The following is a 57,671-nucleotide window of genomic DNA, read 5'->3' on the forward strand; positions in this document are numbered from 1 at the left end:
CCCGGATGATTTCGATCTGACGCCTCGTTTGAAGGCCGAGACCTTGCACGCCGACCTGCGCGCACTGGGCGCGACGACCAATGATTTGCCGCTGTGCGAGGACTTGCCGGTGATCGACTCCAGCGCCGCCAGTCTCGGCGTTTTGTACGTGCTCGAAGGCGCCACTCTCGGCGGGCAGATCCTGCGTCGGGAGATCGCCGCGCGGCTGAATCTGGACGCCGACAATGGCGCTGCCTTCCTCGATGTCTACGGCGCGGCCACCGGGCGGCGTTGGCGCGAGTTCATCGAATACCTGAGCAACCGGCCCATGGCGGCCAGCGAACGCGCGGCCGTGGTCAGCGCAGCACAAACCACATTCAGCTGTTTCGAGCAGTGGCTCGAGCGCCAGGAGGTACTGGCATGAACCCGCAAGACCCACAAGCCTTTGAAGAACTGCTGGCCAACTGTGCCGACGAGCCGATCCGCTTTCCTGGCGCGATCCAGCCCCATGGTTTGCTGCTGACCCTGACCGAGCCTGCGCTGCAGATCATTCAGGTCAGCGCCAACGTCGAAGCCCTGCTGGCCCGCGCGCCCGAATCCTTGATCGGCCAGCCGCTGCACAGCCTGATCGGCGCCGAACACACCGCGCACGTGCTCGAAGCCTTGCAGCAGACAGCGTTTTCCGAGGCGGCGCCGCTACGATTCGAGCTCAACGGCACTGAATTCGAAGGTTTGCTGCACCGCCATCAGGGCGTGCTGATTCTCGAGCTGGAAATTCATGTGAAGAATTTCCAGCCGCGCAACGTCGCCGGGGTCAATACCCACCTGGGCCGCATGCTCCAGCGCCTGCAAGCGGCGACCACGCTGCAGGCCCTGTACGACATCAGCGTCAAGGAAATCCAGGCGATGACCGGTTACGACCGGGTGCTGATCTATCGCTTCGAGGAAGAGGGCCACGGTCAGGTCATCGCCGAAGCGTCCGATCCGTCGATGGAAGTGTTCAACGGCCTTTTCTTCCCGGCTTCGGACATTCCCGAGCAGGCGCGCGAGCTGTATCGCACCAACTGGTTGCGGATCATCCCCAACGCCGATTATCAGCCAGTGCCACTGGTGCCGAAGCTGCGCCCGGACACGCAGACGCCGCTGGACCTCAGTTTCGCCACGCTGCGCAGCGTCTCGCCGATTCACTGTCAGTACATGAAGAACATGGGCGTGCTGTCGTCGATGAGCATTTCCCTGCTCAAGGGCGACAAGCTCTGGGGCCTGATCAGCTGCGGCAATCGCCAGCCGCTGCACGTGCCGCATGAATTGCGCATGGCTTGCCAGACCATCGGCCAGGTCCTGTCGTTGCAGATCAGTGCCATGGAAACCCTAGAATTGACCCGCCAGCGTGAAGAGAAGGTCGAAGCGCTGGCGCGGCTCAATCAGGCGATGGTCGATTCGCCGCAGAACGTTTTCGACGGCCTCGCCCAGCAGCCAGCGACGCTGATGGCGCTGGTCAATGCCGGCGGCATCGCGATCATCGAAGACAAGCAGTTGCACCGTTACGGCAACTGCCCGGCGCCGGAAGAAATTCGCGCGCTGCACAAGTGGTTGCAGGCGCGCGGCGAGCCGGTGTTCGCCAGCCATCACCTGTCCAGCGTTTACCCGCCGGCGGCGCAGTATCAGTCTGTGGCCAGCGGTGTGCTCGCCATGAGCCTGCCCAAACCGGTGGACAACGGTGTGCTGTGGTTCCGTCCGGAAGTGAAGGAAAACATCAACTGGAGTGGCGATCCGCGCAAACCGCTGGATCTGGAAACCTCCGACGCCGGGATGCGCCTGCGTCCGCGTACCTCGTTCGAAATCTGGAAGGTCGAGATGGCCGGGATCTCCACCAAGTGGAGCCACGGTGACCGGTTCGCCGCCAATGACCTGCGCCGTTCGGCGCTGGAAAACGACCTGGCCCGTCAGGTACGTCGCGAGCAGGCGGCTGTGCAGGCGCGCGATGATCTGGTGGCGGTGGTTTCCCACGACCTGCGCAACCCGATGACGGTGATTTCCATGCTCTGCGGCATGATGCAAAAAACCTTCAGTTCGGAAGGTGCGCACACCTCACGGCGTATTTCCACGGCGATCGACACCATGCAGCAGGCCACGGCGCGGATGAACACGTTGCTGGAAGACCTGCTCGATACCTCGAAAATCGACGCCGGGCGCTACTCCATCACCCCGCAGGCGCTGGAGGTCGGGCACATCTTTGAAGAGGCACAAGCGTTGCTGTCGCCGCTGGCCCATGACAAGGACATCAGCATTTCCTTCCAGGCCGATCCTGACCTGCGCATCCACGCCGACCCCGAGCGGCTGTTTCAGGTGCTGTCGAATCTGGTGGGCAACGCCATCAAATTCACCCCGCGCATGGGCACCGTCGGCGTACACGCGAAATCGGTGGGCGACGAGATCGTGTTTATCGTGCGTGACAGTGGCGAAGGCATTCCCAAGGAGCACTTGCCGCATGTGTTCGACCGCTACTGGACGATAAAGGAAGGCAACCCGACCGGCACTGGCCTGGGTTTGTACATCACCCAAGGCATCGTCGAAGCCCATGGCGGCCAGATCGTCGCCGAGAGCGAGCCGGGGCAGGGCAGCGAATTCCGCTTCACCGTGCCGCGCCTGGCCTGAGTGCCCCTGTAGGGGGAGTTTGCTCGCGATGGCGTCAGTCCTGACAAGTCTGTTGTGACTGACCGAACGCTTTCGCGAGCAGGCTCGCTCCCACAGGTCTTGTGGGGGGGCGAGATTTGAGTCTCACGCAAAACCTTGTGGGAGCGAGCCTGCTCGCGAAGACGTCAGCTCAGCCAACACTGGGCGACTGACCCACCGCTCCCTCAGAAGATTCGCAGCCTCAGGGTCATTTTCTTCAATACCGCAAATCCCCCGCCCGCTACCGTAGCCACCTCGTTCCTCGATTGAAGCAGGTGTGCAATGAGTCTGATTCTTTCCATGGCGGCGTTTGCCCTCGCCGCATCCATCACCCCCGGGCCGGTCAATATCGTCGCCTTGAGCACCGGCGCGCAGTACGGTTTCCGCGCCAGCCAACGGCACGTGGCCGGGGCGACGTTGGGGTTTGTGCTGTTGCTGGTGCTGATGGGCCTGGGCCTGCATGAGGTGCTGCAATTGTGGCCGTTCATGACCCGCGTGGTGCAATGGGCCGGGGTGGCGTTCCTGTTGTTCATGGCCTGGAAACTGGCCAGCGATGACGGCCAACTGAACACCAGCGAGTCCGGCCGTGCGCCGTCGATGCTCTATGGCGCGGTGATGCAATGGCTCAACCCCAAGGCCTGGCTGGCATGCGTGGCCGGCATGGGCGCATTTGTCGCCGACGGCGAGGCGCGGCTGGTCTGGCAGTTTGCGGCGGTGTATCTGGTGATCTGCTATCTGTCGGTGGGCTGCTGGGCGTATGCCGGGACGTTCTTGCGCGGGTATCTGAGCAATGCCGCCGGGATGCGCTGGTTCAATCGGTTGATGGCGTTGTTGCTGGCGGTGAGTGCGCTTTATTTGCTGTTCACTTGATTGACAGGCCCACCACAACCCCCTGTGGGAGCGAGCCTGCTCGCGAATGCGGTGGATCAGTCAGTGAAGTGTTGAATGACACACCGCCTTCGCGAGCAGGCTCGCTCCCACAAGGGGGGCAGTGTTCAACTTTGAGTATGAAGTCAGCCGCGATACTGCCCCGGCGTTGCCGCCAGATGTTGTTTGAACGCTCGCTGAAAATGCGCCTGATCGGCAAACCCGGCCTGGAGCGCGACATCGGCAATCAACTGGCCGCTGCGCAAGCGCTCGCGGGCGAACTGGATGCGCTGGTTGACCACGAACGCATGGGGCGTCATCCCGTAGCGCTGCTTGAACGCGCGAATCAGGTATGACGGCGACAGCTGCGCCGCCGCGCAAATCGCCTCGAGGCTGAGCACTTCGGTGCAATGTCCACGGATGAAATCAGCGGCGCGTTCCAGCTTGAAATTCGGCTCATCGACGGGCTCATCCGCCGGATTCAGGCGGACCTGCAAATCACTGAAAAACTCTACCGCCGCGCTGTGTTTCGCCAGCGCCTCCATTTGGTCGTCGAGCAAAACCTCATACAACCCCATCAATTTGCCGAACAGCTCGGCATCAGCCAGATGGGTGTCGGAAAATCGCCGGAATTCCAGCTCCCCGGCAAACCCCAATTGATGCTGCAAATCCGTCAGCCACGGCGTTTCGACATACAACATCACGTACGACCAAGGCTGATCATCGATCGGATTGCAGGCGTGTACATCGCCGGGATTCATCAGCACCACGGTGCCTGCTGCCACTTCATACTGCGCCTGCTCATGCACATAGGTACTGCGCCCGGCGGTGATTGCGCCGATGGAAAAGTGCGCGTGGGAATGCCGCGCATAACAGACTTCACGACCATCCGCGATGGCCCGCGCTTCGATGAAGGGCAGGGCGTCGTCGCGCCAGAAGCGCGGGGCTTTCTCGGGGTTTTTCGCTGTGGCGTGTTTCATCGTGATCGTCCCGGCAGGTCAGCGTCCGAGTGTATTAGCTCTGGCCGGCGAATGCCCGTTGCAGTGCGGCAACATTGAGTTCTTTCATCTGAAACATCGTCTGCATTGCAGCGCCGACTGTTATAGGCTCTGGGGGCGTGACACCACGAGCGCGATGGAGCTGAACCATGACTGCATTTACCGGCGGATGCCTGTGCGGCGATGTGCGTTTTGAAGCCTCTGGCGAGCCTTACCGGGTCGGGCTGTGCCATTGCCTGGACTGTCGCAAGATCCACGGTGCGCTGTTTCATGCCTCGGCGATTTTTCCTGAGGACGCGGTGACCATCAGCGGTGAAACCCATGAGTATCAAGGGCGGCACTTTTGCCCGCGCTGTGGTTCGTCGGTGTTCAATCGCAGTGGTGATGAGGTCGAGGTGAACCTCGGCGCGCTGGATGCGCCGGATCAGTTGAAGCCGACCTATGAGAGCTGGATTGTGCGGCGTGAATCGTGGCTGCCGGATTTTCCGCTGGCCAGGCATTACCGTGGTGATCGTGAAGGCGAAGGGCGGGCAGAGGGGTAGGGGATTGATTCAGCCTTCAGCACGCTTGCGATTTCTGTGGGGGCGAGTCTGCTCGCGAAGGCTTGTTGTCAGGCGGTGGGGGTGTTTTTGAGTGGGTACATATCCGTTGCTGCGGTAACGGCTGCTTATGGTTCCGCCCTTACGGCGGGTCACTTTTTCCAAACGCCGAAAAAGTAACCAAAAAGGCTTGCTCCTGCGTTCGGCCCTCGCAGGCTCGGGTTCCTTCGCTCCGGGACTGATCCGGGCGCAGCGGCTCCGGTTTGCTTCGCTGCACCTCCTTCCGCTGAGTCTGGCTGCGCCAGACGGTCGCTGCGCTCCCACGCCCGGATCAATCCCTCCGCTCAGCCTTCCGACGTCGCCGGTGGATCAAGATCAAAAGCAGGCGAGCTGACACTCGACCTAAGGCGAACGCGGAGACTGTAGGAGCTGCCGAAGGCTGCGATCTTTTGCTCTTGCTCTTGCTCTTGCTCTTGCTCTTGCTCTTGCTCTTGCTCTTGCTCTTGCTCTTGCTCTTGCTCTTGCTCTTGCTCTTGCTCTTGCTCTTGCTCTTGCTCTTGCTCTTGCTCTTGCTCTTGCTCTTGTAGGAGTGAGCCTGCTCGCGATAGCTATCTCAAAGATACGAATGAACAGCAGATCTACCCTGATCCCTGTGGGAGCTGGCTTGCCAGCGATGGCGGCCTTCCAGCCGACCAGTCTCTGACGGATATACCCAATCCCAACTGTGGGAGCTGGCTTGCCAGCGATGGCGGCCTTATAGCCGACCAGTCTCTGGCGGATATACCCAATTCCAACTGTGGGAGCTGGCTTGCCAGCGATGGCGGCCTTATAGCCGACCAGTCTCTGGCGGATATACCCAATTCCAACTGTGGGAGCTGGCTTGCCAGCGATGGCGGCCTTATAGCCGACCAGTCTCTGGCGGATATACCCAATTCCAACTGTGGGAGCTGGCTTGCCAGCGATGGCGGCCTTATAGCCGACCAGTCTCTGGCGGATATACCCAATTCCAACTGTGGGAGCTGGCTTGCCAGCGATGGCGGCCTTGTAGCCGACCAGTCTCTGACGGATATACCCAATCCCAACTGTGGGAGCGAGCCTGCTCGCGAAAGCGGAGTGTCATTCGCAGATAATTGGACTGGAGAGACGCCTCGCGGGCAAGCCCGCTCCCACAGGGGATCAGTGTTTGCCAATTGCAGTAAGCCTGATTGGGGCGGTTAACCGCGAATAAACGCCAACAAATCAGCATTGATGGTTTCCGCTTGCGTCGTCGGCATGCCATGCGGAAATCCCGGGTACGACTTCAGTGTGCCGTTGGGCAGCAGTTTCGCCGATAACGGTGCGGAGTTGGCGTAAGGCACGATCTGGTCATCCTCTCCGTGCATTACCAGCACCGGCACGGTGACTTTTTTCAGGTCTTCGGTGAAGTCGGTCTGCGAGAAAGCGACGATGCCGTCGTAATGCGCCTTGGCCCCGCCGATCATGCCCTGGCGCCACCAGTTGGCGATGGTCCCTTCCGACGGCTCGGCGCCAGGGCGGTTGTAGCCGTAGAAAGGTCCACTCGGCACATCGCGATAAAACTGCGCACGATTTGCCGCCAGCTGCGCCTGAAAGCCATCGAACACTGATTTCGGCAAACCGCCCGGGTTGCTTTCGGTCTGCACCATCAGCGGTGGTACGGCGCTGATCAACACCGCTTTGCTGACCTTGTCCTGACCATGCCGGGCGATGTAATGGATTACTTCGCCGCCGCCGGTGGAATGGCCGACGTGGACAACGTTGCGCGTACCCAGATGATTGACCACCGCCAGCACATCGTCGGCGTAGTGATCCATGTCGTGGCCGTCCCAGACCTGGCTTGAGCGGCCATGCCCGCGTCGATCATGAGCAATCACCCGAAAGCCCTGTGCCAGGAAAAACAGCATCTGCGCGTCCCAGTCATCCGAGCTGAGCGGCCAGCCGTGGTGGAAGTGGATCACCGGCGCGTCGCGCGGCCCCCAGTCCTTGTAGAAGATGTCGACGCCGTCTCGAGTGGTGACAAAGCCCATATTCGTTACTCCTGACCTGTGATGGACAACCGCGAGGTTCGCGGGCCGGTTGCGCAGAGATACGACGACTCAGTGCGAGCCGTTATCAACTGTAGGAGCAATGCCGGGGTCTGCATGACCGCTGGTCACAACGTGTGGCTTGCTGCGCAAATTAGGCTTTGCTGAAAGGGATAAGCGCGGGCGTCCGTAGGTTTTTGCGACCACAGCGACGCCCCTTTGCAATACGTGAGTCTGAGGAAATCACCCGATGCTGACCCTGAATATCAATGGCAAGGACCAAGAGCTCGATGTCCCCGCCGACATGCCGCTGCTCTGGGTTCTGCGCGATATCGCGCACCTGACCGGGACCAAGTTCGGTTGCGGCATGGCCCAGTGCGGCGCCTGCACCGTGCACGTCGACGGCGCGCCATTACGCTCCTGTATCACCCCGGCGACTGCCGTCGCCCATGGGCAGAAAATCCTCACCATCGAGGGCTTGTCCACCGATGGCTCGCACCCGGTGCAGCAGGCCTGGGCCGAGCTGGACGTGGTGCAGTGCGGTTATTGCCAGTCCGGGCAGATCATGTCCGCCGCCGCATTGCTGGCGAAAATTCCCAAGCCCACCGACAGCGATATCGATCAGGCGCTCTCCGGCAATATCTGCCGCTGCGGCACCTATCCGCGCATTCGCGCTGCGGTCAAACGCGCCGCCGAAATCGGCTGAGTCATTCTCTGGGAGAGGAACGATGAACAGTCCTGTATCGCGTCGCGGGTTTCTCAAGGGCAGCGCACTGTTAAGCGGCGGCCTGATGGTGGCGTTTGTGGTGCCCGGGGCCAACCGCTTTGCCCGGGCGGCAGAAAATCAGAACAAGACGTTCGCACCCAACGCGTTTCTGCGCATCGCGGCGGACAACAGCGTCACCGTGCTGCTCGGTCATTCGGAAATGGGCCAGGGCATCTGGACCGGCCTGACCATGCTGATCGCCGAAGAACTGGACGCCGACTGGTCGAAAATCCGCGTCGAGCACTCGCCAGCCTCGGCGGCGGATTACGGCTTGCCGGCATTTGGCGGCATGCAGATCACCGGAGGTTCGACATCGACCTGGATGGAATTTGACCGCTATCGACTCGCCGGGGCGACGGCGCGGCAGATGCTCGTGGAAGCGGCTGCGAAACGCTTCGACGTCGCGCCGTCGACGATTCGCACGGAGTCCGGCGTGGTCATCGCCGGGGACCAACGCGCGACCTACGGCGAACTGGCCGATGCCGCCGGGCAACTGCCGGTGCCGGACCCGAAAACCATCACTTTCAAGGAAGCCAAGGACTGGAAAGTCATCGGCAAACCGACCAAGCGCCTCGATACCCCGGAGAAGATCACCGGCCGCGCCAAGTTCGGCATGGACGTGCAGTTTGAAGGCCTGATGACCGCGATGGTCGCCCGCGCGCCGGTGTTTGGTGCCACGGTGAAATCCTTCGAAGGCGCCGCAGCGCTGGCCATTCCCGGCGTACACAAGGTTGTGCAGGTGCCCAGCGGCGTAGCGGTGGTGGCCGAGCATTTCTGGGCGGCGAAGCTGGGCCGTGATGCGCTGAAGGTCGATTGGGACCTGGGGCCGTTGGCCGACATGAGCAGTGAAAAACTGCTCGAGAGTTTCCGCAAACTGGCGGCGACGCCGGGCACTTCCGCCACTCAGGCGGGGGACGCCAAGGCCAATTTCGGCAAAGCCGCGAAAAAAATCGAGGTCGAATACAGCGTGCCGTATCTGGCCCACGCGCCGATGGAACCGCTCAATTGCACGGTGAAAATCAGCGCCGGAAAATGCGAGATCTGGACCGGTACGCAATTTCAGACGCTGGACCAAATGGTTGCCAGCAAGATCACCGGGCTCAAGCCCGAGCAGGTCGAAATTCACACGGAATTTCTCGGCGGTGGCTTCGGTCGCCGCGCCAATCCGACTTCGGACTTCGTCGCCGAAGCGGTGCAAGTGGCGAAAGCGGCGGACCTGCCGGTGAAAACCGTGTGGGCGCGCGAAGATGACATTCGCGGCGGCTACTACCGCTCGATGTACCTGCACAAGGCGCAGGTCGGACTGGGTGCTGATGGTTTGCCGATGAGCTGGCAGCATGTGCTGGTCGGCCAGTCGATCATGGCCGGGACGATGCTCGAGGCAGCGATGGTCAAGAACGGCATCGATGCCACCTCGGTCGAGGGCGTGGCCGACAGTCCGTATATCAAGGATCTGCCTCATCATCAGGTCGATCTGCATTCGCCGCAGACCGGCATCAATGTGTTGTGGCTGCGTTCGGTGGGCCACACCCACACGGGTTTTGTCATGGAATCGCTGATCGATGAACTGGCGACGGCGGCGGGCAAGGATCCGGTGGAATACCGACGCACGTTGCTCAAGGCGCACCCGCGCCATCTCGGCGTGCTCAATCTGGCGGTGGAGAAGGCCAACTGGGGCGCGCCGTTGCCGGACGGGCATGCTCTGGGCGTGGCGGTGCACGAGTCGTTCGGCAGCTACGTGGCGCAAGTGGCGGAGGTGTCGCAGGACAATCTGGCGATCCGCGTGCATCGGGTGGTCTGCGCGGTGGACTGCGGCATTGCGGTGAATCCGCAAAGCATCGCCGCGCAGATGGAATCGTGCATCACTTTCGGCCTCGGCATGGCCCTGCACAGCAAGCTCACCGTCAAGGATGGCGGCGTCGTGCAGTCCAACTATCACGATTATCAAGTGCTGCGGCTCAACGAAATGCCGGTGGTGGAAGTGCACATCGTCCCCAGCAGTGAAAAACCCGGCGGCATCGGCGAGCCCGGCGTGCCACCGACCGCGCCGGCGGTGGCCAACGCAGTGTTCGCCTTGACCGGGCAGCGCCTGCGCGAACTGCCACTGCAATTGTCGGGGGTGTGAGATGAAACGACATCTTGTGTTGGGCACCGTCGTGTTGCTGGGCCTCGGTGGCTATGCCTCGGACCTGTTTGCCGAGGATCAGCAGGCGTTGAAAGCCTTCGCCACGGTGCAGAAAGTCTTTCAGAGCCCGCGCTGCCAGAACTGCCACATCCCCGGCGATTCGCCGTTACAGTTCGACGCCGGCATCCCTCACGCGATGAATGTAGTGCGCGGCATGGATGGCAAGGGCGCCGCCGGTTTGCCCTGCGCCACCTGTCACGCTGAAAGCAATCCGCCGGCCAGTTATGGCCCCCATGCGCCGCCGGGTGCGCCGCACTGGAGCCTGCCGCCAGCGGCACACAAAATGGCCTGGATCGGCCTGCCCTCGGACAAGCTCTGCGCGATGATCAAGGACCGCGCGAGCAACGGCGACCGGGATTTCGCCGCGCTGTTAAAACACGTCAGCGAAGACAAACTGGTGCTCTGGGGCTGGAATCCCGGGGCAGGGCGCGCACCGGTGCCGGTGCCGCACGATATTTTCGTCGCGCAGTTCAAGCTCTGGGCCGATGCCGGCGGGCCTTGTCCGGTGGCGCAAATGTGATGCCCCGACGATTAAGCGCTACGCTGAACGCATGACTGTCTACGGAGTGTGCGCATGCTGGTGCCCGGAAAACCTGCCAATGAAGCTGCACGAATCGACGCCTTGCACGGCCTCAACCTCGACTCGGCGCCGGAGGAGCGCTTTGATCGTCTGACACGCCTGGCCAAGCGCCTGTTCAACGTGCCGATCGCCCTGGTCACGCTGGTCGACAAGGATCGCCAGTGGTTCAAGTCCTGTGTGGGTCTGGATGTCAGCGAGACATCCCGCGATGTCTCGTTCTGCGGCCATGCGATTTTGCAAAACGAGCTGATGCTGGTGCCCGATGCGCTGGAAGATTTGCGCTTTCATGACAACCCGTTGGTCACCGGCGCACCGAATATTCGCTTTTACGCCGGTTATCCGCTGACCGTGCCGGACGGTAACAAAATGGGCACCTTGTGCCTGATCGATACCAAACCCCGCCATCTCGACGACGAAGAGCGTGCCTTGTTGCGCGACCTCGCGGAGATGGCCGAGCAAGAGCTGACGGCGGTGCAGATGGCAAGCATGGATGAACTGACGCTGCTGTCCAATCGCCGTGGTTTCAAGCAACTGGCCCAGCATGCGCTGGATGCCTGCGCACGTTTGAACCGACCGGCGACGCTGCTGTTTTTCGATCTCAACGACTTCAAGCAGATCAACGATCTGTACGGGCATGCCGAAGGTGACAGTGCGCTGAAGACCTTCGCCGATGTGTTGCGCATTGCCTTTCGCGAGAGCGATGTGGTCGGGCGCTTGGGTGGTGATGAGTTCGTCGCGTTGCTGACCGGCTCGAGCCACGTTGAAACCACGCGGATCATGGCGCGGCTCAAGGAAATCCTCGAAGAGCGCAACGCCACGCTGCACCGTGGTTATGCGATTCGTTTCAGCGTCGGCCAGATCGAATACGATCCCAAACGCCACGAAACCGTTGATCGCCTGCTCGCCGATGCGGATGGCGCGATGTATGCGCACAAGCAAGCTCTGAAAGGCTGTTAGTAACGGCCCCATCGCTGGCAAGCCAGCTCCCACAGAGTCCAGTGACGTTAATGAGGTGTGAGTTCACCTTGAATTCCTGTGGGAGCGGGCTTGCCCGCGATGGCGGTGGGTCAGGCAATTTGATGCTGGCTGATCGAATGTCTTCGCGAGCAGGCTCGCTCCCACAGGTCTCGATGGCGCGGAGGATTTTTCAGTTCAGCACCATCTATGTAAGAGCGAGCCTGCTCGCGAACGCGTCAGCCGAACTATCGCCGGATTCGCCAGTGCTCAGCGCTTGGGCGGGCTCAGCTTCTGGTAAAACGTCAGCCATTTCTCGTGACTCGCAACGGCATCCTCGAGTTCGGGCACGCGCAATGCGTCTTGCAAGGCTTGTGCTTTAAAGGCATCGAACAGATGCCGGACAGCGGTGCTGGCGATGGCGTTGACTGTGTTGGAGGCGAAGGTATCGGGCACGGCGGCGCGCTCCTGTTGCGCCAGGGGTGCGCCCTGAATATCGAGGCGAGTAATGAACGCGTTACAAGTGGCATTCAAGCGAGGCTGGGAGCCGTGCCTGTAGGCTTCGGCGTCGACGGGCAGCGATTTCGCCGCATCATTTGCCCCCGATGGTTTGAGTAATGCAAGGTCGATATCGCGACGCAGCACCACTTCATTCCTGCCAGTGAAAATCTCGAAGACTCTGGCTGGACTCCCACGCAGCAGCGCCAAGATGCCGAATGGCGCAGTGCTGGCGTCAGCCAGCTTGTCCGTGGCTGCCGATACTGGCCGCAGGGCGAGCAGTTCCAGCTCGTGATCTTCGATGTCGATTCGCTGCGCGAACGGCAAGCGACAGAACGCTTCCTTGAGAAATGCGATATGTGCGTCCTTCATTTGCCTCAGGCGTGCGCTCAGTGCCGCATGGAAGTAGGTCGCCACATTGTGCAGTCTGGGCAACGAGGCAAGCATGGGGGCCAGTTGCAACTGTGCATTGCTCGATTGCCATCCTTGCAGGTCACCTGTCAGCTTGCCGGCGACATGCAGTTCGCTCAGCGAATAGTGCGCTGCAGAGGTCTGCGTGTTGGAGTCGGGAGCAAACAGCGCCTTCTCCGTGAGGTAGGGGGAATCGCTGAACACCTTGCGCAGATCGGCCAGGGCAACCGTGACGGGAGTGGGCGGTGCCGAAAGGAACGCCCGCCGATAAAGATCGTTCAACAGGCGATTGTGGTTGCGGAACAGGACATCGGCCTGCTTCAGCGTCGTGGCGTCATAAACAGTCACCGGAAATTCGGCATTGCGCTGGATCAGCCCTCTGGCAACCGCCCAGTCAACGACCAGTGAGGCACAGGAATCCTCGCGCAGAAATTTGTAGAAGTGCGTGGGGGCCGGGCCTTTGGTCAGTTGGTTCAGTTGCTCATAGCTCATCAGGCGTGCCACACCCGGCATTTGGCTTTCGATATACAGCACGACCTGCTTCAGCCTGACCCAACGCGAACAACTCATGTAACAGAGTGATGGCGGAATATGCCGGGTCAGAAACTCCGGCGCTATACCGGACAACAACAGATGGGTGGCCAACGTCTTGTTTTTGACCGATGCAAGAGCGGGCTGCCGATCAATGAAGCGGCGTACCTCGTCATAGCTGTCGCCCCAGAAATCACGCCCCTCCAGACGTTGCTCGACAATACGGTTCAAATCCTCACCCGCGTTCGGCTCCAGGCTGAGAATCAATGCAGCGAGCAACAGGCGATCGCGGTTGGTGGCCAGCAGGCGTTTCTCCTGCGCCGGAGCACCCAGATTCTTCACCAGCAGATTGCCCAGCGTTTGCGCGCGCGGTGTGATCAGAATTCGGCTGATCAGGTAGTCGGCTTTTGCCTGGAGCGTTTTGAGCGGCAGATCAGTATCGACACCCTCACTGAGGTAGTCGATCAACGGCGGCGAGTCTACGGGTAAAAACGCCTGTGTGGTGTCGATGATGCTCTGACGCTGTTGCGCCGTGAACCGCTCGGTTTGTGTCCACGGCTGGCCCAGCAGATACCAGTGATTCATATGTCCGGGACGGGTGTGCAGATTGATCCTGAACCATTTCACCAGCGCGAGGGCTTGCTCGACAGTGTTCGGCAAAAGCAGATTGTAGAAGCGCAACATTTGCCCAAGGGTGACTTTACCGCTTGAACGCAAGGCGCCGCCGGCTTTGCTTGCCTTGGCCTTGAGCTGGTCGCGAAAGAGTTTCAGATCAGCCTGTTTTTCCACCTGCGCCGTCAGGGTGACCCAGCCTTTTACGCTGGCAGTACCGACATGACCGGATTCGGTGACGAGCAACTGACTGTCGGCGGGCAGTCCGTGCTGCTGCAGGATGGCTTGAAAATCCTCATCGGCGCTGAGTGTCTGCAGTTGACGCTGGCCATACTTCATCCGTCCCGCCAGCGCGGAATCCGGATGGGGCTCGCTGATTTCCTCGTAATCGATCTTGGCCTTGGGCGCTTTGTTCCAGCTCAGCGCTTCAAGGCGTCGCACGATGTGCCGGTTATCTTCCAGAGCGCCAAATTCTTCACGATAACTGCGGATGGGGTCGTTGCTTTGCACGTAATCGCTGACGTAGGGCAGCGCCGGCCAGCTTTGCTGGCGCAGGCGTTGCGCAAGTGCCCTGGCTTCGCGAGCATCTTGCGGCAACGCAAACTCATAGCGGCCCAGAAGCTCGCCCAGTTTGAGGCGCGGCCCTCTGGCGGGTGCAGAAACAGAGGCCGAAGTGAGGGTTACCGGCGTGTCGAGAAAGCCTCGCTGCTCGAAAGGGTCGCTCGCCAGCAACACTTCATCGATTCGATCGGCGATCGCCCGAAAGTCTTCCAGTTGCGCGTTGCGTTCCTTCACTAGCGCTGACGTGCTCTGGCCGTTTTCATCGATGGCCGCCAGCCCGGTTTTCTTCAGCTCGGCGAGGATGACTCGGGCCTGAATCTGGTTTTGCGGTTCCGGGTAACCGTAGAACGCCAGCACCACTTGCCGTGGAAACCGATACAGCGGGTTGGCGGATTTACCGCCGATGTAGGGCAGGCCCAGCCCCGCAGGATCGATACGCTGGGAAATCGACAGCAGCATCGGCGCCATCTGCCACCAGCCTGAATCATCTTCCAGCGTGAACGTGCGAACGCCGTTGGAGCCGTTCGAGGGTGATTGCGCTTGCAGGGTATCGCCCTTGATCTGCAAGGTGTCCAGATCGATGTTAAAGCCACTGGCCCAATCGAGAAATTCAGGGCGTTCGAGGGCGCTCCAGTAAAGCTCCATCCATTCGCGCAGCCGGCATGCACGGGGAACCTCCAGCGTGCGCGCCGGTGTGGCGGCGCTGACCACCGGTACGGCGGTCAATTCTGCGATGAGATTGTGAATCAGCGTCTGTTCATGTACCGGTGTGTCGTCCATCTGCGCCTCCCTGGCGGCTGATAAGCATTGAGCGCCGAGTATCAAAGGCAGGGCAGGGTGGTTGGCGGTACATATGTAGTTGGGCGAGCTTTTCTGCAGGGATAAAAAAACCCGCCGGATCCGGCGGGTTTTTCTATCGGCTACAGGAAGATCACTCTTCGATGTTGCCCATCGCGGTGGTGTTGAAGCCGCCGTCGACGTACATGATTTCACCGCTGATGCCCGACGCCAGGTCGGAGCACAGGAAGGCGCCGGCGTTGCCGACCTCTTCGATGGTGACGTTGCGGCGCAGCGGAGTCTGCGCTTCGTTGGCGGCCAGCATCTTGCGGAAGTTCTTGATGCCGGAAGCGGCCAGGGTGCGGATCGGGCCAGCCGATACGCAGTTGACGCGGGTGCCGTCCGGACCGAGGGAACCGGCCAGGTAACGGACGCCGGCTTCCAGCGAGGCCTTGGCCATGCCCATCACGTTGTAGTTCGGCATGGTGCGCTCGGCGCCCAGGTACGACAGGGTCAGCAGGCTGCCGTTGCGGCCTTTCATCATTTCGCGACCGGCCTTGGCCAGGGCCACGAAGCTGTAGGCGCTGATGTCGTGAGCGATGCGGAAGCCTTCACGGGTGGTGGCTTCGGTGAAGTCGCCGTCCAGTTGGTCGCCCGGGGCGAAGCCGACGGAGTGCACGATGCAGTCCAGACCGTCCCACTTCTTGCTCAGCTCTTCGAAGACCTTGGCGATTTCTTCATCGCTGGCCACGTCGCACGGGAAGCACAGCTCAGGGCTCGAACCCCAGCCTTGTGCGAACTCTTCGACGCGACCCTTGAGTTTGTCGTTCTGATAAGTGAAGGCAAGCTCAGCGCCCTCGCGATGCATGGCGGCAGCGATGCCGGATGCGATGGACAGCTTGCTGGCGACACCGACGATCAGTACGCGCTTACCGGCGAGAAAACCCATGTGTTGCTCCTCTTTCAGGTTATTGCGCAGTGGCTGGTGCCAGAAAAGCGGCTTCCAGCAACTGCTGTGTATACGGATGTTGGGGGGCGGCAAAGATACTTTGCGCGTCTCCCTGTTCGACCACTTGGCCATGCTTGACCACCATCAGCTGGTGGCTCAGCGCTTTGACGACAGCCAGGTCATGGCTGATGAACAAATACGTCAGGTTGTACTTGGCTTGCAGTGAACGCAACAGCTCCACCACTTGCCGCTGCACCGTCCGGTCGAGCGCCGAAGTCGGCTCGTCCAGCAGGATCAGCGCCGGTTTCAGCACCAAGGCCCGGGCAATGGCGATTCGCTGCCGTTGCCCACCGGAAAATTCGTGGGGGTAGCGGTGCCGGGTTTCCGGATCCAGACCTACCTCCTTCAATGCCGCAATGATCGCCGCTTCCTGTTCGGTCGCGGTGCCCATCTTGTGTATCCGCAGGCCTTCGCCAACGATGTCGTTGACGCACATGCGCGGGCTCAGGCTGCCGAACGGGTCCTGAAACACCACCTGCATCTCCCGCCGCAACGGGCGAACCTCATTCTGCGTCAGGCAGTCTAGCTGCTTGCCTTCAAAGCGGATCGTGCCTTTGCTGCCGATCAGCCGCAAAATCGCCAGACCGAGGGTGGATTTACCGGAACCGCTTTCGCCGACGATCCCCAGGGTCTGGCCCTGCGGCAGGCTGAAATTGATGCCGTCCACTGCCTTGACGTAATCCACCGTGCGTTTGAGCAGGCCTTTCTTGATCGGGAACCAGACTTTCAGGTTCTCGACTTCGAGCAGCGGCGCGCCGATCTCATTGCTCGCCGGGCCGCCGCTGGGCTCCGCGCCGAGCAATTCCCGAGTGTACGGATGCTGCGGCGAACGGAACAGCTCTGCGCACGATGCCTGTTCGACGATGCAACCGCGCTGCATGACACATACGCGATGCGCAATTCTTCGCACCAGGTTCAAATCGTGACTGATCAGTAGCAGCGACATGCCCAATCGAGCCTGAAGATCCTTGAGCAAATCGAGAATTTTCAGCTGAACGGTCACGTCCAGCGCCGTGGTCGGTTCGTCGGCGATCAGTAATTCCGGCTCGTTGGCCAGGGCCATGGCGATCATCACCCGCTGCCGCTGGCCGCCGGACAATTCATGGGGCAGCGCCTTGAGCCGCTTGTGCGGCTCGGGAATGCCGACCATTTCCAGCAGCTCCAGCGTGCGTTTGGTTGCCACTTTGCCACTCAGGCCCTTGTGGATGCCGAGCACTTCGTTGATCTGCTTCTCGATCGAATGCAGCGGATTGAGCGAAGTCATCGGCTCCTGAAAGATCATGGCGATGCGGTTGCCACGAATATGGCGGATGGTCTTCTCGCTCAAATCCAGCAGGTTCTGCCCGGCGTAATTGATGCTGCCGGCCGGATGCCGCGCCATGGGGTAGGGCAGCAGGCGCAGGATTGAATGCGCCGTTACCGATTTGCCCGAGCCCGATTCGCCGACCAGTGCCAGGGTTTCGCCGCGCTTGATATCGAAGCTCACGCCTTCGACCACACGGTGTACTCGCTCGCCGAAACCGAATTCGACGGCGAGGTCGCGCACTTCGATCAGATTGTCCTGATTCATTTCACTTCCTCGGGTCGAAGGCATCGCGAGCGGACTCGCCGATAAACACCAGCAGGCTCAACATCAGTGCCAGTACGGCAAACGCGCTCATGCCCAGCCACGGCGCCTGCAGGTTGGATTTGCCTTGGGCAACCAGTTCGCCCAGCGACGGACTGCCGGCCGGCAAGCCGAAGCCGAGGAAGTCCAGCGCGGTCAGGGTGCCGATGGCGCCGGTGAGAATGAACGGCATGAAGGTCATGGTCGAGACCATGGCGTTGGGCAGGATGTGGCGGAACATGATCGCGCCGTTCTGCATGCCCAGCGCGCGGGCGGCGCGCACGTATTCCAGATTGCGCCCGCGCAGGAACTCGGCGCGCACCACATCGACCAGGCTCATCCACGAGAACAGCAGCATGATGCCCAGCAACCACCAGAAATTCGGCTGGACGAAACTGGCAAGGATGATCAGCAGATACAGCACCGGCAGCCCCGACCAGATCTCGAGAAAACGCTGCCCGGCGAGATCGACCCAGCCGCCATAAAAGCCCTGTAGCGCCCCGGCAATCACGCCGATGATCGAACTCAGCACGGTCAGCGTCAGCGCAAACAACACGGAAATGCGGAAACCGTAGATCACCCGCGCCAACACGTCGCGGCCCTGATCGTCGGTGCCCAGCAGGTTGTCCGCCGAGGGTGGCGCCGGGGCCGGGACTTTCAGGTCGTAGTTGATGCTCTGGTAGCTGTAGGGGATCGGCGCCCACAGAATCCACGCGTCCTTGGCCTTGAGCAGCTCACGGATGTACGGACTCTTGTAGTTGGCTTCCAGCGGGAATTCGCCGCCGAACGCGGTTTCCGGGTAGCGCTTGATCGCCGGGAAATACCAGTTGTTGTCGTAATGCACGACCAGCGGCTTGTCGTTGGCAATCAGCTCGGCGCCCAGGCTCAGGCCGAACAGGATCAGAAACAGCCACAGCGACCACCAGCCACGCTTGTTGGCCTTGAACAGTTCGAAGCGTCGGCGGTTGAGAGGGGACAGGTTCATCTCAATGCTCCCGGCTGGCGAAGTCGATGCGCGGATCGACAAAGGTGTAGGTCAGGTCGCCGATCAGTTTCACCACCAGCCCGAGCAGGGTGAAGATGAACAGCGTGCCGAACACCACCGGGTAATCGCGATTGATCGCCGCCTCGAAACTCATCAGGCCGAGACCATCGAGAGAGAAGATCACTTCCACCAGCAACGAGCCGGTGAAGAAGATACCGATGAATGCCGACGGAAAACCGGCAATCACCAGCAGCATGGCGTTGCGGAACACGTGGCCGTAGAGCACGCGATGGCGGGTCAGGCCCTTGGCCTTGGCGGTGACCACATACTGCTTGTTGATTTCGTCGAGAAAGCTGTTCTTGGTCAACAGGGTCATGGTCGCGAAGTTGCCGATCACCAGTGCGGTGACCGGCAATGCCAGGTGCCAGAAGTAATCGAGGATCTTGCCGCCCAGGCTCAGCTCATCGAAGTTGTTCGAAGTCAGCCCGCGCAGGGGGAACCAGTCCAGATAACTGCCGCCGGCAAATACCACGATCAGCAGGATCGCAAACAGAAACGCCGGGATCGCATAGCCGACGATGATCGCCGAACTGGTCCAGACATCGAAGTGGCTGCCGTGCCGCGTGGCCTTGGCGATGCCCAGCGGGATCGACACCAGGTACATGATCAGCGTGCTCCACAGCCCCAGCGAGATCGACACCGGCATCTTTTCCTTGATCAGGTCGATGACCTTGGCGTCGCGGAAGAAACTGTCGCCGAAATCCAGCTGCGCGTAGTTCTTGACCATGATCCACAGACGTTCCGGGGCCGATTTGTCGAACCCGTACATGTGCTCGATTTCCTTGATCAGCGCCGGGTCCAGCCCCTGCGCACCACGGTAGGACGAGCCGGCCACCGCCACTTCGGCACCGCCGCCGGCAATCCGGCTGGTGGCGCCTTCGAAACCTTCGAGCTTGGCGATCATCTGCTCGACCGGCCCGCCGGGCGCGGCCTGGATGATCACGAAGTTGATCAGCAGAATGCCGAACAGGGTCGGGATGATCAGCAGCAGTCGCCGAAAGATATACGCCAGCATCTGATTACTCCGTGCCCGCAGGGTCGGCTTGCAGTTGGGTTTCGACTTCTACGGCAGGCTTGGCGTCAGGCTTGACCCACCAGGTGTTGATGCCGATGTCGTACTTGGGCGAGGTTTTCGGGTGGCCGATGTGGTTCCAGTAAGCCACGCGCCAGCTCTTGATGTGCCAGTTCGGCACCACGTAGTAGCCCCATTGCAGCACCCGGTCCAAGGCGCGAGCGTGGGCAACCAGACTTTTGCGCGAGTCGGCGTTGATCAGGCTTTCCACCAGTTGGTCAACGGTCGGGTCTTTGAGCCCCATGCTGTTGCGGCTGCTCGGTTTGTCGGCGGCGGCGCTCATCCAGTACTCGCGCTGCTCGTTACCCGGCGAATTGGACTGCGGAAAGCTGCCGACCATCATGTCGAAATCCCGCGAGCGCACGCGGTTGATGTACTGCGAGACGTCGACGCGGCGGATCACCAGATCGATACCGAGGTCGCTGAGGTTGCGCTTGAACGGCAGCAGCACCCGTTCGAACTCGGTCTGGGCGAGGAGGAATTCGATCACCACCGGTTTGCCAGTGGCGTCGACCATTTTGTCATCGACGATTTTCCAGCCGGCCTCTTGCAGCAGTTGATACGCCTCACGCTGCTGGGTGCGGATCATGCCGCTGGCGTCGGTCTTGGGATTTTCGAAGGCTTCGCTGAACACCTGGGCCGGCAGTTTGCTGCGAAACGGTTCGAGGATCGTCCGTTGCTCGGCGTCGGGCAGGCCGGTGGCGGCCATTTCCGAGTTCTCGAAGTAACTGCGGGTGCGCACGTAGGCGCCGTTGAACAATTGCTTGTTGGTCCATTCGAAGTCGAACAGCAGCCCCAGCGCCTGACGCACGCGCACATCCTGGAACACCGGGCGGCGCAGGTTGAAGACGAAGCCCTGCATGCCGGTCGGGTTGCTGTTGGGGATCAGCTCCTTGATCAAACGCCCCTCGGTGACCGCCGGAACGTTATAGGCGCTGGCCCAGTTCTTCGCGGTCATCTCCAGCCAGTAATCGAACTGTCCGGCCTTCAGCGCTTCGAGGGCGACGGTGTTGTCGCGGTAATAGTCGGTGGTCATCGTGTCGAAGTTGTAGAAGCCACGGTTGACCGGCAAGCCCTTGCCCCAATAATCCTTGACCCGCTCGTAACGTACCGAACGGCCGGCCTTCACTTGGGTGACCTTGTACGGGCCGCTGCCCAGCGGGATTTCCAGATTGCCCTTGTTGAAGTCGCGACTGGCCCACCAGTGTTTCGGCAGGACCGGCAACTGGCCGAGGATCAGCGGCAGCTCGCGGTTGTTGCTGTGCTTGAACTTGAACAAGACTTTCAACGGGTCTTCGGCAATCGCTTCGGCGACGTCGTTGTAATAGCCGCGAAACATCGGCGAGCCTTCCTTGGTCAGCGTCTCGAAGCTGAACACCACGTCTTCGGCGCGCACCGGGTGGCCGTCGTGGAAGCGTGCTTCCGGGCGCAGGTAGAAACGCACCCAACTGTTGTCGTCGGCTTTCTCGATCTTGCTGGCAATCAGGCCGTACTCGGTGAACGGCTCGTCGAGGCTGTGTTTGGTCAGGGTGTCGTAGATCTGGCCGATGTCATCGGCGGGCACGCCTTTGTTGATGAACGGGTTGAGGCTGTCGAAGCCACCGAAGCCGGCCTGACGGAATACGCCGCCCTTGGGCGCGTCAGGGTTCACGTAGTCGAAATGCTTGAAATCGGCCGGGTATTTCGGCGGCTCGTTGTACAGGGTCACGGCGTGTTGCGGGGCGGCCCAGGCCAGCCCGGCGAACAGCAAGCCGCCGGCCTGCACGAGCAGGGTGCGAACAGCGTTCATCGATCTTTCTCCGAAGACTTCAGCCACCATGCGCTCAGGCCCAGGGTGTAGGGCGGCGTGGTGACAAAGGCCAACCGGTTGCGGTAGGCCAGACGGTGATAATTGAGGTACCAGTTGGGAATGCTGTAGTGCTGCCAGAGCAGCACGCGGTCGAGCGCTTTGCCGGCGGCGACCTGCTCGTCGCGGGTGCGCGCGGCGAGCAACTGTTCGAGCAGGTGATCGACCACCGGATTGGCGATGCCCGCGTAATTCTTGCTGCCCTTGACGTTCACCTGGCTGGAGTGGAAGTACTGCCACTGCTCAAGACCGGGGCTTAAGGTCTGGCCGAGGGTCATCGAGATCATGTCGAAATCGAATTGATCGAGGCGCTGTTTGTATTGCGCACGATCAACGGTGCGCAGGCGCGCGTCGATGCCGATGCTGTTGAGGTTTTCGATGTACGGCTGATAGAGCCGCTCCAGGCTCGGGTTGACCAGCAGCAGTTCGAAACGCAGCGGTTGGCCGTCTTTGTCTTGCAGGCGCTGGCCGTGGAGCTTCCAACCGGCCTCGGCGAGCAGGGCGAGGGCTTTGCGCATAGTCTCGCGCGGAATGCCACGGCCGTCGGTTTTCGGCAGGGTGAACGGCTCGGTAAACAGCCTGGCCGGCAGTTGCTCCTTGTAGGGTTTGAGCATCAGCCATTCATGGCCGACCGGCAGGCCGGACGCAGTGAATTCGCTGTTGGGGTAGTAGCTGCTGGTGCGTTTATAGGCATCGCTGAACAGCGCACGGTTGGTCCACTCGAAATCGAACATCAGGCCCAACGCTTCGCGCGTCCTGACATCGGCGAAGGTCGCGCGGCGGCTGTTCATGAACAGGCCCTGAGTCTGGGTCGGGATCTGATGCGGGATCTGCGCCTTGATCACCTCGCCACGACGTACAGCAGGGAAGTTGTAGCCGTTGACCCAGTTCTTCGCCTGATGCTCGATGTAGATGTCGAACTCACCGGCCTTGAACGCTTCGAAGGCGACATCGCTGTCGCGGTAGAACTCGACTTCCATGCGATCGAAATTGTACTTGCCGCGATTGACCGGCAGGTCCTTGCCCCAGTAATCCTTGACCCGCTCGAAAATCAGCTGCCGCCCCGGCGTGACCGACGTGATGCGGTACGGCCCGCTACCCAGCGGCGGTTCGAAGGTGGTGGCTTTGAAGTCGCGGTCTTTCCAGTAATGCTGCGGCAGCACCGGCAACTCGCCAAGGCGCAGGATCAGCAGCGGATTGCCCGAGCGCTTGAACACGAAACGAATGCGTTGTTTGTTGAGGATGTCGACCCGCAGCACTTCCTGCAGGGCCGTGCGATACAGCGGATGACCGTCCTTGAGCAGCAGGCGATAGGAGAACGCCACGTCGTAGGCGGTGATCGGCGCGCCGTCGTGAAAGCGTGCTTCGGGGCGCAAATTGAAGACGACCCAGCTGCGATCTTCGCTGTACTCCACCGATTGTGCGATCAAACCGTAGCTCGACGCCGGCTCGTCTCCGGACGGCGAATACTGTCCGGTACCGACCATCAGCGGCTCGTTGAGCTCGTTGATGCCGTACTGGAGAAAATTGGCGGTGGTAACCGGGCTGGTGCCCTTGAAGGTGTACGGATTGACCGTATCGAAGGTGCCGAACGCCATCACCCGCAACGTACCGCCTTTGGGCGCTTGCGGGTTGACCCAATCAAAATGGGTAAATCTGGCCGGGTACTTGAGCGTGCCGAACTGCGCATAACCATGACTTTCGGTAATCGTCGCGCTTGCGGGTGAGCTCAAGGCCAGGCTGATCAGGAGCAGGGAGAGGGCACGCTTCAAGTCAGATCCGATCCAGCGGCTTGGGCTTTGTGGGCCGTACAGTAACAGCTTGTCTGGACAGGAAAAAGATGCGGGTTAATGGCGGGTTAATCGTTTGCGCGAAGAGCCCCTCACCCTAACCCTCTCCCGGAGGGAGAGGGGACTGATCGTGGTGTCTGGGCGAATTGCACCGACGTGCGATACCGAGTCGAAGTCAGTTTCTGAAAAGCCCCCGATCGGCTCCCTTTCCCCCTCTCCCCCCGGGGAGAGGGCTGGGGTGAGGGGGATGGATCTAAAGCACACCACAAAAACTTCATCCAAAAAAAGCCCCTGAAATATCAGGGGCTCTTCAATCAGTGCGGCTGATAAACCGTAAGCATCTGCCCAGGCTTGAGTGCCTTGCCCGCACCCGGGTTCCAACGCTTGAGATGTTGCATCTCGACGTTGAACCGCTTGGCCACCACATACAGGGTGTCGCCGCGCTTGACCTTGTACTGGGTCTGCTGCTTGCTCTCGTCCTTGCCTTTGGTCTTGGTATTCGCCGCGACCACGGTGTTGACCCGGCCGGACTTGCGCGCCGGGGCACGCTTGGTGTTGTCCTGCATGACCAGGGTCTGGCCGACCTTGAGATTCTTGCCGGTCAGCTTGTTCCAGCGCTGCAGATCCTTGACTTCGACCTTGTTGGCCTTGGCGATGGAGCCGAGGTTGTCGCCACGCTTGACCCGATAAGCACGTTTGAGCTGCGCCACTTCCGACGGATCGGCGCCTTCGAACACCGGTTTCAGCGAGCGCGGGCTGATCAGTTCGTCCGGGCGCATGGTCTGCAGACTGGCGGTCAGCAGTTGCGCCTTGGACGTCGGCACCAGCAAGTGCTGCGGACCGTCGATGGTGGTGCGCTGTTTGAACGCGGGGTTGAGCTGGAACAGTTCGTCTTCATCGATGTTCGCCACCGCAGCGACCTTGGACAGGTCCATGCGCTGGTTGATTTCGACGACCTGGAAGTACGGTTCGTTGGCGATCGGGTTGAGGTTGACGCCGTAGGCTTCAGGCGCCAGTACCACTTGTGACAGTGCCAGCAACTTCGGCACATAGGCCTGGGTTTCCGCCGGCAGTGGCAGGTTCCAGTAGTCGGTGGGCAGGCCGAGCTTTTCGTTGCGCTCGATCGCCCGGCTTACGGTGCCTTCACCAGCGTTGTAGGCTGCCAGCGCCAGCAGCCAGTCGCCGTTGAACATGTCGTGCAGGCGGGTCAGGTAATCCATCGCGGCCGTGGTCGAGGCGGTAATGTCGCGACGACCATCATAAAAACGCGTCTGGCGCAGGTTGAAATAACGCCCGGTGGACGGAATGAACTGCCACAGGCCCACCGCATCGGCGCGGGAATAGGCCATCGGGTTGTACGCGCTCTCGATCACCGGCAGCAGGGCCAGTTCCAGCGGCATGTTGCGCTCTTCGAGGCGTTCGACAATGTAATGAATGTAGAGGCTGCCGCGTTCACCGGCATTCTCGAGGAAGGAGGGGTTACTGGCGAACCACAGGCGTTGTTGCTCGATGCGCGGATTGACGCCAAGGCCTTCCTGCAACTGGAAGCCCTGACGCATGCGTTCCCAGATGTCCTGGGGCGCCACGGGAGTGGGCTTCTCGGTCAGCCAGATCGGCTTCTGCTTGGCTCGCGCAGCAATGTTCGGCGTATGCGTCGCTTCAGTCTGCGGAGCGTGGCTGGAGCAACCCGCCAGCGTGGCGGACACAGCCACCGCGATGGCTTGCGCCAGGCGGGTCAAAGCATCTGAATTGACGGACTTACGTATGGATGACGACATTGGCTGGAAGTAAGTTCCGGGCAAAAATGTCGGGCGATTCTAGAAAGCGCACCCCCTGCGGTCAACCATTGAGAATTTTTGTCCCGGCCGGCGCGCTTGTCAGAACTTGTCTTTCCATGCCCGCAGAGCCGCAAATACCTCGCTCGGCGCCCGGTTTTGAGCGCCTTCCCGTTCGTCCACTTTTTGTGTAACCAATGTTTCAGAAGTGCGTAAAAACGGATTGGTAAGCTTTTCCAGAGCCAGAGTCGACGGCAACGTCATCACGCCGTTCTGCCGTTGCTGCGTGACCTTTTCCAGACGGGCGGCGACTTCCGGGTTGCCCGGCTCGACGGCGGCGGCAAATTTCAGATTGCTCAAGGTGTATTCATGGGTGCAGTAGACCAGCGTATCTTCCGGCAGGGCCGCAAGACGGCTGAGCGAGCGGTACATCTGCTCGGGTGTGCCTTCGAACAACCGGCCGCAACCGGCGGCGAACAGGGTGTCGCCGCAGAACAGCAGGCCATGGTGGTAATAGGCGATGTGCCCCAGGGTGTGACCGGGCACCGCATAGACGTCGAAGTCCCAGCCGAGCACGCTGACGCTGTCGTTGTCCTTGAGCGCTACGTCGCGCGCCGGGATGCTTTCGCTGGCCGGGCCGTAGACCTTGGCGCCGGTCGCGGCTTTCAGGCGCTCGACGCCGCCGACATGGTCATGGTGATGGTGAGTGATCAGAATATCGCTGAGCACCCAGCCCGGATGCGCGTCAAGCCACGCCTGCACCGGGGCGGCGTCGCCCGGATCAACCACCGCGCAGCGCTGGGTCTGATGATCCTGTAACAACCAGATGTAGTTGTCGGTGAACGCGGGCAGGGCACTGATCTGTATCATCGTCGGAATTCGCCAAGCAGAAAACATTGGCGCATCTTAGTAGTTCCTGGCGCGTTGGAGAATGACATGACCGATAAAGCGTTCGCTCAGGCCGATCCCGACTGGCTGGCATTGATCAGCGCCGCCCGCGAATGGCTGTCGGGGCCGCTCGGGCAATTTCTGCTGGATGAAGAGCGGCGCATGCTCGATGACGAGCTCGGCCGCTTCTTCGGCGGTTATCTGGTGCATTACGGGCCGTCCGCCGAAACCCCGCCGGCCGCGCCGCAAGTGCAGCGCAACGTGCGTCTTGGCGCGCCGTTGCCCGGGGTCGAGATCGTTTGCGAAGAGCAGGCCTGGCCGTTGAGCGAGCACGCTGCCGACGTGGTGGTGATGCAGCATGGCCTGGATTTCTGCCTGTCGCCCCACGGCTTGCTGCGTGAAGCGGCGAGCAGCGTGCGCCCCGGCGGGCATCTGCTGATCATCGGCATCAACCCCTGGAGCACCTGGGGGCTGCGGCATTTCTTCGCCAATGATGCCCTGCGCAAGGCGCGCTGCATCTCGCCGTCGCGGGTCGCCGACTGGCTCAATCTGCTGGGCTTCGCGCTGGAGAAACGCCGCTTCGGGTGCTATCGTCCGCCGCTCGCATCACCCAAGTGGCAGAACCGTCTGGCCGGCTGGGAACGCAAGGCCGGTGACTGGCAATTGTCTGGCGGCGGCTTCTATCTGCTGGTGGCGCGCAAGATCGTGGTGGGGCTCAGGCCGTTGCGCCAGGAACGCCGCGAGCCGATGGGCAAGCTGATTCCGCTGCCGATGGCCAAGGTCAACCGCCGCCGCATCGAACCGTAAATCTTCTTTTATTTGTGGCCGGGCTTGTCCCGGCCGCGGTCATTGTCGATCCGTGATTGGCAGGACAGGCATTTTTTCTGGAAAGACTGGCATGAGCGAAAGCGTGGAAAGCGTCGATACCGTAGAACTGTTCACCGACGGCGCCTGCAAGGGCAACCCCGGCCCCGGCGGCTGGGGCGCGCTGCTGGTGTGCAAGGGCGTCGAAAAGGAACTGTGGGGCGGCGAGGCCAACACCACCAACAATCGCATGGAGCTGCTCGGCGCGATTCGTGGCCTCGAAGCGCTCAAGCGCCCCTGCGAAGTGCTGCTGGTCACCGACTCGCAATACGTGATGAAAGGCATCAACGAGTGGATGGCCAACTGGAAGAAGCGCGGCTGGAAAACGGCTGCGAAAGAGCCGGTGAAGAATGCCGATCTGTGGAAAGAGCTGGACGAGCAGGTCAACCGCCACAAAGTCACCTGGAAATGGGTGCGCGGGCACATTGGCCATCACGGTAACGAGCGGGCTGACCAACTGGCCAATCGTGGCGTTGACGAAGTGCGTGGTTACAAGCAGAGCTGATTTCGCTTCTAACCGTGGCGTAGCCATTCGCGAGCAGGCTCGCTCCCACAGGGAAATGTATTCCAGGCCTTGAATTGGAATGCATTCCAATGTGGGAGCGAGCCTGCTCGCGAAGGACCCGCCACGGTCTGACTGAAACACCCCGCCGAGCGTGTTAACATCCGCGCCTTTGCCCGATTGACCCGTTGAGAGCTGAGCACTGATGGCCACCAGATCCGTTGTACTCGATACCGAAACCACCGGCATGCCGGTGACCGATGGTCACCGGATCATTGAAATCGGTTGCGTCGAACTGATCGGTCGGCGCCTGACGGGCCGGCACTTTCACGTTTATCTGCAACCGGATCGCGAGAGCGACGAAGGCGCGATCGGTGTGCACGGCATCACCAACGAATTCCTCGTCGGCAAGCCGCGCTTTGCCGAAGTCGCCGACGAGTTCTTCGAGTTCATCCAGGGCGCGCAGCTGATCATCCACAACGCGGCGTTCGACGTTGGCTTCATCAACAACGAATTTGCCTTGATGGGCCAGCACGATCGCGCCGATATCACCCAGCATTGCACCATCCTCGATACCCTGATGATGGCCCGGGAACGTCACCCGGGGCAGCGCAACAGCCTCGACGCGTTGTGCAAACGTTACGGCGTCGACAACTCCGGCCGTGAACTGCACGGCGCCTTGCTCGACTCGGAGATTCTCGCCGACGTCTACCTGACCATGACCGGCGGCCAGACCAGCCTGTCGCTGGCTGGCAACGCGTCCGACGGCAATGGCACGGGCGAGGGCGCCGACAACTCGGCTACCGAAATCCGCCGCCTGCCGGTCGATCGCCAGCCAGCACGCATCATCCGGGCGACCGAAGAAGAACTGGCGGCGCATCTGGTGCGGCTGGAAATCATCGCCAAATCGGCGGGAGCGCCGGCGTTGTGGACGCAGATTGCCGAGGCTGATGCGCAGGTCTGAAAAATCAAAAGATCAGAAGATCAAAAGATCGCAGCCTTCGGCAGCTCCTACGGGGAATGCATTCCATAGTGGGGACCAGGAAGGCAGCGATTTTTTGCGTTTGGCGACATGGAGCCAAGTTGCCACCCTCGCCACATTCGCCGCAACCCTCTACCCTGAGTGCACTGGTCAGGTGCAAATCTGCCGCCTCAGGACACTGAGCCTCATGTACAAAGAGTTGAAATTTGCGCTGGCAATCATCCATCGCGACGGTAAGGTCGACACCGTCGGCTGCGTCAAGGAATGAGGACTTTTCCCAGTATGCAACCGGTCATGAATCCGAAATACCCAGGGTTGTCGGTGCGTGTAGCCGACGAAGGTTTTGCGCCGTATATCTGGGGCAGCGACTTCAGTTTCGAGGTCGCTGCCTACGGCGCTGCCGTGATCGGCAAACCGGTCGAGCAATGGCCGGTGACGCCAATCGTGCCGTACCGCAAGTGCTACGGCATCGATCCCGAAGAATTCAGCGCCTTTCACAACGCGCCCGACAGTGCGATTTTCATGGCGTACCTGGACGACGAGCCGGTCGGTCACCTGGTGATCAGCACCAACTGGAACGGCTTTGCCCACATCGATGAACTGGCGGTGCACGCCCCGGCCCGCCGCCACGGTGTGGCCAAGGCGTTGCTCGATGTCGCGCAGTTCTGGAGTCGCAAGAAGAAGCTGCCGGGCATCATGCTCGAAACCCAGAACAACAATCTCGGCGCCTGTCGTCTGTATGAGCGTTGCGGTTATGTGATCGGCGGCATCGACCAGTTACGCTATCGCGGCATCGATCCGCATACCGCTGAAGTCGCGTTGTTCTGGTATCGCCTGTTCGATAATCCGCTGGAAAAACCACTCAGCTCGACAACATCGCCTCGGCTTGTTCCGTGACGATCGCCAGCAAGGTCTGAATCGCCGCCGACGGCGCGGCATGTTTGAAGGTCAGGGCGTAGAGGCTGATCGGCACCGCCGGTGACAATGGGCAGACGTCCAGGCCACCGGCGCGGGCGCCCAGAGCGGTGAACGGATCGACGATGGCCAGACCTTCGCCGGCCTCGACCATGCTGCGCATCATCTGATGGGTCTGCACGCGGGTCTGAATGCTCGGTGCCGGGCGCAAGGCCTGAAGTTTGTTTTCCAGCGCCGGGCTCAGTGGATCCTGACCTTCGAGACCGACCATGGCCTGACCGGCCAGATCCACTAGGGAAATGTATTTCTGTTTCGGCTGCAGCCAGCCGTGCGGAGCGAGCAATTGCAGCTTGCCCTGGGCCAGCGGCTGGCAGTGGATATCGGGGTGTTCGGGATCGTGCAGGCTCAGGCCCAGATCGCTTTCGCGCAATAACAGGCTGCGGACGATGTCGCGAGTCGGCGCGCTGAGCAGGCTGCAAGGTGCGTCCGGCAAGCGCCGACGCAGAGTCGCAAGGCTTTGTGGCAGTAATTGTTGAGCCAGCGGCGGGGTGCCGATGATGCGCAGGGGTGGGGCGAGGTATTGCTTGAGGCTGCTGGCCAGACGCTGCACCGGCTCAAGCGCCTCATAAACGTGTGCGATTTCCACTTGCAGGGCGCGCGCTTCGGGGGTCGATTGCAGGCGACCGCGAACGCTGGCGAACAGCATGAACCCCAACTGACTCTCGGCTTCGCGCAAACGCTCTTCGACCTCGGTCACCGGCAGTTGCAGCCATTCGGCGGCGGTGCCCAGGTGACCGGTCTGCAAGAGCGCCTGAATCACTTCGATGTGGCGTAAACGCATGCGTGAAGTCCATGTTCAGCAGGTGGGGTCAGACGCTGAATCCTACCCCAAGTCCGCTCGCATGACTTCTGCTCATAATGCAGGGTTATGAAGCAACGGTTGGCTCGGGTTCGCGGATCAGGGTAATGCCTGATTGAACCAGGAGAAACTCGCTGTCACTGACCTTGTTGACCCGATCGCCAATGGCGAGTTTGTAAATGGGCTCCGAGCCAGTGGATCCGTCTGCAGACGGGTTCGATTCCTGGAATTCATGCACGGAATAAACGCGGCCTTCCGCATCTCTTGCATGAAACTGACCGACGAGTACTGCTGCCATCTGCTTAGAACCTCTGGAGATAAAACGCTTGATTTGCGGCTTTGTAGACCGTCAGCAAGCTCGGTAAGTTTTCCTACAGGAAAAAAATATTCCTCGCGCAGGAAAAACCAATGACCACTGGTGAAAATGTCACTGGATCATCTATAACTAGCGACTCTTCCCACGGACCATCGAGAGTCATCCATGAGCAATGTCTACAACGTCGCTGTAGTGGTCGGTAGCCTGCGCAAGGCATCGATCAATCGCAAAGTCGCACTGGCCCTCGCCGAACTGGCACCGGCCAATCTCAAGCTCGAGATTGTCGAAATCGGTGAACTGCCGCTGTACAACGAAGACATCGACGGCGATTCTCCGCCGGCAGCCTACAGCACTTTCCGTCAGAAAGTGGCGTCATCCGACGCGGTGCTGTTTGTCACCCCCGAGTACAACCGCTCGATCCCGGCACCGTTGAAGAACGCCATCGACGTTGGTTCGCGCCCTTATGGCCAGAGCGCGTGGAGTGGCAAACCCGGCGCGGTGATCAGCGTATCGCCAGGCGCCATCGGTGGCTTCGGCGCCAACCAGCACCTGCGCCAGACCTTCGTTTTCCTCGATATTCACTGCCTGCAACAGCCGGAAGCCTACCTGGGCGGCGCCGGTAATGCGTTCGACGAAGCGGGCAAACTGAGCGACTCGGTGAAACCGTTCCTGCAGAAATTCATCGATGCGTACGGCCAGTTCGTCGAGCAACACAAGAAATAAATTTACCGAAACTCACTGTGGGAGCGAGCCTGCTCGCGAAGGCGGACTGTCAGATAACAATTTCTAGTCTGACACACCGCTTTCGCGAGCAGACTCGCTCCCACATTTGTTCGATTTCCACCCGTTTCGCTATTTGAAGGCTTCTGCGAATGCTCGCTGCGTCACTGATTTTCCTGCTGACCATCACCCTCGTCATCTGGCAACCCAAGGGGCTCGGCGTCGGCTGGAGTGCAACGTTGGGCGCCGTGCTGGCGTTGATTTTTGGCGTCGTTCACCTCACGGACATCCCGCTGGTCTGGCAGATCATCTGGAATGCGACCGGCACCTTCGTCGCGCTGATCATCATCAGCCTGTTGCTCGACGAGGCTGGTTTTTTCAACTGGGCGGCGCTGCACGTGGCGCGTTGGGGGCGGGGCAGTGGGAGCAAATTGTTTGCCTTTATGGTGCTGCTCGGCGCGCTGGTCTCTGCGCTGTTCGCCAATGACGGTGCGGCGCTGATTCTCACGCCGATCGTGATTTCGATGCTGTTGGCGTTGCGCTTTTCACCGGCGGCGACGCTGGCTTTCGTCATGGGCGCCGGGTTCATTGCCGACACGGCGAGCCTGCCGCTGGTGGTATCGAACCTGGTCAACATCGTTTCGGCGGACTTCTTCCACATCGGCTTCAACCGCTATGCAGCGGTGATGGTGCCGGTGAACTTCGTCAGCGTGGCGGCGACGTTGGGCATGTTGCTGTGGTTTTTCCGTCGCGACATCCCGGCCGCTTACGATCCGGAACAGCTGGAAAACCCGCACACCGCGATCCACGACAAAGCGACGTTCTACGCCGGTTGGGCGGTGTTGGTGATCCTGTTGATCGGCTGCTTTGCCCTCGAACCGCTGGGCATTCCGATCAGCGCAATTTCGGCGGTGTGCGCCGCGCTGCTGCTGGGTATTGCCGCGCGCGGCCACAAAATCTCCACGCGCAAAGTGATGAAAGAAGCGCCGTGGCAAATCGTGATTTTCTCGTTGGGCATGTACCTGGTGGTGTACGGCCTGCGCAATGCCGGACTCACCGGTTACCTCGCCGGGTGGCTGGATGTATTCGCCGGCCACGGCGTGTGGGGCGCGGCGATGGGCACCGGGGTGCTGACGGCGCTGCTGTCGTCGATCATGAACAACTTGCCAACGGTGTTGATTGGCTTGCTGTCGATCGACGCCAGTCAGGCCAGCGGGGTGATCAAGGAAGCGATGATCTACGCCAACGTGATCGGCAGCGACCTGGGGCCGAAGATCACTCCGATCGGCAGCCTGGCAACGTTGTTGTGGCTGCACGTGCTGGAGCGCAAAGGCATCCATATCGGCTGGGGCTATTACTTCCGTGTCGGGATTGTGTTGACGGTGCCGGTGTTGCTGGTGACGTTGGCGGCATTGGCGGTGCGGTTATCCCTATAGACCGAGTTGCTCTTTTCGCGAGCAGGCTCGCTCCCACAGGGATCGCATTCCACATTTGAAATGCATTCTCTGTGGGAGCGAGCCTGCTCGCGAATTGGGTCGGACACCACAAATCTCAGGTTTGGCCGGGGACATTCGGCCAAAGATCCGCCACCAGAAACAACCGCTCCGCCTCTTCCCATTCGCCCTGGGCATTCTCGGTCAGGCGTACCAGCAACTGCGCCGGGGCCAGTGCTGGCAGGTCTGCCAGCCACAAACGCAGGTGCTCATCTGTCCAGACCTGATCCGCCGGGTAATGCGCCGGCGCCAGCCACGCATGGCGGGGCAGGGGTTGCCAGCGGCCCGGCGGGCGCTGCGCGACAAACGCCGGCCAGTCCCTCTGATGCAGCCAACTGCCACGCAGATGTTGTGGATGCGCGCCGTTCGGTGAGTCGGCCTGCCCCGGCCACGGATACAGCAGATAACCGCCCAGCCACAACTGCGCGCTGAAGGTTTCGATATCCAGTGCCGCGAGCACCTCGCGGCTTTCCGGGCGCGCCGAGATCGGCAATTGATGCTCGGCCAGATGTGCCAGTTTGCGATCCAGCCGGTCATGACAACCCGGCCCCAGCCACTGCGCGGGATCGCGGCCATCGCCATCCTGCGGGCCAAGGTAGAGCTTGATCGCCAGTTCCAGATGATGCACGCCGTCGCGGTCACGCAGCAGCATGTCCAGCTCGCCGAGGGTGTGCCCAGCGCGGCGAATCGGCAGGTTGGCGGCGATCAGTTCGATGCCCGGCGCATGCTCCACGGCGAACTGCCACAGACGCTCGTAATACAGGCCCAGACGCCGGGTGCGCGCCTGCGACAGCCATTGCAGCAGGCCGTAACTGTCGCGGTCGAGCTGGTGCAGCCAATGTTCGAGGCGCTGCGGGTCGTGCACCCAGTCGCTGCCGGCAAGCGGATGGCGCTGGGGCCACGGCGTGGCGGCGAGCATCGGCGGCGCGAGGATCACCCACGCCAGGTCCCGCACTTCGGGATGGCGTAATCGATGGGGCAATTGCAACAAGTCGGGGAACAGGATCATCTTGCGAGCATAGCCTTAAACCTGAGTGCACCCTTGAGGCTGAAAGGATTTTGTCTATCTGGCGCTTTCGCCCATAATCGGGTTTTCGCGTTTTCGATTGTCCGCAGAGGTCCCATGGAGCAATTTCGTAATATCGGCATCATCGGTCGCCTGGGCAGTTCCCAGGTGCTGGATACCGTCCGCCGACTGAAACGCTTTCTGCTCGACCGTCACCTGCATGTGATCCTCGAAGACACCATCGCTGAAGTCCTGCCCGGCCATGGCCTGCAAACCTCGTCGCGCAAGATGCTCGGCGAAGTTTGTGACATGGTCATCGTCGTCGGCGGTGACGGCAGCCTGCTCGGCGCCGCGCGGGCGCTGGCCGGGCACAATATTCCGGTGCTGGGCATCAACCGTGGCAGCCTTGGCTTCCTCACCGATATTCGCCCCGACGAGTTGGAAATCAAGGTCGCCGAAGTGCTCGACGGCCACTATCTGGTAGAAAACCGTTTCCTGCTGCAAGCCGAAGTGCGTCGCCATGGCGAGGCCATCGGCCAGGGCGATGCGCTCAACGACGTGGTGCTGCACCCGGGCAAATCGACGCGGATGATCGAATTCGAGCTGTACATCGACGGCCAGTTCGTCTGCAGCCAGAAGGCCGACGGCCTGATCGTCGCGACGCCCACCGGCTCCACCGCCTACGCGTTGTCCGCCGGCGGGCCGATCATGCATCCCAAGCTCGACGCTATTGTGATTGTGCCGATGTACCCCCATACCTTGTCGGGACGGCCGATCGTGGTCGATGGCAACAGTGAGCTGAAAATCGTCGTGTCCAAAGATATGCAGATCTACCCGCAGGTGTCCTGCGACGGCCAGAACCACTTCACCTGCGCACCGGGCGACACCATTACCGTGAGCAAGAAAGCGCAGAAGCTGCGCCTGATTCATCCGCTCGATCACAATTACTACGAGGTGTGCCGCACCAAGCTTGGCTGGGGCAGCAAGCTGGGGGGCGGAGGCGACTGATGCTCGATCCCGCGCGCAGTTACGACCTGATCGGTGACGTGCACGGATGCGCCATGACCCTCGAACACTTGCTGGACCGTCTCGGTTATCACAAGCAGGGCGGGGTCTGGCGGCATCCTTCACGCATGGCGGTGTTCGTCGGCGACATCATCGACCGTGGCCCGCGCATTCGCGAGGCGCTGCACATCGTCCACGACATGGTCGAGGCGGGGCAGGCGCTGTGCATCATGGGCAACCACGAATTCAACGCGCTCGGCTGGGTCACCCCGGCGCCACCGGGCAGCGGCAAGCAGTTCGTGCGCGAACACACCAAGCGCCATGCGCGGCTGTTGCAGGAAACCCTGAGCCAATTCGAGGACCATCCCGGCGACTGGCATGACTTCCAGCAGTGGTTCTACGAGCTGCCGCTGTTCGTCGATGCCGGTCGTTTCCGCGTGGTGCATGCGTGCTGGGACGCCGGGCTGATCGAGCCGCTGCGGGCGCTGTTCCCCAATGGCTGCGTCGATGAGCATTTCCTCCAGGCCTCGGCGGTGCCCGGCAGCTTCGCTTGCACCGTGTTCGACCGCTTGCTGCGCGGCACCGACATGCGCCTGCCGGGTGGCCTGACCATGACCAGTGGCGACGGTCTGGTGCGTTCGTTCTTCCGCACCAAGTTCTGGGAAGACGACCCGAAAACCTATGGCGACATCGTGTTCCAGCCCGATGCACTGCCCGAACCTGTCGCGCAGACGCCGCTGACGTCCACTGAAAAGAATTCCCTGCTGCGCTACGGCGTCGACGAGCCGTTGCTGTTCGTCGGCCACTACTGGCGCAGCGGCAAACCGGCGCCGATCCGCCCGAACCTCGCGTGCCTGGATTACAGCGCCGTGCTCTACGGCAAACTGGTGGCCTATCGTCTGGATCAGGAAACGCGCCTGGATCCGCAAAAATTTGTCTGGGTCGATGTCGAGCGGCCGGAGGTGCTGCAATGAGTGCGGTAGCGGTATTGCGCCTGCCGTTGGCGGTGGATTTGAGCGGTTTCGTCAAACTGTTGCAGCGCATGCAGGTCCCGCATCGGGTCAGCGAAGAGGCGGGCGAGCAGGTGCTGTGGGCACCAGAAGAAATCAGCGAGGACGTGCGTTCCTTGTACGAGCGCTTCCCGGCCGGCGACCCGGATCAGCAACTGAACGTACCCATGGGCCAGACCTTCAAGCGCCCGAGCTTCGCCGAGCAGCTGAAACACGCCAAAGCCACCGGATTGATTCTGCTGTTGAGCCTGATCGTCGGTGGTCTGACCTTCCTCGGCGAAAACCTCGAGACCTTGCGCTGGCTGACCTTCCTCGATTTCCGCGTGATCGGTGAGTACATCCACTTCACGCCGCTGGCCGACAGCCTCGCGGCGGGGCAGTGGTGGCGGCTGGTGACGCCGATGCTGATCCACTTCGGCATCCTCCATCTGGCCATGAACGGTATGTGGTACTGGGAGCTGGGGCGGCGCATCGAGTCGCGCCAGGGCAGCATCAACCTGATCGGCCTGACGCTGTTGTTCAGTCTGGTGTCCAACTACGCCCAGTTCGTCTGGAGCGGCCCGAGCCTGTTCGGCGGTCTGTCTGGTGTGCTTTACGGCTTGCTCGGGCATTGCTGGATCTTCCAGTTGCTGGCGCCGAACCCGGCCTATCGTCTGCCGCGCGGCGTGCTGGTGATGATGCTGGTATGGCTGGTGGTGTGCATGTCCGGGCTGATCTCGCTGATCGGTTTCGGCCAGATCGCCAACGCCGCGCACCTGAGCGGGTTACTCATCGGATGCTTTACCGGTTTGTTGGGCGGTTTGTATAACCGCCGTAAACTGGCCGTCTAACATTTTTGTTTCAGCAAAGAGCACGGAGACCCTGATGTCCTCTTTCAACGACATGATCAACAACATCACCCCGGACATCTACGAAAGCCTGAAACTGGCCGTGGAAATCGGTAAATGGTCCGACGGCAACAAACTCACTGCCGAACAGCGCGAGCTGTCGTTGCAGGCGATGATTGCCTGGGAAATCCAGAACCTGCCGGAAGACCAGCGCACTGGCTACATGGGCCCGCAAGAGTGTGCGTCGAAGTCGATCGAAGTGCCGAACATCCTGTTCAAGTCGGATGCCATCCATTGATCGAGATTGGCCGCGGTGCAATCAGCAAAATGTCGGCGCGTCTGGACGGGTCGAACGTGCAGTACGCGTTTCGTCTGGATGACGTCGAGGTGCCGGTCAATCCGTTGATCGGCAGCACGCTGCGTCTGGAGTTTTTGGGGGCGATTCACTGCACCCATTGCGGGCGCAAAACCAAAACCAGTTTCAGTCAGGGCTATTGCTACCCGTGCATGACCAAACTGGCGCAGTGCGACCTGTGCATCATGAGCCCGGAACGCTGCCACTTCGACGCCGGCACCTGCCGTGATCCGGTGTGGGGCCAGCAGTTCTGCATGACCGACCATGTGGTTTACCTGGCCAATTCGTCAGGCATCAAGGTTGGCATCACCCGTGCTACGCAGTTGCCGACCCGCTGGCTCGACCAGGGTGCGAGTCAAGCCTTGCCAATCATGCGTGTATCGACACGCCAGCAATCGGGGTTTGTCGAGGACCTGTTCCGCAGCCAGGTGGCGGACAAGACCAACTGGCGCGCGCTGCTCAAAGGTGATGCGGCGGCGGTGGATCTGGCGCAGGTGCGCGATCAGTTGTTCGAAAGCTGCGCCGAAGGCCTGCAAGGGTTGCAGGAGCGATTCGGCCTACAGGCGATTCAGACGATTGCCGATGTCGAACCGCTGGAAATCCGCTATCCCGTCGAGCAATACCCGGCGAAAATCGTCAGCTTCAACCTGGACAAGAACCCGATTGCCGAAGGCACGCTGCTGGGGATCAAGGGCCAGTACCTGATCTTCGACACCGGCGTGATCAACATTCGTAAATACACGGCGTACCAGCTCGCCGTGCATCAATAAGGATTCCAGCATGCGCACCGAACAACCGAAGATGATTTACCTCAAGGACTATCAGGCACCCGAGTACCTGATCGACGAAACCCACCTGACCTTCGAGTTGTTCGAGGACCACAGCCTGGTTCACGCGCAACTGGTGATGCGCCGCAACCCTGAACGCGGCGCCGGCCTGCCGCCGCTGGTGCTCGACGGCCAGCAACTGGAGCTGCTGTCGGTAACTCTGGCGGATCAGGAGCTGAGCGCCGCTGACTATCAAGTCTCCGACAGCCACCTGACTCTGCAGCCAACCAGTGAAACCTTCACCCTCGACACCAGCGTGCGCATCCACCCGGAAACCAACACCGCGCTGGAAGGCCTGTACAAGTCCGGCACGATGTTCTGCACCCAGTGCGAGGCCGAAGGCTTCCGCAAGATCACCTATTACCTCGACCGCCCGGACGTGATGAGCAAGTTCACCACCACCGTCGTGGCCGAACAGCACAGCTACCCGGTGTTGCTCTCCAACGGTAACCCGATCGCTTCCGGCCCCGGCGAAGACGGCCGGCACTGGGCGACCTGGGAAGATCCTTTCAAGAAACCGGCGTACCTGTTTGCGCTGGTCGCCGGTGATCTGTGGTGCGTCGAAGACACCTTCACCACCATGAGCCAGCGCAATGTCGCGCTGCGCATTTACGTCGAGCCGGAAAACATCGACAAGTGCCAGCACGCGATGAACAGCCTGAAGAAATCCATGCGCTGGGATGAAGAGGTGTACGGTCGCGAGTACGATCTGGACATCTTCATGATCGTCGCCGTCAACGATTTCAACATGGGCGCGATGGAGAACAAGGGCCTCAACATCTTCAACTCCAGCGCCGTGCTGGCCCGCGCCGAAACCGCGACCGACGCCGCGCACCAGCGGGTCGAGGCGATCGTCGCCCACGAATACTTCCACAACTGGTCGGGCAACCGCGTGACCTGCCGCGACTGGTTCCAGTTGTCGCTGAAGGAAGGCTTCACGGTGTTCCGCGATGCCGGTTTCTCCTCGGACATGAACTCGGCGACGGTCAAGCGCATTCAGGACGTGGCGTACCTGCGTACTCACCAGTTCGCCGAAGATGCCGGGCCGATGGCCCACGCCGTGCGTCCGGACAGCTTCATCGAGATTTCCAACTTCTACACCCTGACCGTGTACGAAAAGGGTTCGGAAGTGGTCGGCATGATCCACACCCTGCTGGGCGCCGAAGGCTTCCGTAAGGGCAGCGATCTGTATTTCGAACGCCACGACGGTCAGGCCGTGACCTGCGACGACTTCGTCAAGGCCATGGAAGATGCCAATGGCGTTGATCTCAGTCAGTTCAAACGCTGGTACAGCCAGGCCGGCACACCGCGTCTGGCCGTCAGCGAGTCCTACGACGCTGCGGCGAAAACCTACAGCCTGACCTTCCGCCAGAGCTGCCCGCCGACCCCGGACAAGGTAGAAAAACTGCCGTTCGTGATTCCGGTCGAGCTCGGCCTGCTCGACAGCCAGGGCAATGAAATCGCTCTGCGTCTGGCTGGCGAAGCCTCGGCACAAGGCACCACTCGGGTGATTTCGGTAACCGAAGCCGAGCAGACCTTCACTTTTGTCGACATCAACGAACAGCCGCTGCCGTCGCTGCTGCGTGGCTTCTCGGCGCCAGTGAAATTGAGTTTCCCGTACAACCGCGACCAACTGATGTTCCTGATGCAGCACGACAGCGACGGCTTCAACCGCTGGGATGCCGGTCAGCAACTTTCGGTGCAAGTGCTTCAAGAGTTGATCGGCCAGCATCAGAAAGGCGAGAGCCTGAAGCTCGATCCGCGTCTGGTGTCGGCGCTGCGCACGGTGCTGTCCGACGAGTCGCTGGATCAGGCGATGGTTGCCGAAATGCTCTCGCTGCCGGGTGAGGCTTATCTCACCGAGATCAGCGAAGTGGCCGACGTCGAGGCGATTCATGTCGCGCGCGAATTTGCCCGCAAGCAACTCGCCGAAGGCTTGTTCGAAGCGCTGTGGCTGCGTTATCAGGCCAACCGCGATCTGTCGAAAAAGACTCCGTACCTGGCCGAAGCCGAGCACTTCGCCCGTCGCGCCTTGCAGAACATCGCCCTGTCGTACCTGATGCTCAGCGGCAAGCCGGAAGTGCTGGCAGCGGCGCTGGAGCAATTCGAGGCTGCCGACAACATGACCGAGCGCCTGACCGCGCTGGCGGTGCTGGTCAACTCGCCTTTCGAAGAGCAGAAGGCCCTGGCTTTGGCCAGCTTCGCCGAGCACTTCAAGGACAATCCGCTGGTCATGGACCAGTGGTTCAGCGTGCAGGCCGGCAGCACGTTGCCGGGCGGTTTGGCGCGCGTCAAGGCGTTGATGCAGCACCCGGCGTTCAACATCAAGAACCCGAACAAGGTGCGGGCACTGATCGGCGCGTTCGCCGGGCAGAACCTGATCAACTTCCACGCGGCGGACGGTTCCGGTTATCGCTTCCTTGCCGATCTGGTGATCGAACTGAACGGTTTCAACCCACAGATCGCCTCACGTCAATTGGCACCGCTGACCCGCTGGCGCAAATACGACAGCGCGCGCCAGGCGTTGATGAAGGCTGAACTGGAGCGGATTCTGGCGTCCGGGTCGCTGTCCAGTGATGTGTATGAAGTGGTGAGCAAAAGCCTGGCTTGACGCCGATTAAATGTTGGGGCGTTTAATTGATCGTTCCCATGCTCTGCGTGGGAACGATCAACAAAAAAATGCCGCTCAACGAGCGGCATTTTCATTGGCACAACAAACAGCTATTTACGCAGATCAAACCGATCCAGATTCATCACCTTCGTCCATGCCTTGACGAAATCGTTGACGAACTGCGCCTTCGCGTCGGAACTGGCATAGACCTCGGCCAATGCGCGCAATTGCGCATTGGAGCCGAACACCAGATCCACCCGCGTCGCCGTCCACTTTGGCGCCCCGGTCTTGCGGTCACGGCCTTCAAACTCATCGGCATCCCGTGACGTTGGGGTCCACTCCACACCCATGTCCAGCAGGTGGGTGAAGAAGTCATTGCTCAGCGTTTCGGTTTTATCGGTGAACACGCCATGCCGCGTCTGGCCGACATTGGTGTTCAATACCCGCAAACCACCCAGCAGCACGGTCATTTCTGGTGCCGTGAGAGTCAGCAACTGCGCCTTGTCGATCAGCAGGGTTTCTGCCGCAACCGTGTATTTGCCTTTGCTGTAATTGCGGAAGCCATCGGCGATCGGTTCCAGGAAGCCGAACGATTCGACATCGGTCTGCTCCTGCGAAGCATCGACGCGGCCCGGTGAAAACGGCACCGACACCGAATGCCCGGCGTTCTGCGCGGCTTTTTCCACCCCGGCATTACCGGCCAGGACGATCAGGTCCGCCAACGAGATCTTCTTGCCATTGGCAGCAGAACCGTTGAACTCGTTCTGAATGCTTTCCAGCGTGCTCAGCACTTTGTCCAGTTGTTCGGGCTGGTTGGCCTGCCAGAACTTCTGCGGGGCCAGACGCAAGCGTCCGCCGTTGGCGCCACCGCGCTTGTCCGAGCCGCGGAACGTCGACGCCGCCGCCCACGCGGTCGAAACCAGTTGCGACACCGACAGTCCTGAATTCAGCACCTTGGTTTTCAGCGCCGCAGCGTCGCTGTCGTCAATCAGCGGGTGCGTCACGTCGGGCAGCGGGTCTTGCCAGAGCAATTCCTCTTGTGGCATTTCCGGGCCGAGGTAGCGAGAGAGCGGACCCATGTCACGATGGATCAGCTTGTACCAGGCGCGGGCGAATGCGTCGGCGAGCTGATCGGGATTGGCCAGGAAACGCCGGGAGATCTGCTCGTATGCAGGATCGAAGCGCAACGCCAGGTCGGAGGTGAGCATGGTCGGCGAGAGCTTCTTGTTCGGATCGTGAGCGTGGGGAACGGTGCCGGCACCGGCGCCGTTTTTCGGTTGCCACTGATGGGCGCCCGCCGGGCTTTTGGTCAGCTCCCACTCGAAGCCGAACAGGTTTTCCAGATAGTTGTTGCTCCACTGTGTGGGCGTGGTGGTCCAGGTTACCTCCAGACCACTGGTGATGGTGTCGGCGCCTTTACCGGTGCCGAAGGCGTTTTTCCAGCCCAGACCCTGTTGCTCAAGGCCAGCCGCTTCCGGTTCGGGACCGACATTGTCGGCCGGGCCGGCGCCGTGGGTCTTGCCGAACGCGTGGCCGCCGGCGATCAGCGCCACGGTTTCTTCGTCGTTCATGGCCATGCGGCCGAAGGTTTCGCGAATATCCTTGGCCGAGGCCACCGGATCCGGGTTGCCTTCCGGGCCTTCCGGGTTGACGTAGATCAGGCCCATCTGCACGGCGGCGAGGGGATTTTCCAGATTGCGTTCGCCCTGATCGGTGCGGCTTTCTTCACTGCCATGCAAATCGGGCTCAGCCACCAGCGTGCCGTCACCGGGCTCTTGCACTGGGCCATTGCTCTTGCCGTAACGGTTGTCGCCGCCCAGCCACTCGGTTTCCGAGCCCCAGTAAACATCTTCATCCGGTTCCCAGACATCGGCGCGGCCCCCGGAAAAACCGAAGGTCTTGAAGCCCATGGATTCCAGCGCGACGTTGCCGGTAAGCACGATCAGGTCAGCCCAGGAAATATTGCGCCCGTATTTCTGCTTGATCGGCCACAGCAGGCGGCGGGCCTTGTCGAGGCTGACGTTGTCCGGCCAGCTGTTGAGAGGGGCGAAGCGTTGCTGACCGGAGCCGGCGCCGCCACGGCCATCGGCGGTGCGATAGGTCCCGGCGCTGTGCCAGGCCATGCGCACGAACAGCGGGCCGTAGTGGCCAAAGTCGGCCGGCCACCAGTCCTGGGAGTCAGTCATCAGCGCTCTGATGTCTTGTTTCAGCGCCTGAAAATCGAGGCTTTTGAAGGCTTTGGCGTAGTCGAAGTCCTGGCCCAGCGGATCGGACTTGGGGGAATGCTGGCTGAGGATTTTCAGATTGAGTTGATTCGGCCACCAGTCACGGTTCGTCGTACCGCCGCCGGCGGCGTGGTTGAACGGGCATTTCGATTCGTTTGCCATGTTCGGATCCCTATCAGGTCTGCGGCCGGCTCGTGCCGACTTCGGACTGGTAAGGCTAGACCCGAGTTGGCAAGTCGGCTAATAGCCGCAGTCTTGGCAGGCGATAGGCAGGCTCTCTTGCTAGCGCGATATCGTGATGAAAAAGCAGCGTTATTTCGAAGCGATCTTAAAAACTGTCAGCTTTGACAGTTGTTGATACCACGCAATCCCAATACGTTGGAGTCAACGCAACGTCACCTTTACCTAAAGGGAATATCGACATGTATCAGGACAAAACAAGTGACCTTATGAACAAACGAAATGCTACCGGTAGCTTCGTCGCGTTTCTCGATGACGATAAATTTCTGGAGAGCAAGTTATGTGTTTATGCACAGACCGAGAAGGAATTTATCATCATCGGAACTGAAGATTTTATAAACACGGTCGATTTGTCTGTGCCGAATGCGTTAGAGGGAGATGGTCCTCACACAGTGATTTTTCCAACCATGGGGCGGCATTGGAAGGTTGTGATCAATCATTTTGACCAACCCATTATTGAGGGTGAACTCATCGTCACCTTTTCCAATTTTCGCAAAACCGTAACAGGCACTTTTGCTCTGGATCTGGGACAAGCCGGGAAAGTGACAGGCAATTTCGATCTTACACTCGTTACCCCGAAGCAAAGTGACAGGCGAGTGCAGCCTTTATAAATAAAGGCGTCAACTCGATTGCGCGGTGTCGTCCTCGGGCACGTCATCAAGAATGTCATCCTGCCCAGGCAGTTCAGTGATCACGCTGAAGTCCGATACTTCAACCGCGCCATTGCCGTAGCCCAGCAAATGAAACGAGAAGGCTTTGCGCGGCTGCGGGTTTTCAAAGCTGAAATCCATCTCCAGCGGCTGATCCGCCGTGGCTACCATTTCTGCTGGCAGGCCCAGTTGCACGTCCTGTTCAAATTCCTTGGCCTTGAGCTGAATGTACGCCGCCTGCTGCGGATCGACCGAGCGCACGGTCAGGCGCACGCGGGTGTGCGAGCCTTTGGGCATTTCCAGGTATTGCGCGCCGATCAGGTTGTCGGCCCAGTCATCCTTGATCTGCGCTTGCAGAGGGATGATGTTGTTGCTGCCGAACTGGTAGCGATGATTGAGCGGTGTGCGCAGCAAGGACAGGTCCAGCGCATCGGCGCGCGCGGCGATCTGCCGGGCCGGGTGGCCGCTGTAGGTGCCTTTGTATGTGGCACTTTCGGCGATGAAACCGGTGCTTTGGTAATAGCGGCAGCGGCGCGGCAGGTCGCACTCGGAGAAGATGCCCTGACCGTTGTGGTAACGCAGTTTGCCGTTGGTGAACGACATGATTTCTCGCCCCGAATCGTAGTCGCGAAACAGCGACCGCCCGCTCAGCGCAGTCGGCACCGGCAGGTCGAAATAGTCGAGGATCGAGGTGCTCAGATCGACGTGACCATAAACCCCGGCATTCAGACGCGGCAGTTGCGCCTGCTCCGGTGCCAGCGTCAGGTTGAAACCCCACGAGGAGGCCAGCCGCACGCCGTCGATGCCATGGGATTCATCCGAGGTGATCACCACCAGTGTGTCCTTGAGAACGCCCTGGCGCTCCAGCCCTGAAAGAAACTGATCCAGCGCATCGTCGAGATAACCGACGGCAGCCTGCTTGGGCGTCTCATAACGCTGCAGATAATCCTCCGGTGCGGAGTAGGGCTGATGGGTGCCGACCGTCAGCAGAGTCAACATCCACGGCTGCTTTTGCTTTTTCAACTGGCCGACGTAATCCAGCGCGCCTTCAAAAAACGCCTTGTCATCCTTGCCCCACGGGAACTCCAGATAGTTGCTGTTGCTGAACCATTCCAGGCCGTGGGTCGCATCGAAACCGATGTGCGGCATGATCTTGTCTTTGGCCATGAAGCGCAGGCCGGCGCCCTGCAAATAATGAGTGCTGAAGCCGTGTTCGCGCAGCTGCGCCGGCAGGCAGGCCTGATTGCGTTCGTTGAGGGTGAGCATTTCCACGCCTTTGGGCGTGCCGTTGTTGAGCTTGTCGTAGTCACCGCACAGCATGGCGTACAGACCGCGAATGGTCTGATGGGTGTGCAGCACGTAATCCGGTGTGTTCATGCCGCGCTCGGCCCAGCGGCTGAGGTTGGGCATCAGGTCTTCCTGATAGTGACTGTCGATCGCCTCGCGGTTGGCGCGGATGTAGGCGCCGGGAATGCCTTCCAAAGCGATGATCAATACGTTGCGCGCCTGCCCCGGCGCGGCCAGCAGCTTCTGGCCATTGAGATCGACGTCGGTGAGCCCGGCCATCGCAGGTGTCGGTTCTTCGACGTCGCCGTCCAGCCACTCCTCGGCCTGGATCTGCAAGTCGGCCACTTCGCTAGCGAGCAATTGATGGGGCAGGTTGTACAGGCGCCAGGCGTCGCCGTCATTCGGCCACAGGTTTAGCGCGCCCCAGTGCGCGGCGAACAAAACGATCGGCGCTGCCCAGGCCGCGCGCGGCAATGCCGGACGAGCCAGACCGCGCCCCACAAATTGGGCCAGCAGCCAGAAAACCAACGCAACCAGCAAGGCAATGGCCAGGGCAGGGTGCGCAAGTCCGCCGCCAGTGGAGTTCTCGACGAACTGCGGGTCGATCAGGTAGTGAACATCCGAAGGCGTCGGCAGGCGGCCGACGGCGCTGACCAATTCTGCCGTGGCGATCGCCAGCAGCGCCCAAATCACCAGCACCGGCAAGGCCAGCCACCACGTACGGCGATGCAGCGCTACCACCAGCAGACTACCCACGGCCAGATCCGACAAAAAGCCCAGCGGTGTCGACCAGCCCAACGCTGCACGCAGGCACACCGGCACGATCATTACCAAAACGATTAGAGAAAGAAGGCGGGCATTCGGCCGCCGCAGCCAGTTGAAAAGAGCGCTCACAAAAAAGGCCTGCTTGTCATCAAAGGGTCAAAAAAGTGTGGGTGATGATATCAAGGGCAGGAAGGCTGATCGGCTTTTTAAAACCTGCGGCCGGCGATCCCCGAAACGGCGCGTGCCCATAGCGGGCGTGGGTTGTGGGGCGCAGTGCCATTTTTCCCGAGGGCAGTTTTTTGTTTCAGACTGTTGTAGGTTCATCCACTGCTCCTGAATTCCGGCAGCAGACGTCAAATCGCTCAGTGCTATCGATATGCGATAAGGATATTTAATTTCTATTTTTTATAGCTATAAAGTCAGGCCTTTCAGCCCACCCCCATGCTGCGAGGTTGTCATGGCCACACCGTTCAAACGTTCTGCGCTGACTCTGTTGGCCGCTACTCTGGCAGCGGGTGCGCTGTTCAGTAGCGGCGCCCAAGCCGAGGGCAGGATCAGCATCGCCCAGCAATTCGGCATTGGTTACCTGATTCTCGATGTCGTGCGAGATCAAAAGTTGATCGAGAAACACGGTAAGGCTCAAGGCCTGGAGATCAAGGTCGACTGGAACAGCATTTCCGGCGCCACGGCGATGAACGAGGCGCTGCTGACCGGAGCGCTGGATGTGGTCTCGGCCGGCGTGCCGCCGATGCTCACAGTGTGGGACCGCACCAAGGGCAAGCAGAACGTCAAAGCCATCGCCGCGCTGGGCTCGATGCCCAATTACCTGCTGACCAACAACCCGAACATCAAAACCCTCAAGGACTTCAGCGACAAGGACCGTATCGCCGTGCCGGCCGCAGGCGTGGGTTTTCAGTCGCGCACCCTGCAAATTGAAACCGCGAAAGAATTCGGTGATGACCAGTTCAAGAAATTCGATAACATTTCAGTCAGCCTGCCGCACCCGGACGCCACCGCTGCGCTGATCGCCGGCGGCTCGGAAATCAACTCGCATTTCTCCAGCCCACCGTTCCAGTATCAGGCTCTGCAAAACCCCAACGTGCACAAAGTGCTGAGTTCCTACGACATCCTCGGCGGCCCGGCGACGTTCAACGTGCTCTACACCACGGAAAAATTCCACGACGAAAACCCGAAAACCTACAAGGCGTTCTACGACGCACTGGCCGAAGCCGAGCAGATCATCAAAGCCGACAAGCCCGCCGCTGCCCAAGCCTACATCCGCGTCGAACAATCGAAACTGCCGCTGGCTCTGGTCGAGCAAATCGTCAAAGACCCGGAAATCGACTTCACCGTCGTACCGCAACGCACGTTTATATATGCCGAGAAATTGCAGGAACTGGGCGTGTTGAAGAACAAAGCGGCGAGCTGGAAGGATTACTTCTTTGAAGAAGCGCATGGTGGTGCGGGGAGTTGAGGGATTGGGCATCACCCAGAATTAATGTGGGAGCGAGCCTGCTCGCGAAAGTAGAGTTTCAGCCACAGATGATTTGACTGACCTGACGCCTTCGCGAGCAGGCTCGCTCCCACAGGTTTAGCGGCGTAAGCCTTCTTCCGGCCAATAAAAAACGGGGCGGCCCGATCATCGATCAGGCCGCCCCGTTTATGTGTCGGGCGAACAGTCTTTCCGTCAGCGATCAATGCATCTTGCTGTGATCGTGGCCGCCCATGTTGGTCAGCGCGCGAACCGGTGCTTTGACTTCGATGGTTTCTTTCTCGCCCTTGGTGTTTTCCACTGTCAGGGTCAGCGGCACGCTGTCGCCTTCCTTCAACTGACCATTCAGGCCCATCAGCATGACGTGGTAGCCGTTCGGGTCGAAGCTCACGGCTTTGCCGGCAGGCAGCTCAACGGACTTCACCGGGCCCATGGTCATCACATCGTTCTTCATGCTCATTTCATGAATCTGAACGTCCTTGGCCACTGGCGAGGCAACGCTGAGCAGCTTGCTGTCGGTGTCGGCAGTGACGGTCATGAACGCGCCGCTGGCGGACTGGGTCGGCACGGTGGCACGGACCCAGGCATCGTCGACTTTGGTCTGCGCCGACACCTGGAAGGCCAGGCCGAGCAGGGACAGTGCACATACGGTGCGTTTGAGGTGATTCAGAACGGGATGCATCAGCAGACCTCCATAACAGTAAGCAAATCTTCCGTGCACTCTTGGGCTGTCAGCGAAGTGGACAGGCCCAGGCGCAACTCACCACGCGAGTCGTAGACGTAGCTGGTGGACGTATGGGAGATGGTGTAGGTGTCGCCGGCGGGGACTTTCTCGTAGAACACGTCGAATTCCTTGGCGGTGGCCTTGGTTTCCTCAAGTGTGCCGTACAGCGCGACGAAGCTCGGATCGAAGGCTTTGACGTAGGCGTCGAGGATCTGCGGCGTGTCGCGCTCAGGGTCAAGGGTGATGAACACCACTTGCAGGCGGTCGCCGTCGCGGCCCATGAGTTTCTTGATCTGCGCGGCGCGGGCCAGGGTGGTGGGGCAAACGGCCGGGCATTGGGTGAAGCCGAAGAAGATCATCGGCATCATCCCGCGAAAGCTCGACAGCGACATGGTTTCGCCTTCGGGGTTCTTCAGCTTGAAGGTGCGTCCGAGGATCTTGTCGCTCAGATCCTTGCCGTACTTGTACGACAGTTGGCCACGTGTGTCGCAACCGGCGAGCAGGCCGAGCCCGAGCACGCCCATTCCCGCAAGTACCTTGCGGCGAGTCAACAAAGCCGTCATCTAATACCGCCTTTTGCAGCCCGCGAGTCGGCAGGACTGGCGGGGGGTTAACCGTAAAAGCGCCGCATGATAGCAAACTGAGGCTGATCGCCGGCTGCCGATCGCCGCGCGGTGCGGGATCGGACGACAAAAGGTGTAAGAAGAAATGACGAATAAGCGATGCGTTCGCCGCGACCAAACTTGATTTAAATAGTATGACGATTGGAGGCGAGCGCAGAAACACGTACTCTTGCCGCTGCGCTGCAAAGACCAAAACAACAACAGGAGTCTGTAATGCAACCGATTCGTCTCGGCCTGGTGGGCTACGGCAAGATCGCCCAGGATCAACACGTCCCCGCCATCCTCGCCAACCCGGCGTTCCAGTTGGTGGCGGTCGCTACCCAAGGCAAACCTTGCGTCGGCGTGGAAAACTTCCAGTCGCTGGGCGAACTGCTCGAAAACGGCCCGACTGTCGACGCAATTGCGTTCTGCACGCCGCCACAGGGGCGCTTCGCACTGGTGCAACAGGCGTTGGCGGCCGGCAAGCACGTGCTGGTGGAAAAACCGCCCTGTGCGACATTGGGCGAGGCTATGGCCCTGGTCGATCAAGTCGCCGATCAAGGCGTCAGCGCTTTGTTCGCCTGGCATTCACGCTACGCACCGGGCATCGCCGCCGCCCGTGACTGGTTGGCCAGCCGCACCCTGCAAAGCGTTCGGATCGACTGGAAGGAAGACGTACGCAAGTGGCATCCGGGTCAAGCGTGGATCTGGCAGCCGGGCGGCCTCGGCGTCTTCGACCCGGGCATCAACGCGCTGTCGATCGTCACCCACTTGCTGGCGCTGCCGCTGTTTGTCGAAGCCGCCGAACTGCGCGTGCCGAGCAACTGCCAGTCGCCGATTGCTGCCTCGATCAAAATGTCCGATGCGCAGCAGTTGGACGTTCGCGCCGAGTTCGATTTCGACCATGGCCACGACGAACTGTGGAGCATCGAAATCCGCTGCGTCGAAGGCGTCCTGCGTCTGGACAATGGCGGCGCGGTGCTAAGCATCGACGGCGTGAAGCAAAGCGTGTCGGAGGAGGGCGAGTACGCAGCGGTCTACCGCCACTTCCAGCAATTGATCGGCGACAAGGCCAGCGACCTCGACCTGCAACCATTGCGCCTGGTAGCGGACAGTTTCTTTGTCGGCAGCCGGGCGTTGGTTGAGCCGTTTTACGATTGAAGTGGATTGTCCGGTTTGAGTGGACGGTGTAACCCTTTTCAAGCGATTTATCCCTTTGCTGTGCGTCAGTAATCTGTACCCAACTTGAACGCAACAACAAAACTCCAAACTTGAAAAGGGACGCACACCATGACCACTCCAACCTACAACCGCCTGAACAAAGACGACGCTATCGTGCTGCTGGTTGACCACCAGACCGGTCTGATCTCGCTGGTGCAGGACTTCTCGCCGAACGAGTTCAAGAACAACGTGCTGGCGCTGGCGGATCTGGCCAAGTTCTTTGACCTGCCAACCATCCTCACCACCAGCTTCGAACAAGGCCCGAACGGCCCGCTGGTACCGGAGTTGAAAGAGATGTTCCCGGACGCGCCGTACATCGCTCGCCCAGGTCAGATCAACGCTTGGGACAACGAAGACTTCGTCAAGGCAATCAAGGCCACCGGGCGCAAGCAGATCATCATTGCCGGTGTCGTAACGGATGTCTGTGTAGCGTTCCCGACCCTGTCGGCGCTGGCGGAAGGTTTTGATGTGTTTGTGGTGACTGATGCGTCCGGCACCTTCAACACCACTGTTCAGCAAGCCGCGTGGAGCCGCATGACTCAGGCTGGCGCGCAGATGATGAACTGGTTCTCGGTGGCCTGTGAGCTGCACCGCGACTGGCGCAACGATATTGAAGGTCTGGGTAACCTGCTGTCGCAGCGTATTCCCAACTACCGCAACCTGATGAACAGCTACTCGGCGCTGACGCAGCAGAAGTAAGCCTCCCATCCAAAGCTAAAGCCTGCCTCGAAAGCAGGCTTTTGCGTTTTCTACAGAACGCCGTTCGTCCATTGCCGGGCACTTGTCACGCGCCGGCATTTCACACGTTCAGGTACCTATCGCTGAATCACATCGGAGACCGACATGGACATTGATGAAAACGCACCGGGCAACCAGTCGCAACAAGCCGTGACGCGCACCACCGACAACGAGACGGGGCACGATCCCAAGCGGGAAAATCCCGAGGTGCCTTTGCCGCCGGACGATGAGGCACCGGTCGAGGAAGATATGTCAGATGTGGATGCGGCCAACTCGGTGTCAACCGAACATCCGCCGTCACGCTGATCGAGCGATTTAATCGATGCCTCCCACTCTGGAATTAGAGTGAGAGGCTCTCCCGCGCACCCTTATGCAGTTCAGTCACCGACATCGTGAAAACCAGTATCGACCGGCCAGGGTTGGAATATCCGTGCGCTAAATCCCCGGTGGGAGCGAGCCTGCTCGCGAAGACGGCGACACATCCAGCATCTTTGCCGACTGACCCAGCGCTTTCGCGAGCAGGCTCGCTCCCACAATGTTCCGTGTTGTCCATTGATTTGGTTGCGCCACAAAACCCTGTGGGAGCGGGCTTGCCCGCGAAGACGGCGGCACATCCAGCATCTTCGCCGACTGACCCAGCGCTTTCGCGAGCAGGCTAGCTCCCACAATGTTCCGTGTTGACCAATTATTTGGTGGTGCCACAAATCCCCGGTGGGAGCGAGCCTGCTCGCGAAGACGGCGGTACATTCAACATCTTTGCCGACTGACCCAGCGCTTTCGCGAGCAGGCTCGCTCCCACAGATTCACTCCTGGTCTCAGTAAGGGCTCGCGGTCGGGCGCACGATCAGTTCGCTGACGTCGACATCCGCCGGTTGTTCGACGGCATACGCAATCGCGCGGGCGATGGCTTCGGCGGGGATGGCGATCTTGCGGAATGACTTCATCTCTTCGCGGCCGCCTTCATCGGAAATGCTCTCGGCCAGTTCCGATTCGGTCACGCCCGGTGCGATGACGGTGACGCGGATATCGCCACCGACTTCCTGGCGCAAGCCTTCGGAAATGGCCCGCACTGCGTATTTGGTTGCGCAGTACACCGCTGCGGTGGGGCTGACCGCGTAGGCGCCGATCGAGGCGATGTTGATGATCTGCCCGGCGCGCTGGCGCTGCATCAACGGCAGACTGGCGGCGATGCCGTGGAGCACGCCACGGATGTTGACGTCGATCATGCGGTTCCACTCATCGACCTTCAGCGCGTCCAGCCGTGACAACGGCATGACCCCGGCGTTGTTGACCAGCACATCGACGCGGCCGTAATGCTCGACGGCGAAATCAACGAAGCGCTGCACATCCTGCTGATCGGTGACGTCCAGTGCGCGGAACTGCGCGTGGCCGCCGGCGCTATTGATCCCTTCGGCAATCACTGCCAGACGCTCGGTGCGCCGAGCCCCCAACACCACTTTGGCGCCACGTTCGGCGAGCAGGCGTGCGGTGGCTTCGCCGATGCCGCTGCTGGCGCCGGTAATCACGATCACTTTTTCTTGAATGTTCAGCATGATGTCGTCCTCTTCTGTGTGCCCGTGAGTGGGCCTGGAAGAAGATTAAGTGCGGCGGCTCATGGGCTATTAATCGATTCCTCCACCGGATTTGCCCAATTCTCCTGCGTCGCTTTTCGAACGATCTTTAACCGCCGCGTGGTGCATCGCGATAGGCACTCGGAGTGACCCCAACTTCACGGCGGAACACCTGGGAAAAGTGGCTGGGGCTGGAGTAGCCGACTTCCAGGCCAATGTCGATCACGCTGCGTGCGGTCTCCAGCAACAGATGACGCGCGCGGCTGATGCGCAGGCGGATGAAGTATTGCGAGGGCGATAAACCGGTGGCGCGTTTGAAGGTGCGGCTGAAGTGGTAGTCGCTCAGCTCGGCGATGGCGGCCAGATGACTGAGACTGAAATCCTCCGCCAGATGCGCATTCATGGCTTCGATCACCCGGCGCAGTTTGTAGGCGGGCAGGGCGTTGTCGCGGCGCGGGTTGCTGTCGGGGTCGAGATAATGACGCAGCAAATGGATCGCCAACGCCTGGGCCAGGCTGTGCACCAGCAGTGCACTGGGATGGCGCTGTTCGGTCAGTTCGACGCGCAGTTGCTCAAGAATGAAGCTGACCTGCTCGTCACGCGCACCCGACACGTCGACAAACGTCACTGCACCGGCCTGTTCGCCGAAGGCTTCGCGCGCCGCGTGTTTGATCAAGCCCAGACCAAGATAAAGGTGCATGACTTCGAAGACCTCGCAACCTTCGGTCTGCCAGCGCATTTCGTAGGGTTCCCGGGTGTTGGTCAGGAAAAAATCGCCCGCCGTGACCTGGCTCGCCTGCCACTCTCCGCCCAACGAACGTTCTTCGACCCGGGCAGTGCCGGCCAGTACCAGCACCAGCAGCGGTTCCGCCACGCACGGCACGCGGATCGGCTCAAGCAGGGTTTGATGGTGGAACAGCTGCACCACGGCATCCTTGATCTGCGGTCGCGGCGTGGTCGTTTCCGCAACACCGGGCAGATGCTCCGGCATGGCCTCGGCGGCGATGCGCGCGGGCTGGCTGATTGTCGGTGTAGCAGGGCTGGCAGAGGGCACAGGACGCTCCATGAAAAGCTTCGGCTGCGGAATGATTTTGAAGGTTAGGGCGGGCGAACGAGAAACTCCAGCGCAAAACTCCGACAGTCCCGGCAATCGCCCGAAAGCCCGGCGGCGGACAGTGCGCGACAGTGAAGCCGTGTTCACGACCGCGCCATCAGGCGCAACACCGATTCGCTATCGAGGAGTTAAAACCATGACTGATTTCAACCACACCCTGCCCCAAGAAGTCGCCGGTAAAGTTGCACTGGTCACTGGCGCGGCCAGTGGCATCGGCAAGGCGATTGCGCTGATGCTGCACGCTCGCGGCGCCAAGGTGATTGCCGAAGACCTCAACCCGGCTGTCGAAGCACTGGCTCGTCCCGATCTGGTGCCGCTGGTGGCGGACATCACCGAGGACGGCGCCGCCGAACGTGCTGTCGGCCTTGCCGTCGAGCAGTTCGGGCGTCTGGATATTCTGGTCAACAACGCCGGGATCATCATCAACAAAGCCGTGATCGACATGAGCCGCGACGACTGGGAAAAGATCCAGGCAGTGAATGCCACGGCAGCCTTCCTGCACTGTCGCGAAGCGGTGAAAGCGATGATCCCGAACAAGTCCGGTGCGATCGTCAATATCGCCTCCTATGCCTCGTACTTTGCCTTCCCGACCATCGCCGCCTACACCGCTTCCAAAGGTGCGCTGGCACAACTGACCCGCACGCTGGCCCTGGAAGTCATCGAGCACGGCATTCGCGTCAACGCCATCGGCGTCGGCGATGTGGTGACCAATATCCTTAATGATGTGGTCGAGGACGGCCCCGGCTTCCTCGCACAGCACGGCGAAGCAGCGCCAATCGGTCGGGCGGCGCAGCCGGAAGAGATCGCCGAGATCGTGACCTTTCTGGCCTCCGACCGCGCCAGTTTCATGGTCGGCTCGGTGGTCATGGCCGATGGCGGCATGACGGTAACGGCAGGCTGATAGCAGTGCGGCAAACCATGGGCACGTAAGAAGATGTGCCCATGGTTTACCCCGATCTGACCGACGCAGAATCAGGCAAATCTGCAGCATCTTTGATCTAGTCGCCGCTGGGTAAAACTGGCTAATCTTCCTGGGCAGTTGACCCACCTTCGTCTGCTTTCGAGGCCCTTTGCATGGATAACCACGACGCTTCCATCCTCCACGACACGGCGGTGTATCGCGCCGAGCTGGTGCGCCTGCTGACCCAGCGCTTTGATGCGCCGGGCACCTACGAAACCGCGATTGCGCCGCTGCACGTGATCCGTCTCGATGGGCCGTCCGAGCTGATCCATGTCGTGCACCGCCCGGCGCTGTGCCTGATCGTGCAGGGGCGCAAGGAAGTCGGGCTGGGCGACGAACGTTTCCTCTACGACCCGTTGAATTACCTGGTGGTGTCAGTGACGTTGCCGGTGTCGGGACGGGTGATCGAAGCCTCGCCCGAGGCGCCGTATTTTTGCGTACGGCTGGATTTCGATCCGGCGCAACTGACGCAACTGATTGCCGAGTCGCCGCTGACCGGCATGCCGCAAGACGCCGGGCGCGGCATGTTTCTCGACAAGATCGACGTGACATTGCTCGACACCATGCTGCGTCTGGTGCGCCTGCTGGATAATCCGCGCGACATCGGCATGCTCGCGCCGATGGCGTTGCGCGAGCTGTATTACCGCCTGCTGCGCGGCCAGCACGGGCATCTGCTGTATGAAATCGCCGTCAACGATTCGCAGACCCATCGGGTCACGCGGGCCATCGACTGGCTGAACAAGAATTTCACTGAACCGCTGCGCATCGACGCGCTGGCGCAGGTGGCCAATCTGAGCAATTCGGCGCTGCATCACCGCTTCAAAGCCGTCACCGCCATGAGCCCGCTGCAATATCAAAAACAGCTGCGCCTGCAAGAGGCGCGGCGGCTGATCATCAATGAAGGGCTGGACGTCTCGAGCGCCTGCTACCGCGTCGGCTACGAAAGCGCCTCGCAGTTCAGTCGCGAGTACAACCGCCAGTTCGGCTGCCCGCCGTCCAAGGAGCTCAGCCGCCTGCGTCAGACCGGCTGATTACCTCGGGAGTCCCGCCCATTCCTCACGAAACCCCAGCAGAAAATCCACAAACGCCCGCACCCGCTGCGGCACGTAGCGGCCGTGCGGGTAGAGCAGGGTGTAGGGGCGCGAACGTCCGGCGTACGGCTGCAGCACTTCAATCAGGCGGCCATCGGCGAGTTCCTGCTCGACGATGAACCGGTAAGTCTGAAACAGCCCGGCGCCGTGCTTGGCCAGCGTCACACCGCCGAGCACATCGTCGGAGCAGGAATAGCCACCGTCGGAAATCACTTCCAGGTCTCGGCCGTTTTCCTGAAACAGCCAGGAAATCCGCCGCCCGCTGCTGGGCAATTCGAACTGGATGCACTCATGCGCAATGAGATCGTCGAGGGTCTGCGGCGTGCCGGCTCTATGCAGATATTCGGGGGCGGCGACCACCACCAGGGCGGCGTCTTCCAGCAGGCGCGCGATCAGGGTCGAGTCCGGTTGCGCGCGTACGCGTATCGCCAGGTCGTAGCCTTCTTCAACGAAGTCGATATTGCGATTGCCCAAGTGCACGTCGACCGTGACCTCGGGGTACAACGCACGAAATTTCGGCAGCAGCGGCAGGATGCGGTGATGCCCGTAGGTGGTTGGCAGGCTGATGCGCAGTCGACCCGACGGCGAAGTCTGTGCGCCCATGACTTCCTGCTGCGCTTCGACCAGTTGCGTCAACGCCTGGCTGCACTGTTCGAAGAAGCTGCGGCCGGCGTCGGTGAGGCGGATGCTGCGCGTAGTGCGGGCGAACAGTCGCGAACCCAGGCGTTGCTCCAGACGCAGAATCGACCGGCTCACCGCAGCGGGCGTGACCCCGGCCAGTTGCGCAGCGGCGGTGAAGCTGCCGGCTTCGGCGGCCAGGCAGAACAGTTCGATACTGCCTAACTGCAAATCTTCAAAATGGCGTTTCATTGTGGCTCGCACCGAGGATCGACGGACGTTCATCCTCTGTGTACCACAACCAACGACGCCGCCGGTATCCACCGGCGGCGTTGCAGGGTTTCGATCAATGGCCGGCGCTCTGGCCACCGTCGACATGCAGGATCTCGCCAGTGACGAAATTCGCCCCGTCGAGGTAGAGGATCGCTTGCACGATGTCGTCGATTTCCCCCATGTGGCCGACCGGGTGCAGGCTGCCCAGCGCCTGATGGGTTTCCTCGGCGTGCATCGGCGTTTTGATGATGCCCGGCGATACCGCGTTGACCCGAATGCCACGCTTGGCGTACTCGATCGCCAGGGATTTGGTCGCGGCGTTGATGCCACCTTTGGTCAGCGACGCCAATACCGAAGGCACGCCGTCGATTGCATGATCGACCAGGCTGGTGGTCACGCTGACGACGTGGCCGTTGCCGTGTTTTTCCATCTCGGCGATGGCCAGTTGCGAGATGTAGAAGAAGCCGCTCATGTTGGTCGCCACGACCTGGGCATAGTCCGCCTGGCTGTAAGCGGTGAACGGCTTGGCCAGAAAGATCCCGGCATTGTTGACCAGCGTATCGACGCGACCGAAGCGGGCGACGGCGGCGCGAATCACGCGCTCGGCGGTTTGCGGATCGGCAATGTCGCCGGCAACGGTCAGGACATCCGGGTCACTCGACTCTTTGATCGAGCGCGAGGTTGCGACCACTTGATGGCCAAGGGCGCGAAAGCCTTCGACCAGACCTGCACCAATGCCTTGCGAGGCGCCGGTGATGACAACTACTTTTTTCGATGTGCTCATGATGATTTCCTCTGTCGCTGGCCCGTCAGGATGGCGGGTGGCTGTTGGAGGAGACTTTAGGAAGTTGCGTGGAGTTGATAAATGGGGGCTGAGGAACATCATTTGTACTGTGGTGTATCTAATCAGAGCGGGCCTCGAATGATTGTCCGGTTTGAGTGGACGGTGAAACGCTTTTCAGCTGATTTATCCCTTTGCTGTGCGTCAGTAATCTGTACCCAACTTGAACGCAACAACAAAACTCAAAACTTGAAAAGGGACGCACACCATGACCACTCCAACCTACAACCGCCTGAACAAAGACGACGCTATCGTGCTGCTGGTTGACCACCAGACCGGTCTGATCTCGCTGGTGCAGGACTTCTCGCCGAACGAGTTCAAGAACAACGTGCTGGCGCTGGCGGATCTGGCCAAGTTCTTCGACCTGCCGACGATCCTCACTACCAGCTTCGAACAAGGCCCGAACGGCCCGCTGGTACCGGAGTTGAAAGAGATGTTCCCGGATGCGCCGTACATCGCTCGTCCAGGTCAGATCAACGCTTGGGACAACGAAGATTTCGTCAAGGCGATCAAGGCCACCGGGCGCAAGCAGATCATCATTGCCGGTGTCGTAACGGATGTGTGTGTAGCGTTCCCGACCCTGTCGGCGCTGGCGGAAGGTTTTGATGTGTTCGTGGTGACTGATGCGTCCGGCACTTTCAACACCACCGTGCAGCAAGCCGCATGGAGCCGCATGACTCAGGCTGGCGCGCAGATGATGAACTGGTTCTCTGTAACCTGTGAGCTGCACCGCGACTGGCGCAACGACATCGAAGGTCTGGGTAACCTGCTGTCGCAGCGCATTCCCAACTACCGCAACCTGATGAACAGCTACTCGGCGCTGACGCAGCAGAAGTAAGTTCACCACCCACGAAAAAGCCTGCTTTTAACAGCAGGCTTTTTTTCCGACGGCTGCGGCCAACTTGGTTGCTCTGTAGCTTGACCCACCGCTTTCGCGAGCAGGCTCGCTCCCACAGTTG

Annotated in this window: 51 protein-coding genes (1 of these 51 running past the window's edge); 29 read left to right on the top strand and 22 right to left on the bottom strand. The window is 60.6% G+C overall.

Features of this window, described 5'->3' with window-relative positions; genetic code table 11:
* The 3 genes from AB4N73_RS05200 to AB4N73_RS05210 all read left to right on the top strand — a co-directional run.
* Positions 1-403: the 3' portion of a biliverdin-producing heme oxygenase gene (locus AB4N73_RS05200; protein ID WP_041478637.1), read on the top strand. 203 nt of this gene lie to the left of the window's left edge; the window shows 403 of its 606 coding nt (coding positions 204-606); its start codon lies off the left edge, out of view; it ends in the stop codon at positions 401-403.
* Entirely contained in the window at positions 400-2,637 is a 2,238-nt protein-coding gene (locus tag AB4N73_RS05205; protein WP_460143014.1) for an ATP-binding protein, read from the top strand. The genes AB4N73_RS05200 and AB4N73_RS05205 overlap by 4 nt, the downstream gene beginning before the upstream one ends.
* Before the next feature lie 300 nt (positions 2,638-2,937).
* Entirely contained in the window at positions 2,938-3,525 is a 588-nt protein-coding gene (locus AB4N73_RS05210; RefSeq protein WP_252869200.1) for a LysE family translocator, read from the top strand.
* A 143-nt stretch (positions 3,526-3,668) separates the two neighbouring features.
* Here AB4N73_RS05210 and AB4N73_RS05215 read toward each other — a convergent pair whose 3' ends face one another.
* On the bottom strand, positions 3,669-4,502 hold the full coding sequence (locus AB4N73_RS05215; protein WP_236169367.1) for an AraC family transcriptional regulator: 834 nt from the start codon (positions 4,500-4,502) through the stop codon (positions 3,669-3,671).
* 167 nt (positions 4,503-4,669) lie between these two features.
* Between AB4N73_RS05215 and AB4N73_RS05220 the strand changes: the two genes are divergently transcribed.
* Entirely contained in the window at positions 4,670-5,062 is a 393-nt protein-coding gene (locus tag AB4N73_RS05220; RefSeq protein WP_236169368.1) for a GFA family protein, read from the top strand.
* Positions 5,063-6,273: 1,211 nt separating this feature from the next.
* Here the strand turns inward: AB4N73_RS05220 and AB4N73_RS05225 are convergent.
* The gene (locus AB4N73_RS05225; RefSeq protein WP_323621748.1) at positions 6,274-7,104 is read right to left on the bottom strand and encodes an alpha/beta fold hydrolase; all 831 of its coding nucleotides are present in this window, start codon (positions 7,102-7,104) and stop codon (positions 6,274-6,276) included.
* Positions 7,105-7,351: 247 nt separating this feature from the next.
* Between AB4N73_RS05225 and AB4N73_RS05230 the strand changes: the two genes are divergently transcribed.
* The 4 genes from AB4N73_RS05230 to AB4N73_RS05245 are packed head-to-tail and all read left to right on the top strand — an operon-like array spanning position 7,352 to position 11,589.
* Positions 7,352-7,807: a (2Fe-2S)-binding protein gene (locus AB4N73_RS05230; protein WP_041478642.1), complete on the top strand. Its 456-nt coding sequence runs from the start codon at positions 7,352-7,354 to the stop codon at positions 7,805-7,807.
* A 22-nt stretch (positions 7,808-7,829) separates the two neighbouring features.
* A complete protein-coding gene (locus AB4N73_RS05235) occupies positions 7,830-9,992 on the top strand; it encodes a xanthine dehydrogenase family protein molybdopterin-binding subunit (RefSeq protein WP_150742741.1) in 2,163 nt (720 codons plus the stop codon).
* A gap of 1 nt (position 9,993) precedes the next feature.
* Positions 9,994-10,572 (top strand): hypothetical protein, encoded by a 579-nt coding sequence (locus AB4N73_RS05240; RefSeq protein WP_056784654.1) that lies wholly within the window; start codon positions 9,994-9,996, stop codon positions 10,570-10,572.
* Positions 10,573-10,626: 54 nt separating this feature from the next.
* Positions 10,627-11,589 carry a sensor domain-containing diguanylate cyclase gene (locus AB4N73_RS05245; protein ID WP_095179571.1) on the top strand — a complete coding sequence of 321 codons (963 nt, stop codon included), beginning with the start codon at positions 10,627-10,629 and terminating at the stop codon, positions 11,587-11,589.
* A gap of 267 nt (positions 11,590-11,856) precedes the next feature.
* On the opposite strand, the gene AB4N73_RS05250 is transcribed toward AB4N73_RS05245, so the two are convergent.
* The 9 genes from AB4N73_RS05250 to gloB form a co-directional block, all read right to left on the bottom strand.
* Positions 11,857-15,024: a hypothetical protein gene (locus AB4N73_RS05250; RefSeq protein ID WP_460143015.1), complete on the bottom strand. Its 3,168-nt coding sequence runs from the start codon at positions 15,022-15,024 to the stop codon at positions 11,857-11,859.
* A gap of 106 nt (positions 15,025-15,130) precedes the next feature.
* Positions 15,131-15,925 (bottom strand): enoyl-ACP reductase FabI, encoded by a 795-nt coding sequence (fabI, locus tag AB4N73_RS05255; RefSeq protein ID WP_003202751.1) that lies wholly within the window; start codon positions 15,923-15,925, stop codon positions 15,131-15,133.
* A gap of 19 nt (positions 15,926-15,944) precedes the next feature.
* Complete coding sequence (locus tag AB4N73_RS05260; RefSeq protein ID WP_460143016.1) at positions 15,945-17,555, bottom strand: ABC transporter ATP-binding protein; 1,611 nt, start codon at positions 17,553-17,555, stop codon at positions 15,945-15,947.
* Position 17,556: 1 nt separating this feature from the next.
* Entirely contained in the window at positions 17,557-18,576 is a 1,020-nt protein-coding gene (locus AB4N73_RS05265) for an ABC transporter permease (RefSeq protein WP_016774153.1), read from the bottom strand.
* A gap of 1 nt (position 18,577) precedes the next feature.
* Positions 18,578-19,651, bottom strand: coding sequence for a microcin C ABC transporter permease YejB (locus AB4N73_RS05270; protein ID WP_016774154.1), 1,074 nt, complete (start codon positions 19,649-19,651; stop codon positions 18,578-18,580).
* 4 nt (positions 19,652-19,655) lie between these two features.
* Entirely contained in the window at positions 19,656-21,497 is a 1,842-nt protein-coding gene (locus AB4N73_RS05275) for an extracellular solute-binding protein (protein WP_252885761.1), read from the bottom strand.
* The gene (locus AB4N73_RS05280) at positions 21,494-23,326 is read right to left on the bottom strand and encodes an extracellular solute-binding protein (protein WP_041478650.1); all 1,833 of its coding nucleotides are present in this window, start codon (positions 23,324-23,326) and stop codon (positions 21,494-21,496) included. The genes AB4N73_RS05275 and AB4N73_RS05280 overlap by 4 nt, the downstream gene beginning before the upstream one ends.
* Before the next feature lie 332 nt (positions 23,327-23,658).
* Positions 23,659-25,122 carry a transglycosylase SLT domain-containing protein gene (locus AB4N73_RS05285; RefSeq protein WP_041480626.1) on the bottom strand — a complete coding sequence of 488 codons (1,464 nt, stop codon included), beginning with the start codon at positions 25,120-25,122 and terminating at the stop codon, positions 23,659-23,661.
* Positions 25,123-25,221: 99 nt separating this feature from the next.
* On the bottom strand, positions 25,222-25,989 hold the full coding sequence (gene gloB / locus AB4N73_RS05290; RefSeq protein ID WP_041480643.1) for a hydroxyacylglutathione hydrolase: 768 nt from the start codon (positions 25,987-25,989) through the stop codon (positions 25,222-25,224).
* Positions 25,990-26,055: 66 nt separating this feature from the next.
* Between gloB and AB4N73_RS05295 the strand changes: the two genes are divergently transcribed.
* From AB4N73_RS05295 to AB4N73_RS05315, 5 genes are all read left to right on the top strand, one after another.
* Positions 26,056-26,814, top strand: a complete 759-nt coding sequence (locus AB4N73_RS05295; protein WP_041480625.1) for a class I SAM-dependent methyltransferase — start codon at positions 26,056-26,058, stop codon at positions 26,812-26,814.
* Positions 26,815-26,905: 91 nt separating this feature from the next.
* A complete protein-coding gene (gene rnhA, locus AB4N73_RS05300; RefSeq protein ID WP_007910572.1) occupies positions 26,906-27,376 on the top strand; it encodes a ribonuclease HI in 471 nt (156 codons plus the stop codon).
* Positions 27,377-27,578: 202 nt separating this feature from the next.
* Positions 27,579-28,337 carry a DNA polymerase III subunit epsilon gene (gene dnaQ / locus AB4N73_RS05305; RefSeq protein WP_041480624.1) on the top strand — a complete coding sequence of 253 codons (759 nt, stop codon included), beginning with the start codon at positions 27,579-27,581 and terminating at the stop codon, positions 28,335-28,337.
* Positions 28,324-28,623: a hypothetical protein gene (locus AB4N73_RS05310; RefSeq protein WP_305382668.1), complete on the top strand. Its 300-nt coding sequence runs from the start codon at positions 28,324-28,326 to the stop codon at positions 28,621-28,623. Before dnaQ ends, AB4N73_RS05310 begins: the two co-directional genes overlap by 14 nt.
* 14 nt (positions 28,624-28,637) lie before the next feature.
* Positions 28,638-29,252: a GNAT family N-acetyltransferase gene (locus AB4N73_RS05315; RefSeq protein ID WP_016774208.1), complete on the top strand. Its 615-nt coding sequence runs from the start codon at positions 28,638-28,640 to the stop codon at positions 29,250-29,252.
* Here AB4N73_RS05315 and AB4N73_RS05320 read toward each other — a convergent pair.
* Together AB4N73_RS05320 and AB4N73_RS05325 are read right to left on the bottom strand one after the other, a co-directional pair.
* Positions 29,218-30,111, bottom strand: a complete 894-nt coding sequence (locus AB4N73_RS05320) for a LysR substrate-binding domain-containing protein (protein WP_041480623.1) — start codon at positions 30,109-30,111, stop codon at positions 29,218-29,220. The two genes, AB4N73_RS05315 and AB4N73_RS05320, sit on opposite strands and share 35 nt — an antisense overlap.
* 85 nt (positions 30,112-30,196) lie before the next feature.
* The gene (locus tag AB4N73_RS05325; RefSeq protein ID WP_041480622.1) at positions 30,197-30,427 is read right to left on the bottom strand and encodes a hypothetical protein; all 231 of its coding nucleotides are present in this window, start codon (positions 30,425-30,427) and stop codon (positions 30,197-30,199) included.
* 183 nt (positions 30,428-30,610) lie between these two features.
* On the opposite strand from AB4N73_RS05325, the gene AB4N73_RS05330 reads away from it, so the two are divergent.
* The gene (locus AB4N73_RS05330) at positions 30,611-31,168 is read left to right on the top strand and encodes an NADPH-dependent FMN reductase (protein ID WP_039763234.1); all 558 of its coding nucleotides are present in this window, start codon (positions 30,611-30,613) and stop codon (positions 31,166-31,168) included.
* Between the two features lie 149 nt (positions 31,169-31,317).
* Complete coding sequence (locus AB4N73_RS05335) at positions 31,318-32,601, top strand: arsenic transporter (protein ID WP_460143017.1); 1,284 nt, start codon at positions 31,318-31,320, stop codon at positions 32,599-32,601.
* 115 nt (positions 32,602-32,716) lie between these two features.
* On the opposite strand, the gene AB4N73_RS05340 is transcribed toward AB4N73_RS05335, so the two are convergent.
* A complete protein-coding gene (locus tag AB4N73_RS05340; RefSeq protein ID WP_375123442.1) occupies positions 32,717-33,667 on the bottom strand; it encodes a DUF1853 family protein in 951 nt (316 codons plus the stop codon).
* 114 nt (positions 33,668-33,781) lie between these two features.
* Between AB4N73_RS05340 and AB4N73_RS05345 the strand changes: the two genes are divergently transcribed.
* Genes AB4N73_RS05345 through pepN form a run of 6 tightly spaced genes read left to right on the top strand, consistent with a single transcriptional unit; the run spans position 33,782 to position 40,299 of the window.
* Positions 33,782-34,672, top strand: a complete 891-nt coding sequence (locus tag AB4N73_RS05345) for an NAD(+) kinase (RefSeq protein WP_460143018.1) — start codon at positions 33,782-33,784, stop codon at positions 34,670-34,672.
* Positions 34,672-35,643, top strand: coding sequence for a metallophosphoesterase (locus tag AB4N73_RS05350; protein ID WP_095179579.1), 972 nt, complete (start codon positions 34,672-34,674; stop codon positions 35,641-35,643). The genes AB4N73_RS05345 and AB4N73_RS05350 overlap by 1 nt, the downstream gene beginning before the upstream one ends.
* Positions 35,640-36,509: a rhomboid family intramembrane serine protease gene (locus AB4N73_RS05355; RefSeq protein ID WP_305382673.1), complete on the top strand. Its 870-nt coding sequence runs from the start codon at positions 35,640-35,642 to the stop codon at positions 36,507-36,509. Before AB4N73_RS05350 ends, AB4N73_RS05355 begins: the two co-directional genes overlap by 4 nt.
* 34 nt (positions 36,510-36,543) lie before the next feature.
* The gene (locus tag AB4N73_RS05360) at positions 36,544-36,804 is read left to right on the top strand and encodes a YeaC family protein (RefSeq protein ID WP_016774215.1); all 261 of its coding nucleotides are present in this window, start codon (positions 36,544-36,546) and stop codon (positions 36,802-36,804) included.
* Positions 36,801-37,631, top strand: a complete 831-nt coding sequence (locus AB4N73_RS05365; protein WP_016774216.1) for a DUF2797 domain-containing protein — start codon at positions 36,801-36,803, stop codon at positions 37,629-37,631. The genes AB4N73_RS05360 and AB4N73_RS05365 overlap by 4 nt, the downstream gene beginning before the upstream one ends.
* A gap of 10 nt (positions 37,632-37,641) precedes the next feature.
* Positions 37,642-40,299: an aminopeptidase N gene (gene pepN / locus AB4N73_RS05370; protein WP_460143019.1), complete on the top strand. Its 2,658-nt coding sequence runs from the start codon at positions 37,642-37,644 to the stop codon at positions 40,297-40,299.
* A gap of 110 nt (positions 40,300-40,409) precedes the next feature.
* Here the strand turns inward: pepN and katG are convergent, their stop codons facing one another.
* Entirely contained in the window at positions 40,410-42,686 is a 2,277-nt protein-coding gene (gene katG / locus AB4N73_RS05375) for a catalase/peroxidase HPI (RefSeq protein WP_256808871.1), read from the bottom strand.
* Positions 42,687-42,946: 260 nt separating this feature from the next.
* Between katG and AB4N73_RS05380 the strand changes: the two genes are divergently transcribed.
* Positions 42,947-43,375: a hypothetical protein gene (locus AB4N73_RS05380; RefSeq protein WP_256808869.1), complete on the top strand. Its 429-nt coding sequence runs from the start codon at positions 42,947-42,949 to the stop codon at positions 43,373-43,375.
* A gap of 9 nt (positions 43,376-43,384) precedes the next feature.
* Here AB4N73_RS05380 and AB4N73_RS05385 read toward each other — a convergent pair whose 3' ends face one another.
* Positions 43,385-45,595: an LTA synthase family protein gene (locus tag AB4N73_RS05385; protein WP_460143020.1), complete on the bottom strand. Its 2,211-nt coding sequence runs from the start codon at positions 45,593-45,595 to the stop codon at positions 43,385-43,387.
* A 328-nt stretch (positions 45,596-45,923) separates the two neighbouring features.
* Here AB4N73_RS05385 and AB4N73_RS05390 point away from each other — a divergent pair, with 328 nt between their 5' ends.
* Positions 45,924-46,940 (top strand): ABC transporter substrate-binding protein, encoded by a 1,017-nt coding sequence (locus AB4N73_RS05390; protein ID WP_252877876.1) that lies wholly within the window; start codon positions 45,924-45,926, stop codon positions 46,938-46,940.
* A 220-nt stretch (positions 46,941-47,160) separates the two neighbouring features.
* On the opposite strand, the gene AB4N73_RS05395 is transcribed toward AB4N73_RS05390, so the two are convergent.
* Together AB4N73_RS05395 and AB4N73_RS05400 are read right to left on the bottom strand one after the other, a co-directional pair.
* Entirely contained in the window at positions 47,161-47,640 is a 480-nt protein-coding gene (locus AB4N73_RS05395) for a copper chaperone PCu(A)C (protein ID WP_252869213.1), read from the bottom strand.
* Complete coding sequence (locus AB4N73_RS05400) at positions 47,640-48,245, bottom strand: SCO family protein (RefSeq protein ID WP_016774221.1); 606 nt, start codon at positions 48,243-48,245, stop codon at positions 47,640-47,642. The genes AB4N73_RS05395 and AB4N73_RS05400 overlap by 1 nt, the downstream gene beginning before the upstream one ends.
* Positions 48,246-48,518: 273 nt before the next feature.
* Between AB4N73_RS05400 and AB4N73_RS05405 the strand changes: the two genes are divergently transcribed.
* From AB4N73_RS05405 to AB4N73_RS05415, 3 genes are all read left to right on the top strand, one after another.
* Positions 48,519-49,445, top strand: coding sequence for a Gfo/Idh/MocA family protein (locus AB4N73_RS05405; RefSeq protein WP_252869214.1), 927 nt, complete (start codon positions 48,519-48,521; stop codon positions 49,443-49,445).
* Between the two features lie 129 nt (positions 49,446-49,574).
* Positions 49,575-50,204, top strand: a complete 630-nt coding sequence (gene ycaC, locus AB4N73_RS05410; protein WP_016774235.1) for an isochorismate family cysteine hydrolase YcaC — start codon at positions 49,575-49,577, stop codon at positions 50,202-50,204.
* 144 nt (positions 50,205-50,348) lie between these two features.
* The gene (locus AB4N73_RS05415; RefSeq protein WP_016774226.1) at positions 50,349-50,549 is read left to right on the top strand and encodes a hypothetical protein; all 201 of its coding nucleotides are present in this window, start codon (positions 50,349-50,351) and stop codon (positions 50,547-50,549) included.
* Between the two features lie 509 nt (positions 50,550-51,058).
* On the opposite strand, the gene AB4N73_RS05420 is transcribed toward AB4N73_RS05415, so the two are convergent.
* Entirely contained in the window at positions 51,059-51,796 is a 738-nt protein-coding gene (locus AB4N73_RS05420) for an SDR family oxidoreductase (protein WP_041480608.1), read from the bottom strand.
* 127 nt (positions 51,797-51,923) lie between these two features.
* On the bottom strand, positions 51,924-52,805 hold the full coding sequence (locus tag AB4N73_RS05425) for a helix-turn-helix domain-containing protein (RefSeq protein ID WP_460143574.1): 882 nt from the start codon (positions 52,803-52,805) through the stop codon (positions 51,924-51,926).
* 259 nt (positions 52,806-53,064) lie between these two features.
* Between AB4N73_RS05425 and AB4N73_RS05430 the strand changes: the two genes are divergently transcribed.
* Together AB4N73_RS05430 and AB4N73_RS05435 are read left to right on the top strand one after the other, a co-directional pair.
* Positions 53,065-53,829: an SDR family NAD(P)-dependent oxidoreductase gene (locus tag AB4N73_RS05430; RefSeq protein WP_056784713.1), complete on the top strand. Its 765-nt coding sequence runs from the start codon at positions 53,065-53,067 to the stop codon at positions 53,827-53,829.
* Between the two features lie 173 nt (positions 53,830-54,002).
* Positions 54,003-54,920, top strand: a complete 918-nt coding sequence (locus tag AB4N73_RS05435) for an AraC family transcriptional regulator (protein WP_016774232.1) — start codon at positions 54,003-54,005, stop codon at positions 54,918-54,920.
* Here AB4N73_RS05435 and AB4N73_RS05440 read toward each other — a convergent pair whose 3' ends face one another.
* A complete protein-coding gene (locus AB4N73_RS05440; RefSeq protein WP_041480605.1) occupies positions 54,921-55,850 on the bottom strand; it encodes a LysR family transcriptional regulator in 930 nt (309 codons plus the stop codon).
* A 94-nt stretch (positions 55,851-55,944) separates the two neighbouring features.
* On the bottom strand, positions 55,945-56,655 hold the full coding sequence (locus AB4N73_RS05445; RefSeq protein WP_041480604.1) for an SDR family NAD(P)-dependent oxidoreductase: 711 nt from the start codon (positions 56,653-56,655) through the stop codon (positions 55,945-55,947).
* 265 nt (positions 56,656-56,920) lie between these two features.
* Here AB4N73_RS05445 and ycaC (AB4N73_RS05450) point away from each other — a divergent pair, with 265 nt between their 5' ends.
* Positions 56,921-57,550 (top strand): isochorismate family cysteine hydrolase YcaC, encoded by a 630-nt coding sequence (gene ycaC, locus AB4N73_RS05450; RefSeq protein WP_460143021.1) that lies wholly within the window; start codon positions 56,921-56,923, stop codon positions 57,548-57,550.
* Positions 57,551-57,671: the final 121 nt, after the last annotated feature.

The sequence above is a fragment of the Pseudomonas sp. S3_B08 genome, assembly GCF_054667725.1.

Coding starts and splice junctions, on each gene's coding strand:
- AB4N73_RS05205 (WP_460143014.1), top strand. CDS start 400: ATGAACCCGCAAGACCCACAAGCCTTTGAAGAACTGCTGGCCAACTGT.
- AB4N73_RS05210 (WP_252869200.1), top strand. CDS start 2,938: ATGAGTCTGATTCTTTCCATGGCGGCGTTTGCCCTCGCCGCATCCATC.
- AB4N73_RS05215 (WP_236169367.1), bottom strand. CDS start 4,502: ATGAAACACGCCACAGCGAAAAACCCCGAGAAAGCCCCGCGCTTCTGG.
- AB4N73_RS05220 (WP_236169368.1), top strand. CDS start 4,670: ATGACTGCATTTACCGGCGGATGCCTGTGCGGCGATGTGCGTTTTGAA.
- AB4N73_RS05225 (WP_323621748.1), bottom strand. CDS start 7,104: ATGGGCTTTGTCACCACTCGAGACGGCGTCGACATCTTCTACAAGGAC.
- AB4N73_RS05230 (WP_041478642.1), top strand. CDS start 7,352: ATGCTGACCCTGAATATCAATGGCAAGGACCAAGAGCTCGATGTCCCC.
- AB4N73_RS05235 (WP_150742741.1), top strand. CDS start 7,830: ATGAACAGTCCTGTATCGCGTCGCGGGTTTCTCAAGGGCAGCGCACTG.
- AB4N73_RS05240 (WP_056784654.1), top strand. CDS start 9,994: ATGAAACGACATCTTGTGTTGGGCACCGTCGTGTTGCTGGGCCTCGGT.
- AB4N73_RS05245 (WP_095179571.1), top strand. CDS start 10,627: ATGCTGGTGCCCGGAAAACCTGCCAATGAAGCTGCACGAATCGACGCC.
- fabI (WP_003202751.1), bottom strand. CDS start 15,925: ATGGGTTTTCTCGCCGGTAAGCGCGTACTGATCGTCGGTGTCGCCAGC.
- AB4N73_RS05260 (WP_460143016.1), bottom strand. CDS start 17,555: ATGAATCAGGACAATCTGATCGAAGTGCGCGACCTCGCCGTCGAATTC.
- AB4N73_RS05265 (WP_016774153.1), bottom strand. CDS start 18,576: ATGAACCTGTCCCCTCTCAACCGCCGACGCTTCGAACTGTTCAAGGCC.
- AB4N73_RS05270 (WP_016774154.1), bottom strand. CDS start 19,651: ATGCTGGCGTATATCTTTCGGCGACTGCTGCTGATCATCCCGACCCTG.
- AB4N73_RS05275 (WP_252885761.1), bottom strand. CDS start 21,497: ATGAACGCTGTTCGCACCCTGCTCGTGCAGGCCGGCGGCTTGCTGTTC.
- AB4N73_RS05285 (WP_041480626.1), bottom strand. CDS start 25,122: ATGTCGTCATCCATACGTAAGTCCGTCAATTCAGATGCTTTGACCCGC.
- gloB (WP_041480643.1), bottom strand. CDS start 25,989: ATGATACAGATCAGTGCCCTGCCCGCGTTCACCGACAACTACATCTGG.
- AB4N73_RS05295 (WP_041480625.1), top strand. CDS start 26,056: ATGACCGATAAAGCGTTCGCTCAGGCCGATCCCGACTGGCTGGCATTG.
- rnhA (WP_007910572.1), top strand. CDS start 26,906: ATGAGCGAAAGCGTGGAAAGCGTCGATACCGTAGAACTGTTCACCGAC.
- dnaQ (WP_041480624.1), top strand. CDS start 27,579: ATGGCCACCAGATCCGTTGTACTCGATACCGAAACCACCGGCATGCCG.
- AB4N73_RS05310 (WP_305382668.1), top strand. CDS start 28,324: ATGCGCAGGTCTGAAAAATCAAAAGATCAGAAGATCAAAAGATCGCAG.
- AB4N73_RS05315 (WP_016774208.1), top strand. CDS start 28,638: ATGCAACCGGTCATGAATCCGAAATACCCAGGGTTGTCGGTGCGTGTA.
- AB4N73_RS05320 (WP_041480623.1), bottom strand. CDS start 30,111: ATGCGTTTACGCCACATCGAAGTGATTCAGGCGCTCTTGCAGACCGGT.
- AB4N73_RS05325 (WP_041480622.1), bottom strand. CDS start 30,427: ATGGCAGCAGTACTCGTCGGTCAGTTTCATGCAAGAGATGCGGAAGGC.
- AB4N73_RS05330 (WP_039763234.1), top strand. CDS start 30,611: ATGAGCAATGTCTACAACGTCGCTGTAGTGGTCGGTAGCCTGCGCAAG.
- AB4N73_RS05335 (WP_460143017.1), top strand. CDS start 31,318: ATGCTCGCTGCGTCACTGATTTTCCTGCTGACCATCACCCTCGTCATC.
- AB4N73_RS05340 (WP_375123442.1), bottom strand. CDS start 33,667: ATGATCCTGTTCCCCGACTTGTTGCAATTGCCCCATCGATTACGCCAT.
- AB4N73_RS05345 (WP_460143018.1), top strand. CDS start 33,782: ATGGAGCAATTTCGTAATATCGGCATCATCGGTCGCCTGGGCAGTTCC.
- AB4N73_RS05350 (WP_095179579.1), top strand. CDS start 34,672: ATGCTCGATCCCGCGCGCAGTTACGACCTGATCGGTGACGTGCACGGA.
- AB4N73_RS05355 (WP_305382673.1), top strand. CDS start 35,640: ATGAGTGCGGTAGCGGTATTGCGCCTGCCGTTGGCGGTGGATTTGAGC.
- AB4N73_RS05360 (WP_016774215.1), top strand. CDS start 36,544: ATGTCCTCTTTCAACGACATGATCAACAACATCACCCCGGACATCTAC.
- pepN (WP_460143019.1), top strand. CDS start 37,642: ATGCGCACCGAACAACCGAAGATGATTTACCTCAAGGACTATCAGGCA.
- katG (WP_256808871.1), bottom strand. CDS start 42,686: ATGGCAAACGAATCGAAATGCCCGTTCAACCACGCCGCCGGCGGCGGT.
- AB4N73_RS05380 (WP_256808869.1), top strand. CDS start 42,947: ATGTATCAGGACAAAACAAGTGACCTTATGAACAAACGAAATGCTACC.
- AB4N73_RS05390 (WP_252877876.1), top strand. CDS start 45,924: ATGGCCACACCGTTCAAACGTTCTGCGCTGACTCTGTTGGCCGCTACT.
- AB4N73_RS05395 (WP_252869213.1), bottom strand. CDS start 47,640: ATGCATCCCGTTCTGAATCACCTCAAACGCACCGTATGTGCACTGTCC.
- AB4N73_RS05400 (WP_016774221.1), bottom strand. CDS start 48,245: ATGACGGCTTTGTTGACTCGCCGCAAGGTACTTGCGGGAATGGGCGTG.
- AB4N73_RS05405 (WP_252869214.1), top strand. CDS start 48,519: ATGCAACCGATTCGTCTCGGCCTGGTGGGCTACGGCAAGATCGCCCAG.
- ycaC (WP_016774235.1), top strand. CDS start 49,575: ATGACCACTCCAACCTACAACCGCCTGAACAAAGACGACGCTATCGTG.
- AB4N73_RS05415 (WP_016774226.1), top strand. CDS start 50,349: ATGGACATTGATGAAAACGCACCGGGCAACCAGTCGCAACAAGCCGTG.
- AB4N73_RS05420 (WP_041480608.1), bottom strand. CDS start 51,796: ATGCTGAACATTCAAGAAAAAGTGATCGTGATTACCGGCGCCAGCAGC.
- AB4N73_RS05425 (WP_460143574.1), bottom strand. CDS start 52,805: ATGCCGGAGCATCTGCCCGGTGTTGCGGAAACGACCACGCCGCGACCG.
- AB4N73_RS05430 (WP_056784713.1), top strand. CDS start 53,065: ATGACTGATTTCAACCACACCCTGCCCCAAGAAGTCGCCGGTAAAGTT.
- AB4N73_RS05435 (WP_016774232.1), top strand. CDS start 54,003: ATGGATAACCACGACGCTTCCATCCTCCACGACACGGCGGTGTATCGC.
- AB4N73_RS05440 (WP_041480605.1), bottom strand. CDS start 55,850: ATGAAACGCCATTTTGAAGATTTGCAGTTAGGCAGTATCGAACTGTTC.
- AB4N73_RS05445 (WP_041480604.1), bottom strand. CDS start 56,655: ATGAGCACATCGAAAAAAGTAGTTGTCATCACCGGCGCCTCGCAAGGC.
- ycaC (WP_460143021.1), top strand. CDS start 56,921: ATGACCACTCCAACCTACAACCGCCTGAACAAAGACGACGCTATCGTG.